We start from the raw sequence: 57,671 nt of genomic DNA, 5'->3' as shown, positions 1-57,671 counted from the left end.
TTTCAGACTTAACTCTGAATCAGCTAGACGCGCGTGAATAGCCTCTTCCAACTCAGAGTGCTGCCCCTGATCGACCAAGTTTTGAATCTGGGCTTTTTTACGTTCTTTATCAAGCTTGGTCTGCACCTTGGCCAACATTTCCTCAACATCATCCTTGGAAAAAGGCTTTAGCAGATAGTCATCTGCACCTAGCTTAATAGCCGTCCGAGCATAGTCAAAATCATCATAGCCCGTCAGAAAAACGATATGGCAAGTAGGAACCTGATCTCTGACTAGCTTGGCCAGTTCGAGGCCGTTCATCTGTGGCATATTGATATCGGTTAGCAGGATGTCAGCAGGATTTTCCTGAAATTTCTGCCAAGCTTCTCTTCCATTTTCAGCCTGGGCAATAACTTGCATACCAAACTGTTCATAGTCTACCAAGGACGCAATTCCCTGTCTTACCAGATACTCATCCTCTACAATCATAATTGAATACACAAGATTCAACTCCTTATTTATACTGGATTTATTATAGCAAATTTTCAATCAAAATGCTCTTAAACATAATCCAAAAGATAACCGTAGCCCTTCTCCTCCATCTCAGCTTTTGGAATGAACTTAATTGACAGACTATTGATGCAATAGCGCAAGCCACCCTTGTCCTTAGGACCATCTGTGAAAACATGGCCCAGATGTGAATTTCCAACCCGACTGCGAACTTCTGTCCGTGTCATATTGAAACTCTTGTCTTCTTTGTAAGTCGCAACATCTGGACTGATAGGGCGTGTGAAACTGGGCCAACCGCAGCCTGAGTCAAACTTATCCTTTGATGAAAAAAGAGGCTCGCCTGTCACCACATCCACATAGATACCAGCATCAAACTTATCCCAATAGCGGTTAGAAAAGGCCCGCTCTGTGTCATTCTTTTGTGTGACTGCGTATTCTTCTGGCGAGAGCTTAGCCTTAATCTCTTCATCGCTAGGCTTTGGATAGCGACTAGCTTCGATAACAGGATAAGCAGCTTGATTGACATCGATATGGCAATATCCATTAGGATTCTTTTTTAGGTAATCCTGGTGATAATCTTCTGCTTTGATAAAGTTTTTCAGAGCTTCTTTTTCGACAGCTAAAGGCTTATCATATTTCTTAGCAATCTCATCAAAGACCTGGTTAATGGTATCTAGATCAGCTTCATCCTTATAATAAACACCTGTCCGGTACTGGGTACCCTGATCATTTCCCTGCTTGTTTTTAGAAGTTGGATCAATAATGCGGAAATAGTGAAGCAGAATTTCTTTTAGCGAAATTTTCTTGGCATTGTAAGTGATGTGAACAGTCTCAGCATGACCAGTTTGAGAGACCAATTCATACTTGGTCGTGTCACCCTTACCATTTGCGTATCCCGACACTGCATCGATTACACCTGGCACACGAGAAAAGTACTCTTCTACTCCCCAGAAACAGCCGCCAGCCAGATAAATCTCCCGCTTGTCTTCTTCCTTGACATCTTCTTGCTTTTGTTGAGATACAGCTTCTGTCTTGCTCATAGAGGCTTTCTTGATCTGTTCAGGAGATGATTGCTTACCATTCCCCGCAATCACATAGACCAGTCCAAAGCAGACAAGCAAGCCAAGCAGAACCAGAAGAATCTTCCATTTTCCTTCCATTTTTATTGCTCCTTTTTACTTGATTTCTTTCAATGTTTTCTCAATATCTTCCTTGCTCATGTAGCCAATATGTGTCTTGGCAAGAGAACCGTCGCTGCCTACGAAAAGAGCAGATGGATAAGAGCGAATTCCGTACTCTTTCAGCAATTCTCCCTTAGTATCCATGAGAACTGGGAAGTCTTTGTAATCCAAAGATTTGTACCATTCCTTGAAATCATCAGCAGACTTTTCTCCGTTAAAAGTCGGAGACACAACCGTCAGCACAACATAATCTTTTCCTGACTGCTCCTTAGCCAAATCATTAGTATCACCAAGTGTAGATAGACAGATAGAGCACCAAGAAGCCCAAAACTTTAAATACACTTTCTTGCCTTTGAAATCAGACAGCTTGTAGGTCTTGCCATCTACTCCTTGCAGGCTAAAGTCTTTGGCCATCTTGGTAGATTGCTCAGAATCAGCTTTTGTTTCCATATTGCTTTTATCACTTTTAGAAACTTCCGAGTTCATCTTCTGATTTGAACAGGCTCCCAAAAAGCCGACACAAAGCAGACTGATAGTCAATATTGATAACTTCTTCATCGTTTTCTTTCCTTTCAAAATAAGGAGAAAGCCGACAAAACTGACGACTTTCTTTCCTATGGTGGAATTCTTATTTGTCAGATGACATTTCGGATGAATCTTTCATGTCATCCTTCATGCTTGAATCACTTGATTTCATATCATCTTTCATATCAGACTTATCGTCTGACATCATAGAAGAATCCTTCATATCATCTTTTTTCATTTTATCATCAGACATGCTGGAGTCTTTCATATCCTCTTTCTTCATGTCGTCTTTTTTCATGTCATCTTTCTTCATCATGCTGCTGTCATCCGTCTTCTTCATATCAGAATCTGATTTTTGATTAGAGCAGGCAGCTAGGACAAAGATACTAAGTGCAGCAATTGTAAGTGTAGTGATTTTTTTCATGATGTGTCTCCTTTAATTATATAATTTTTATCCAAATAATGATGCTAAAGCGTTTAGATTTCCAAGCATCAGCAAAATTCCCATGAGAATGATGAGTGCACCGCCGATTTTCTTAAGCGTTCCCATATAAGGTTTGAGTTTCGCAAAGCGCTGTAATACCCAGCCAGAAGCCAAAGCCATAGCTAGAAAAGGAAGTGCTAATCCAAGTGTATAAACCAACATAAGCAAACCTCCCTGAAGAGCGCCGTTACCGCCAGAAGCAGCAATTGCTAAAACAGAACTCAGAACAGGTCCCACACAGGGCGTCCAACCAAAGCTAAAGGTGATACCCAAGAGAAAAGCGTTAAGAAAATCACTTCTTTTACTATTCTTTTTAAGTTGGATGCTCTTTTGCTTTTGCAGTTGCTGGATATTAATGATTCCCATCTGATGGATTCCCAGTAGAATGACAATCCCACCAAGAACGTAGCGAAACCAAGGGGCATAGAGGACTTGCCCCAAAGCACCAGCTCCATAGCCCAAAACTAAGAATACAGTTGATAAGCCAGCTATAAAGCAGAGAGTCTTAGCTAGACCATACCAAGAAATATCTTTTCCCATAAACCGAACCGTTTTCGGCTGATCCGAATCCAGCAAAATCCCCACATAGACTGGCATAAGTGGTAAAATACAGGGCGAGAAAAAAGATAGAATCCCCGCCAGAAAAACAGAAATAAAGAACAAAAAACTTGTTGCCATTTCAAAAACCTCTCTATCAATTTCTGACTCTAGTATAAAATAAAAATCCCCCTAAAAATAGGGAGATAGATTTGAAAAAACTTGAATTTGATATCTTAATAAAGAACTAACCTTAAAAAACAGAACTTTTTTATTCATTTTAGGATTCCTCAGCTTCTATTTCTGCTTCATATTCTTTATTCCATTCTTCAAGATGTTTAATATAACTATTTAAATACTTTTCAAAATCTGCTTCATTCTCATAAGGATAGGAATACAGACGTTTGGTATACCACTTGAGACCTTTTTCTCCTTTGTAAAAGTAATCAACTTTTGTAGGAAGAAAATCTTTGTTAAAAGATATGCGAACTTTGCTAAAACACTCTTTATCCATAAACAATTCTTCGAATTCTGGAGATTTTCTAGCTTTGTCGAGTGATTTATTCACAAGAGTTTCTGGGGACATAATGATTTCATAATTTGCATTCTTAATTTGATTGGGCGTCACCTTAAGGTTAAGAAGAGCTGAGGAAACTTCGCTGTATAGAGCCTTATCATAAGAATCTTGCGCATCTTCTCGCCCATACTTGCTATACTATTGCCCATCTTTAATGGCCCAGCCACTACGATTAGTATATATTTCCTTTTTCTTTAAATCAAATGCAATTCTTTTGAATAGAACTCCTCTTCTACATCTTTAACATTCTGTACAAATACAAAACGTTTTTGCAGAAGGATGCTAGAAGCTTTGGAAGTGTAGAAAAATAATAAATTCTGTATTACAAAGACAAGGAAAATAAAGATAAATAGAGCTATGCAAGTCCAAATATAACTTGGCCGTTTTTTAAACATTCTCAACTCCTTCTGTCATAAAGACAATTATCTACTATAAGAGATTCTAATTCTTACTTTTCTTTATATTTGCTTCTATTTTATAATGTTCCTTGTACATCTCGTAAAAACCATCCACGACTTCTTTAAAATCAGCTTCACTCTTGTAAGGATAGGAATAAGTCCGCCAGATATACCAAGTTAGTCCATCATCTCCTTCATAATACAATTCGACTTTAGTTGGTAAGTTTTCATTATTAAAACTAATCCGTAACTTTGTAAAGTTATCTTGATAAATTGAATAAAGTCGATCAAGTTTTGGTATATGCCTTTCCTTCAGCAGATCCTTATTGAACACTTCATCTGCCGAAAGTATTATCTGATAATTTTCTCTAAAGATTCGATCACTTGTCAATTTAGGGTGAGACAAGATAAATGAAAATTCGTCTAAAAGAAGCTGATCAAATCGATCCTTTGCTTCTTTTTCACCAACGATATCATATACTTTTCCGTTTTTTATAAGATACTGGTCATTTACAAAAGCCTCTTTATTTTTAAAATCAATCCCTCTGCCACTATGATAACGGCTTTCAACATGGACAAAACCTTTCTTCTCTAACAGCTCATACATGGGGCCTTTTGAAAAAGAATCCCTAGGTTTAAAGAAATTAAGAACGAATAATAAGCTGATAAAAAGAAAAAATGATATTACAAAGATAACAAATAATATTTTTTTACTTCTCATCCTCTCATCCCTCACTTTCTCAACCTAGAAGAGAGAAAAACTTCTCTTAAAAAGTTTCTAAAATTACAAATAGAAAACTCTTTGCTAGTAATTAATTATATCAAAAAAACACTTGAGCAACCACTTGAAAAAAATAAAAAGCCTCAAGTTTTAAAAGGGGAAACTCGAGGGAATTATTCTATGGCATTTGAAAAGCATCACTCTTCTGCCTGTTTGGCAAAAAGAGAGAAAGTAGGATTCCAACTAAAGCTGGCACCAACCAAGGCAATGAAGCCTGAGCAAACGGAAGGGCATTTACCATATCACTTACCTTTGTAATATGGAACTGCTGCCCAAGAATGCCCGCAAACGAAATTAGAGTCACTGCTGCTACCGTCAATTGCATACCGATTTTGGACAGTGGCAAGAATTTATTGACAATGACAATCAGTACGATAACAATGGTAATTGGATAAAGAATTTGCAGTACCGGAACTGAATATTGAATAATAGCATTAAGGCCAAGATTAGCAATCGCAAACCCAATCAAAGTAAAGACAGTTGCATACACTTTATAAGATACCTTAGGGAAAGTTTTATGGAAGAATTCCCCAGTCGATACAATAAGTCCTGCAGTTGTTGTGAAGCAAGTCACAGTAACCATAGCTGCAAGGAAAATCTGTGCTGTAGGTCCAAAGATAGCCTGTGTCGCCTGCGACAGGACATAAACACCAGGATTGCCTTTGGCAATAATCTCGGCTGGAACTGGGAAATGATTGCCTAGAAAAGCCAAACCGATATACATGGCGCTAAAGCCCAAGGCTACCATCAAACCAACAACCCAGATGGTTGAAACATATTCCTTTTTATTCTTGAAACCTAGCTGGTTAAGAGTTGTTACTGCAATTACGCTAAAGGCTACGGAAGCCAAGGCATCCAAAGTATTATAACCTTCCAAGAACCCTTGCCCAAAAGCTGACGCCGAATAAGCTTGCGAAGCCTGCTGAGGTGTCGTTGTTCCGTATTTCAAAGCTCCTAGAATGACTAAGATAATAATCAAAACTGCAAAGACAGGCGTCAGAATACGTCCAATCCGATCCAAAATCTTAGATGGATTCAAAGAAATCAGATAAGCAGCCGCAAAGTAAAATGTTGTGAAAACAATCAGTCCAATACCTGTCATATTTTTAGACAGCATAGGAGCGATACCAACTTCATAAGCTACTGTCGCTGTCCGCGGAATAGCAAAAAAGGGCCCGATTGACAGATACAAGGCTACAAGATAGACAATAGCGAACCAAGGCGCAATCTTCTTAGAAATCTCGTGGATATATCCCTTAGGATTGAGCGTCCCGATAATCAAAGTCAGAACAGCAAGTCCAACCCCAGACAGGACAAATCCTGCAATAGCCGGCCAAAAATGCTGGCCAGATAATGTTCCAAGCGAAGGCGGGAAAATCAAGTTCCCAGCACCAAAAAATATTCCAAATAAGAGCAAGCCTGTTAAGGCACCTTTTTTAATCACGGGAATCTCCTTTAAATTTTTTCATGTTTTATCATTATATACGGAAATAGCCCGCTCCGCAAGACTTTTAACTTTTCACGGTAAGTTGGTTTAAAAAACGAAATAAATCGAATTTTTTTTTGGAGATTTTTACCAAATTCCTGACTTATCCACAGATTTAAGGCTTATTTTAAAGTAATATAAATAAGTTTGTTTTAAATCGTATGTCTTACCAACCTCTCTCTATCTTTTTTGATGGTCTACTTTCTTTAAGCAGACATACTCTACTGTTGCTGAATTCGAGAAAAATACAATATTGTCCTTCCTGATCCAAAACAAAATAAAAGAGATTTTTCATAGTAAAAAGGTTGAGACATCCTATCTCAACCTTTTAAAAATGGCTATAAATCATTTAGCACTCTTTACACATCACTAAATCTTCGGTACTTAATTTCGAATTCAAAAAAGTTCTTCTCTTGCAGCATATGGAAAATATCTCGATAAGCCTCCTCATCAAAATGATGTCCCAAATACAGGATTTCAAAGCTTAATCCTTCATATTCCAGAAAGGCATTAGTCGTTCGAAAGCCGTTACTCTTATAGAAGTCCATACGTGCTTGACGTTGCTCTAGATTGTCACATTCTTCATCGACACGTTCTACCTCTAGAACCATGGTTTTTTGATAAAACTCTGTCAGTTTATGAATAATTTCTCCCCCATAGCCATGGCTGCGAAGGTGCGGCATAATCGCAAAGAAGCTGACATAGAACATTTTTTCATTATAAACTGCAAATGCAAAACCAACAAATTCTTCCTCATTGTAGAAGGCAAAGAAATGAGAACGTTTATCGTTTGTATAACGAAGAAATTCGCTGATAGTAACCCTTTCCTCTACAGGAAAAGCCTCGCGGTTTAAGGTCTCAACCTTATCCAAATCATGAAATTCTGCTGTAATAATTTGACTCGTTAAAGACATTGCTACCTCACTTTGCTTATATTCTAGCAGTTGTCAAAATATTTAGCAAGCATTATCAAGCTTCTTCCGCTTTTTTAGAAAATTGACTCTGATAAAGGTCATAATAAAATCCTTTATCAGCCAAGAGACTCTCATGATTGCCTTGTTCGATAATCTGACCATCCTTGAGCACCAAAATCTTATCTGCTTCCTGAATGGTCGACAGTCGGTGAGCAATGACAAAACTGGTCCGACCCTGCATGAGTGTTTTCATAGCTTTCTGAATCAAGAGCTCCAGCCGTGTATCGACAGATGAGGTCGCTTCATCCAAAATCAGAATCTTAGGATTGGCCAAAAGAGCCCTCGCAATCGTAAGTAACTGCTTCTGCCCCAGCGAGATATTGCTGGATTCTTGATTCATTTCCATATTGTAGCCACCTGGCAAGGTCCGAATAAAGTGGTCCACATTAGCTGCCTTGGCCGCTTCTACAATTTCTTCATCAGTGGCTTGCAGATTGCCAAAGCGAAGATTTTCCTTGATGGTTCCTTCGTAAAGCCAGGCATCCTGCAGCACCATACCGAACTGTTTACGGTAGTCCTGGCGGGAAAGGTGGCGTATATCATGCCCATCAACTGTAATCGCGCCTTTGGTCACATCGTAGAAACGCATGAGCAAGTTAATCAGCGTGGTTTTACCAGCACCAGTCGGACCTACAATAGCCACCATTTCTCCAGGTTTGACTTCCAGATTGAAATTCCGAATGAGCGGCTTGTCAGCCACATACTGGAAGTCCACATCCTTGAAGCTAACCTGACCTGTCAGGTCTTGATCCAGCTTTTTTGTCTTATCATTGACTTCATCTGCTTCGTCCAGCACTTGGAAAATCCGGTCCAAAGAAGACTTGGCACTCTGCAGCTGACCTGCTAACTGAGTCAGGTTTTGAATGGGCTGATTAATCTGCCAGACGTACTGAACAAAAGCTTGCATATTTCCGACTGTCAATCGCCCGGCAATAACCTGAAGGCCGCCCAGCAGAGCCAGCAAGAGGTAGGTCAGATCTGAAATAACATTCAAAACAGGCATCATCAAACCAGAGATAAAGCTAGCCTTAAAACCTACTTTCTGCAAATTTTGCGTAATTTGGCGAAAATCCTCCTGGGAGCTTTCTTCTCTGACGTAGAGCTTCAAAATATTAAAGCCTGTCAAATTCTCCTGAACAAAGCCATTCATAGCTCCCAGTGCATCTGCTTGCTGCTTAAAGTAAGGCTGGGATTTCTTCACGATAAAGCGAGCACTGAGGTAGGTAATCGGAATCGAAACTACCACAATTATACCCAACTGCAGATTGAGTACCAATACCATTACGATGACCAAGATTAGAGTAAAGACTGCGTTGATAACCTGCAGAAAGGACTGCTGCAAGGCATTGGAAACAGCTTCGACATCGCTGGTAAAACGCCCCAGCAAGTCACCAAACTGGTGCTTATCAAAGTAAGAAACGGGAATGCGATTAACCTTATGACTAAGTTCATCGCGCAAATCACGAATGGTAGCCTGCACTGCATTGGTCATAAAGTAATTAGAATAGTAAGAACCGATTTCATAAAAAATCGCCCGCACAAAATACAAGACCATGACCCAGCCAACATAGGACACATTAATCTGAGCACCGGCTACTCCCTTTGCCATATCCAGCAAATTATTTGTCAGTTCAGTAATGGCTAGACCTAAGACAAAGGGCTCGACGACACTCATAACGACGCTGAGGATTTTGAGGAAGATCGCAAAGGCGACTGCAAACTTATAAACTTTTAGGTAGCTCCACAGGCGAGCAAAACTAGATGTGTTTTTCATATCAGTCTCCTTTCTATTCCTCTGTCAAAGCTTGATTTTTTAGCTGCGAATCCGCAATTTCACGATAGATATCATTGGTTTCCATCAGCTCTTCGTGCTTCCCGCGTCCAACGATTTCGCCCTGATCCAAAACGATAATTTGGTCAGCGTCCATGATGGTTCCCACCCGTTGAGCTACAATCAGCACTGTTGCCTGACCTGTCACTTCCTTGAGGCGACGACGAAGCACCGCATCTGTCTTATAATCCAGAGCAGAAAAAGAGTCGTCGAAGATATAAATATCCGGCTTTTTGACCACCGCACGGGCGATAGAGAGCCGCTGCTTCTGCCCACCAGATAGATTACTTCCTCCCTCAGCCAAATGAGTCTCAAAACGCTCTTCCCGACTCTCGATAAAGTCCTTGGCTTGAGCAACCTCAGCTGCCTGACTAAGTTCTTCCTGACTAGCCTCTTCCTTTCCGTAGCGCAGGTTTTCTGCGATAGTTCCGGTAAATAGCAGAGCCTTCTGCGGAATAAAGCCAATCTTCTGACGCAGAGCCTTCAGATTGTACTCGCGGACATCCACACCATCCACTAAAATCTTACCAAGTATTACATCGTAAAAGCGAGGAATCAGCTGCACCAGTGTAGACTTACCAGAACCAGTAGAACCAATAAAGGCAATAGTCTCACCCGGCTTAGCCTTGAATGAAATATTATGCAGTACAGGACTCTCCGTTTCACCCGGATAAGCGAAGGTTACATTGTCGAACTCCAGATAACCCTGCGTCTCTGTCTCGGTTACACCATTTTCATTAGGATTGATTGAAATGGGCATGTCCATGACTTCCTTGAGCCGCTGGCTTGATACCGCCGTCCGTGGATACATGGTAAAGAGATTGGCCAAGAAGAGGAAGGACAGTAGGGCGTGAAAGCTGTATTCGATAAAGGCAACAAGATTTCCGATTTCAAGACTGCCGTCCCGCAAGGGGTCTAGGGCAAACCAGACAATGGCCACAATCATCGCAATAATAATCTGCACAAAGAGTGGCTCTGTCAGACCTGTCAGCTTAAAGAGCTTATTGGAGTTTTGCGCATAGATCTCATTTTCATCAGCAAAACACTTCTCTTGAAATCCCTCTCTTGCAAAAGCTCGAATAACGCGCAGACCAGTCAGATTTTCCCTCACATACTGATTAATCTTATCAAGAGTCTTCTGCTGCTTTTCAGACAAGGGCTTGGTTTTAACCGCTACATAAATGACCACGACAGCCAAGAAAGGCACTGAAACAGCTACAATCCAGGCCAGAGACGGACTGGTCAGAAAAATCATGAGAATACTGGACAGCATCATCATGGGAGTGATGACACCCATTTTCAGGGTTTGCTCCGCAAACTGCATAAGAACAAAAGCATCCGAAGTCAAGCGCGTGACCAAAGAGGATACACCGATTTGCTCATACTCATGATGAGAATACTCTTGAAGCTTAGCATAGAGATCATTGCGCATGTCCTGCACCATGGTTGTCGTTAGCTTCCCAGCCGCATAAGCCAGGACGATTCTCCCCAACACTCCTAAGATAATAACGCCAAACATGACCCAAGCCCAGAAAAAGAGCCGGTCTGTCTGCTTAGGATTGATTCCCTCATCAATCATCCGAGCCAGCACCGTTGGCAACCCTAGATTGACAATCACAAAAAAGATTGCCGCAACAAAGTCCAAGACCAGCCACTTAGGATATCTCTTCAAATAAGACCAAATGTATAACATAACTCCTCCTTCACCATCTATTCAAAAATAACTCACTCTAAAGCATCCAAGTGCTTTCTAAACACAGAAAAGAGCGCGCAAATGCACGCCTTAATACAAATATTATATCAAATATATGAAAGAGCGTAAAGGTCATTTCATGCTTTTTTCTGCTTATCATCAGCCTCATAAATGACTGTCAGCAACAAACTACATGAAAGCAGACCAGCTACAGTTTTAATTGCATGACTTATATAGAAAAACAAACCTAGTTTTCACTAGGTTTGTAATTTCTTTTCTGCAAGAAGGTCTCAGTCTGAGAGCAATCAATCTCGTAATTCTGCCCTAAATTTCAGACTTACAACTTTGCAGACTATTTGACAGCTCAAACCAATCACTTCTGGTTTTCAAAGATTGATTTTCTGAAATCATTGGTTTGATCGAGGTAAGCTTTGAAGACTGCTTTTTTAAGCTTATGGACAGCACTGTTATATTCTGGTTTATAGCCGCTCCAAGAATACCAATTATCTCTTGCATCTTTGAGAACTGCTTCATCCATCAAGGTTTGCAACTCTCCAACAGTACTTATAGTCTTAGTAGCATAACTTGTCCATGGTTGTCTCGTATCATCAAATGTGACCTTATTCAAGCTGTCGAACTTGTTTTTACGTTCTTCATACATAGCCTTCTTAAACTCAGTCCAATTATTAAACTGACCATTGAAGACCTTGCGTAAAACTAAGTCATCTGTTACCAGACCTCTGGTCTTACCATAGATACTGATGGTTTTTCCGTTTTGCTTAGCATCATCTTCATATTGATTAGAGATATAAGGGACCATGCCATCTTTGAAGCCCTTGGCTGCCAGAAGCTCATAAGCCATACGCCGTCCCATAAGATCTCCAGGCGTTCCTTTTTCACTACTTAAAGCCGAATAAATCGGAGAGAAGAGTTTAATCGTATGGTAGCCATTTCTTTCAACGTCACCATTTTTGTATTCACGCGCTGAAACAATATCATTTTCAATGAGACTGTCGAATGAATTTAATTTTTGCGCATCCGCCATTGTAATATTTTTTATCACATTCGTTGCGTAAACATCATTTCCATCAGCATCTCGGACATACTTATTCTCGACTTTTCTCAGCGCGTTCACTTTCTGCACATCAGATAGACGGTTAACGATTGACATCCCTTCTAGGTACTCCAACATATAAATGACATCAAACATGTTGTGAACATAATTTTTCAAATCATCCGCATTTCTGAATCGTTCAGTTGGATCAAGGACTTGCAAACGAGTTTTTTCCGTCGCATCATTCTTGTCATATTTGAGAATTGAGTTGACCGTGATGGTCGCATCATCTGGATGATCTGGTGCTTGCAACAAGCCTTTGGCGAAGAATTCTGGACCAAGTCCGCTTCTTCTTCCATATCCGCCTAAATAGATCTCATTATCAGAATCATGCGTCATTTCATGGGTATAGGTAATGGCTCCGTCCTTGTCCAGCATACGATAGCCCATGTAGTAAACCCCGTCTCCAGTAGCGTAAGCTCCATGCTTGTTGTGTACGACCTTGTTTCCAACCGGTCCAAAGAAGTATTTCATAGCTGGATTAGAACTATCGAATTGCGCCTCCGCTGTAGCTTTGCCAACAGTAGTATCATCACCGAACTTATAGGCATCATAGACCAAGATATTTCGATAGAGCTTTTCACGGCCATACTCGTCTAATATTCTATACCAATAGTCATAATGGTCGCGTTGGCGTTTTGCAGTTTCCTGGGCATTATCCTCAACAAACTTATTGAGTTCTGCTCCTGCTCTGAGCTCATTATTTCTATATCTGTCATAGGCGCCAAATCCAAGACTGGATATAGTCGATATGACAAAGACTGATCTTTCAGGCATTGTCAGCAAAGGTAGGATCATATTTCGGTATTTCCAAGTGTCGCTGGTAATTCGATCATAGACCCCGATAGAGTATTTGCTACCAGCCTGCTCTTGTTTGACCCTCACCTCATCAATAGCTGATTTTTCTTCAACGATATAAGCCTTGGTTTGCTCTTTGAACCATTGATTATTTGTTTTATTTGGTAAAAACACCTCTCGGTAATTGGCAAGCGTACTAAACAAATCTTTTGTTGCATTATTGTTTGCAAGGCTGATGCTATAAGCATCTACGTTGTTCTTGGCCAGAAGATTGTTAAAGCCTGATTTACCTAATTCAATGATTGTGTCTAGAGGTGATGCATTGCCCTTACCAAAGAAATCCATGTGATACATGACTAAGTCTTTGACATTCACGTCACCATAGTTAAAGTTGTACCAGCGCTCTAAATAAGTCAAACCTAGAAGCAAGGCTTCCTTATTGCGTTTGATTTTATCAACGACGTAACCATTAATCGTTTGATTTTCGCTAGCAATGACTGCATCAGCAGACAACAGTTTTTCCAGTGTATTTGCTAGATTTTCCTTCGTTTTGACAAACTGCTCTTCTAAGTATAATTCCGTTAATGAAACTCCTGAAGAAATACCTAGGGTGTTTCTGATAGCGTCTGACTGATAATCGACCGCTCTCAAATCAGGCAAGACTTCATTAATGATTGAACTATGACTATGTAAGAATTGATTTGGCGTATAGATTAGACCTGTATCGCCCACACGGTATTCTGCTAACTTACTAAAGTCAGATTGGTAGGTGATATCTAGTGTTTCAGATGTATGATCCTTATAATGAAGCAAGAGCTTATTAGCTGCTTCTTTATGTGAAGCAATATCTGTAATCACTTCATTATCTTTCATCATGACTGCAGATAGGACTTCTTTTTCGTGCAAAGCGCTATCTTCTTTTACCAGATTACCGTATTTGACAATGGTTGCCTTATCATAAAACGGCAGTAATTTTTCGATATTCTTATATGCTAATGCTCGACTAGCTTGATAGTCTTTAACCTTAGAAAAATCACTTTCTATATTTCTGCTAGTCAGTAAGCTTTCGACTTTCGGTACAGCAAGAGAGTTGATTTCAGATTTCTTACTTGCGATTTGAGAAGCATTGAGGATTGTTCCCCTCTCTTCGAGCGATTCCTTGGTGACAACCTCATCCTTTTCAAGAGTCACTTTGTAGACTCTGTTCTCCTTGTTACTATATGAGTCAGTTATCCTCATTCCTCGATAGTGGTAACCACTAATGGCATTTCCGTTCATAACATTCACATCACTAAGAACATTATGCAATCTTCCAGCGTGTCTCTCTTCGCTAGAATCTCTATCCCATAAGTAGCCAGCTATACCAGCAACGCTTCCAAAGCGCTTCACATTATTAATGTTGCCCTCAGCATAACTATTGCTGATAAGCGCATCTTTCTCGACAAGACCTGCAAGGCCGCCGACAGTTTGGTTTGTGCTATCCGAATTTGACGAGATGGTAATTGTAGCTTTTGACTTATCAACTACTGCATTGATGCCAGTCAGTTGACCTACTAATCCTCCGATATTGTATGGTGCCCTCGTTTCATAGGAGTTGACAATCCTTCCCTTGAAACTGCTGTTCGCAATCTTAGAATTATCAGCCTTCCACACCAAGCCACCAATGCCACGTTCACCAGCCAGAACACCGTCTACATGAACATTGTTAATCCTTGTTGCATTATTCACTTCATTTGCAAGGGCCCCAATGTCAGATTTCCCTGAGATATTTACATCTTTAAGAGCCAGATTTTCTACAGTAGCAGCGCTCAAAGTGTCAAATAAAGGCTTCTTCAAATTATAAATAGCATAATTTTTTCCGTCTTTGCTGCCAATCAGCTTACCAGTAAATCTGCCCTTTATATAACTGCTAGCGCCATTTTCTAGTTCGACCTCATTAGCATTCAGACTAGCACCTAAATAATAAGTTCCGCCAAGATTACTATTTATAGCTTGAACCAGGTTACTAAAGGACGTAAAGTTTGTAACTTCTTTCTTTGCCTTTTTAGCTAGATAGAAAGTAAAATTGTCCTGGTACTTATTGTCAACATCCTGTTTTAATTTCTCAGAACTTGCTGTAATTTTATAAACTGGCTGACCATCTTTCGTGCTATCGACTATTGAAGAAATCGGCAAGAAGACATCTTTAAACTTAGAAGATTTGACCTTCACGAAATAATTGTCTTGATTGCTCGGAATTGCATCCAGAGAAACGTGTTGTTTGTATTTTCCATCAGTTAGACTATACAGCTCTACATCAGATACATTTCTTAGCTCGATATTCTTTTCTGGTTCTTGCTTCTGCTCTTTCGGCTCTTGAGTTTTTTCAGCAGGATTTTCCGCTTCTGGCGTTGCTGGTTCGATGTTTCCAGTATACTCTTTCGGAGGATCTACCTGCTCGGGCTCAACTATGGCTCCTGCTTGTGTTCCTGTGTATTCTGGTAATGAAGACACTTGTTCAGGTTCAACGATTGCTCCTGCTTGAACCCCTGTATATTCTGGTAAAGGAGTCACTTGCGCAGGTTCGACTACCGCACCAGCTTGGGTTTCTGTATATTCTGGCGAGGAAGAAACTTGTTCAGGCTCAACAATAGCACCTGCTTGAGTTCCCGTATACTCTGGCAATGGTGTCACTTGTTCAGGTGCAACTACTGCACCTGCCTGAGTCCCCGTATACTCTGGTAATGGTGTCACTTGTTCAGGTGACACTACTGCACCTGCTTGAGTTCCCGTATACTCTGGTAAGGGAGTCACTTGTTCAGGTGACACTATCGCACCGGATTGAACACCCCCAACCTCCGGTTCAATTTGTTCCGGCTCAACGATCGCTCCAGATAATGTACCTGTATACTCAGGTAAGGAAGCTGCCTGCTCAGGCTCAACCATTGCACCGGATTGGACGCCTGTGTACTCTGGTAAGGGAACGACTTGCTCGGGTGCCACTAAGTTAGAAGCTACTGGTTTTTCGCTAGGCGTTTCAAGCTTTTTAGTCCCTTTTTCCACTATTTTAGGAGTCGCTTCCTCTATTGTAGTCGAAAGAACTTCCCTAGAAACTTCCGCATTATCTACAGTAAAAATTCGAACGACTTCGATTTTACGGCCTGGTTTGCCTTCTTGTTTTACTCTTACAGTACCTTCAGCTAAATCAGGATTCTCTTGTATTTGTTCTCCAAAGGCTATCTCAGTTTCAATGTTCTCCTCTTTGTATAATAGCTCAGGCTTAGCTACTCGGCCAGACAAGACTTCATCTTGAGGCTCAATTGTATTGACGCCAAGAGTTTGATTTTTTAGCCCATTCTTATCAAAAGAAAGAGAATAATCTAGATTCTTATTTTGGTTTAAAACTTCTTTATCCTCATTAGCATTCTGCTGATTATCAAGAATCTTATTGTCTAATAATTTCTTAATCGATTCATCTTTTATGTAGCCAACATAGGTATAGCCCGAGATCTCACCCGGTGACGGTAGACTTTCCCCAGCCGATACTTGATATTCGGCATTATACTGCAGCAAGATACCATTTTCCAGTGCATCAACGGATAGTATCAAACCTCCACTGACACTAGCCCCCACCAAAACAGTCAGTAGGAACTTGCTTTGAACCTTTCTTTTTGACACAACAAAAACAACCAATCCTATCGTCGTTAACAGACCAGCCGTCACCATAGTATTGGAATTGTTATTATCGCCTGTATTCGGTAACGTTTTTGCTCCAGCATTCGAGTTCAACCTGTAGACAAGATAGTAAGTTACCTCATTGCCTTCAGGCATTTTAGGAACTCCACTTACAATCAACTCCTTTTCTTGCGGAGTTATTTCAGTATCTGTCACGTATTTATAGTGTACATTCAACTTTTCCTGTGCTTGAACAGAGTCAACCCCAACGATAGACACAAAAAACAAACTGGAAATAGCAGCCGAAACAAGCCCGACAGCTAATTTCCTAAAAGCAAAACGAGTTTGCTTCTCCCCAAAAAACTTTTTCATTAAAATCCCTTTCAAATTATTCTAAAAAGAATAACAAATCCTTTAACCAGAGAATGGGCAACAGTAAGCTATTGCATTCATTCATCTGAATCCCCTAACAAAAATTCCCTAATCAACAATCTCTTATAACTTTTATCTTATTCATAATATCTCCTAAATCGCAATAATCTGTCTAAATTATATCATACAATCCTATATTTTGTTAACGTTTTTACCTAAAAGAAAGATTTTGGGATACAAAAAAACCAAGTCTTTCGACTTGGTTGATTTCTATGATTGGAAACTCTATTATTTAAGAGTAACTGAAGCGCCTGCTTCTTCCAATTTAGCTTTAAGTTCTTCAGCTTCTGCTGCAGCAACGCCTTCTTTGATAACGTTTGGTGCACCATCAACAAGTTCTTTAGCTTCTTTAAGGCCAAGACCAGTGATTTCGCGTACAACTTTGATAACGCCGACTTTCTTGTCGCCAGCTGCAGTCAATTCAACGTCAAATGAATCTTTAGCAGCGGCAGCTTCACCAGCACCAGCAGCAGCTACAGCTACAGGAGCAGCTGCAGTTACACCAAATTCTTCTTCGATAGCTTTTACAAGGTCGTTCAATTCAAGGATTGAAGCTTCTTTAATTTCAGCAATAATGTTTTCAATGTTCAATGCCATTGTTATTTCCTCCAAATAAGTTTTTAATTTTATAATAGTTTTTTCGTAGCTAGGCTACGCTGCGTAGCTTAAGATTAAGCTGCGTCTTCTTTGTTGTCTGCAACTGCTTTGACAGCAAGTGCAACGTTGCGAACTGGCGCTTGAAGTACAGAAAGGAGCATAGAAAGAAGTCCTTCGCGGTTTGGAAGAGTTGCAAGTGCAAGAATCTCTTCTTTTGATGCGACAGCGCCTTCAATTGCACCACCTTTGATTTCAAGTGCATCAGCGTTCTTAGCAAAGTCGTTCAAGATTTTCGCTGGAGCAACAACATCTTCGTTAGAAAATGCTACTGCAGATGGTCCAACAAAAACAGATGCCAGGTCTTCAAGTCCAGCTTTTTCAGCTGCACGACGCAAGATTGAGTTTTTGATAACTTTGTACTCAACTTCACTTCCACGAAGCTCACGACGAAGAACGGTATCTTGCTCAACAGTCAAACCACGAGCGTCAACAACGACGATAGATGCAGCAGCTTTCATTTTCTCAGCAACCGCGTCAACTAGTTCCGCTTTTTTAGCAATAATAGCTTCACTCATTTAGTGTTTCACCTCCGTAATTATTTTGCTTGGGGAATTTTCCAAAAGAAAAACGCGCCCAAACCTAGACACGAAAGTACAATACGCTTCTTTTTACATGATACGTTTTGTCCTCGGTAGGATCTTTATGAGTCGAGCTCCCCTACTGTCTTAGGCAGTTTTTTCAAACCATTGATAATTATAGCAAAAGAAAAAAAAGATTGCAAGTCTTTTAAGCAATCTTTTTGAATTTAATATTTCTATCCCGCAAATCTCTTACTTGACTGATATCTACTTCTTTCCCTTAGTCGAAAGTTTCGAGTTCAATATAATCAAAGTTCTCTCTTAAATAATCAAATAAGGCGTCTTTACGAGCATTCTGATTAATTCCGGCAAAACTTCGCAACTCATTTGTACGGAGTTCAGATTTACTGCCATCAAGATACCATGCAGAAAAATGAACTCGTCTCACTTTATGACGGCTGTAAACACGAAAAACATACACCTTCATAAATGCATCTATCTTAGAACATTCTGGTAGGTAGGCAATATCAAATGTCCTGTAACAAATGAGATGATCGCCATAAACCAAAACTTGCAAATCTTCGTCAAAGTAGTCCGCATCATTAAGATTTTGCCAGTCCTCCTCAAGCTCAGGGTAACAACCTCTCAATTCCTGAATATTGCTGTTTAACAGAAGATTATTTTTTATCATTCTATAGATAGATTCGACTAAACTCATATGGAACCAAATAAAGAAAAGAATCAACATAAAATTTTCACGAATCAAATCTAGCCAAAATGAAATACCTAACTCCAATGCATAATAAATATAACCGCACGAAAAAAAACCAAAGAAGATAGCACTCATTACTGGACCAATCATCATCAAAATTCTAGCTCTAAGCGGCGAAAACCTAAATCTTTTTCCCACTTTCCTCAGTTCCTCCTAAACTCAATTCTTTATCTCCGATTATCAACACATATCCGCCTCTTGTTTATTTAAACTTCATATCATAGAAAAACTCATTTCAGTAGTTTTATGGCATATTAGGAAAAGTCTTCTTCAGCAGACTTCTGCTTTCTTCATCGACAGGCAGCCAACCATCTTTGAAAACACGATCTTTTATCCAAAAACGATTATAGAAAAAAGTCCAAAAGAAATTAAAGGCTGTTCCAGTCGGTTTTAGCAAATCTTCTGGAATAAAAAGCACAGCAATAACAGAAAAAGCAAAGAGGGAACCTAAAATAATGCCAAAGTATTTCCAATCTTTACGAAAAAGCGGAACAAAAAAACTAAATAGGAAGGTTGTAAAAGAGTATGAAGGTGATAAGGTTTTGACCTTGCTTCCATCTGGTGACTGAATAGTGATTTTTTTCATCGTTATCTCCTTTTTATAGTATAATATACTAAATAAATTTAACAAATTTTGATATATGTGTCAACTAATTTGCTTAAATATTAGAGATTTATAGCGATTGAAAATGAGGGATGAAACTAAAAAAAATAGACATCACAAGAGAACAAAGAGGTAACGTTGACTTGGTTTAAATTTGACTTCCGAAGAGAAAAAGCAAGATAGTGCTAAAAAAACAGCCCTGAGGCTGCATTCTAATCTACATAATGATCTTCGTTTTTATTAAACCAAGCATATGGGAGACCCATAAGGAAGCCACCTCCGATGAGGTTACCGATAAAGGTTACGCCCCAGTGGCGTAGGATATTTCCAATACCAAAATTTTGCACTTCCGTTGCTGCTGAGCTGAATTTCACGATAGCGAAGGAAGCAAAGTTAGCAGCCAAGTGTTCGTTAGTCAGGAATACAAACATATAAATGGCTGATATAACTAAAAAGAGCTTTGCTGTACTATCCTTGACCAAGACGAAGGAAAGAATAGCGATATTAACAAAGATATTGGCCAAGACTCCCTCGAGCAGAATCAGCTCATTAGATCGAGCAAGCTTCATCTGCACAACACCAGAAATGAAACTATCCTTGCTAAGCCCTGCATAAGCAGCCGAGTTAGCAAAGAGCCAGCCGGCAATCAAAGCGCCAATCAGATTGAAAAAGGTACAATAAAGCAAAATCATCAAAGCCTTTTTCCAGTCAATCTTCTTCAAAAAGGTACCCGCAGTCAGAAACATCATATTGGAAGTCACCAACTCTGCATTTAGAAAGACAATGTAAGCCAATCCCCAAGCAAAGATGAAAGGAAAGAGAAAGCGCCCAGTTCCTGGAACGATCTTATTCGTCAAATCTGCCGCAATAGCTCCAGCACCAGTACTAAAGGTTAGGAAAGCTCCAGCAAAGATGGAACGAACAGCGTACTTGGCCTTGCTTGTATCAAACAAAGCTTCTTTCTTGCGGCAAGCTGCTTCAATTTTAGGGATAAATGTCGATTCAGGCATAAAAAATTCTCCTATTAATTTAAACTATGTATAGTATATCACAAAGTTCTTGCATTTGATAGCGTTTTCGAGAACCTTTTTGAATTTTCTAAAAAAGGATTGAAAATCTATTTTCAACCCTTAAACCCTTTTGCTAACTGAGCAATATCTTCTGGCCGTGTTCGACAACAACCACCAAAAAGATACACTCCTTTATTTTGCCAAAGTTTACTATTTTCCAGCAAGCTCCGCCCCTGCTCTGGATCATCATGCCAAGTCTTGGTCAAGCCATTATAAGTTTCGCCAGAGTTTGGATAGGTCAGAAAAGGTTTGTTGCACACTTGTCCAAGCCCATCTAATAATGGAGCAATTAAATGCGGAGCTGTACAATTAAAACCAACTGCCAAGACTTGTGGACTTTCTTGAGCTAAGTTTCCTAATTCCTCAATCTTAGTGCCATCTGATATAGCATTCTTCGACTGGGCGACAAAGGACAAATAAGCCTCAGCCTGCGGAAATTCCTCAGCTAAAAGTCGGAGGATTGCTGCCGCTTCTGCTCCATTTGGAATCGTTTCAATAGCCAACAAGTCGCTCCCAGCTTCTAGTAAAGCTTGGATACGCGGACGGTGAAAATCTCGAAATTCTCCCTCGCTCAGCTGGTAGTCTCCCGTATACTCCGAACCATCAGCTAAATAGGCAGCATAAGGCCCTACCGAGCCTGCAACTAGGGGATAAGGTCTCTGTTTCTGCTCTTCAGGAGATAATCCCGTCCAGACATTTTCGATTGCCTTTTGTGCTAAGAAGACTGTCTCTTTTAAAAGATCGTAACCCCTTTCAGGAGTTAGTCCTGCCTCTATAAATGCTGGAATGCTAGCCTGATAACTGGACGTAGTGATGATGTCACTGCCAGCTCTCACATAGCTTTCATGCACATCTTGAATAATCTGAGGCTGGTCTAATAGGTATTGAGCGGACCAAAGCTTACCAGATACATCATAACCCCGGCTTTCCAACTCTGTACCTAAGGCTCCATCTAAAATAATAATTTCTTGCTTGTCAAGCAAATCTTTAAATTTTCCCATGCTATACTCCTAGAATCTACGATTAAACATAAAAAGAGGTCTCCCTCTTTTTTGTTGTCTTCATTAAAATCTATTCGCCCAGGCAGTATCGACATCCAAGATATCCTGAGTAGTGTATTGCTGACGATAGGGATTGTAAACGATATAGCCAGCACCAGACTCATAGAGTGGTGAATCAAAGCGAGTCAAATCGTATTTTTCAATAATATAATTCAATTTAGCATTGTAACTAGTATCTGTCGCATAGACACCAGTCAGGGCAGCTGTTGCATCCTGGTAAGTTGGTGCATTGCTCTTCCATGCGCCCGCAAAATGCCCCTGTTTGAGAACCGAAACATAGTCTTGCAGAGATTCTACATAGCTAGGATATGAACGGAAACTGTCGTTAATGGTGTAAGCATTTCCCGCTCCATCATCTTCCCAAGTCTCCATATTAGCAGACTGACCGTCATAGTGACCTTTGATACCGAAAAGGTTATAATGAGGTTCACCAGACAGACCAGACTGTCCTGAACCACTTTCCAAAATAGCCTGTGCAATCATAACAGAGGCATAAAGATCATTATCCTGTCCCAACTGACGCGCTGGCTCACCGATTTGTGAAATGAAATAGTCTGTCTGATTCATAGGCTGCTGATCGCTATTATTAGCGCTAGCAGGATTAATATGCTTGGCCAAGACGACGCCAACAGCAATCGTTGTTGTCATGATGAATAAAGCTGAAAGGATTCTCTTACCTTTTTTTGAAATTCTCTTTTTCACAGCACTTCTCCTGAATAAGATGTTAATGATACCATTGTAACATACTAAAGATTAAAAAAACACTATTGATAATTTACAAGTATATGACATTTTTCGTTTTATTTCAAAAAATCCAACTCAAAAACGAGTTGGATTTAATTCGTATTATTAAATTTTTGATAAAATCGCGTCCCAAGCAGCATCTAAGCCATCCTTGGTGACTGAGGAAAAAAGAATGAAATCATCATTTTTGTCAAAATCCAGTTTTTTCTTAATAGCCGACTCGTGCTTATTCCATTTCCCGCGAGGGATTTTATCAGCTTTGGTCGCTACTAGAATAACCGGAATGTCATAATATTTCAGAAATTCATACATCTGCACATCATCTGCGCTGGGATCATGCCGAAGATCAACAAGGCTGACAACTGCTCTGAGATTTTCACGACTGGTCAGATACTCCTCAATCATCCGCCCCCATTTTTCACGCTCTTTTTTGGAAACACGGGCATAGCCATAACCTGGCACATCAACAAAACGCAGCTTGTTATCAATGTTGAAAAAGTTTAGCAGCTGAGTTTTTCCAGGTTTTCCTGAAGTTCGCGCTAAATTCTTACGATTAAGCAGTGTATTGATGAAGCTGGACTTGCCAACGTTGGAGCGGCCAGCTAAGGCAATCTCTGGAATATCGTCTTGAGGGTAATGCGATTTATTGGCTGCACTCAGCAAAATCTCTGCATTGTGTGTATTGATTTCCATAAGCACCTCGTTAGGCAGTTTCTAGAATGGGCTTGTCTGTTCCATCTACTGCTTCTTTGGTAATGCGGACAAGTTTGACATTTTCCTGACTCGGAACTTCAAACATGACATCCATCATGGTTTCTTCGATGATAGAGCGAAGGCCGCGCGCACCAGTTTTACGTTCAATCGCTTTATTGGCAATCTCCTGCAGAGCATCTTCGTCAAATTCAAGCTTAACATCATCATAAGATAGAAGCGCCTGATACTGCTTAATAAGGGCGTTTCTAGGCTCTTTCAAAATCCGGACCAAATCATCAACTGTCAGTTGCTCCAGAGCAGCAAAAACAGGCAAACGGCCAATTAACTCAGGAATAATTCCAAATTTTTGAACATCTTCTGAGATAATTTCCTGCATATAGGACCCATCTTCGTCAATTGCTCGGTTATTCTGACCGAAACCAATGATTTTCTCACCCAGACGCTGTTTTACGATTTCTTCGATACCGTCAAAAGCACCACCAACAATGAAGAGAATGTTCTTAGTATCAACCTGAATCATTTCTTGCTGGGGATGCTTGCGTCCACCCTGCGGCGGTACACTAGCTACTGTTCCTTCGATAATCTTCAACAGTGCTTGCTGAACTCCTTCGCCTGAAACATCACGAGTAATTGAGACGTTCTCACCTTTCTTGGCAATCTTGTCAATCTCATCAACATAGATAATGCCGCGTTCTGCACGTTCAATATTAAAGTCAGCTGCCTGCAAAAGCTTGAGGAGAATATTTTCCACATCTTCCCCGACATAACCAGCTTCAGTCAGAGCTGTTGCGTCAGCAATGGCAAAAGGCACATTGAGACTGCGAGCAAGAGTCTGCGCCAGGAAGGTCTTACCTGACCCGGTCGGTCCAATCATCAAAATATTTGACTTTTGAAGTTCCACATCTTCTTCTTCACGGCTGTCGTGGTAGTTAATACGCTTGTAGTGATTATAGACCGCTACTGCTAAGGCACGCTTAGCTCGGTCTTGCCCGATAACATAGTGGTTCAAAATATTAAGCAGCTCCTGAGGTTTTGGTACCTCAGACAGATCTGCCAGCACTTCCTCGGCTAGCTCTTCACGGATGATTTCCTGAGCTAGCTCCACACATTCATTACAGATAAAGGCATTATTACCAGCGATAATCTTCTGCACCTCATCTTGGTTCTTCCCACAGAAAGAACAAAAAACCATCATATCATCATTACGACTTGTAGGCATTGTTTACTCCAATTCTAAAATTCTAAATCTATTTATTTTCTTTCGTACATGTTAAAAAAGTGTCATATAAAAAGCATGAATGGAATTTACCAAGTTTGTAAAAGCATTCAGCAAAAATAAAGCTGCCAGTCCAAACCGCTTTTTCCGAAAGGTTTGAACGGCACAAATAAGACAAATGACACATAAAAAGGCCGTAAAAAAACCAAAAATACTACGTTCCATTCTTACGAGTCCTTCCTTTTGTATCTTTTTATAGTGAAATCATAAGGGTTCTTTTCATCTTTGGAATGAAATTCACTGCTAACTTCCTGATAAGGAGCCCAGTCAAATGTCTCAGGGAAATAGGTGTCTCCTTCAAGCTTAGCAGCAATCTGAGTCTGAATCAATTCTTCCAAATACGGCTCAAAAGCTCTGATAATTTGCGCTCCGCCGATAATATACAAGTTTCTATCCTGCTTGTGGTACCACTCCAAGACATCTTCCACATTGCTGAACAGCAAGACATTTTCATTGTCAACTTGATAGTTCTTGTCCTTGCTCAAAATCAAACTGATTCGATTTGGCAAAATGCGACGCTGCAGGCCATCAAAGGTCACTCGGCCCATCAAAATAGCATGTCCAGTCGTCGTTGCCTTAAAATGCTGCAATTCCGCTGGTAGATGCCAGGGCATGACCTTGTCTTTTCCAATCAGACCATCCTCTGCCTGAGCCCAAATGGCAATAATCTTCTTTGTCATCCTTTTATCCTTTGTATTAGTAACTCTATTCTATCAAATTTGCTGTAAAAAGGCATGTTTAAAGTATGGATTCAAGCAGAACTTTTGCTGAGGTTGGTAGTTTTCGCATACACTTTTCAAAATCGTTAAATAGCCAAATCGAACTTCAGCTGAGGTTTAACGGGATCATAGTCTAATAACTCAAAATCTTCTGCTTTGATATCAAAGAAATTGGTCCCATCCGGCACATTTAAAAGGAGTCGAGGTTGGCAGTCGCTCGGTTCCCGACACAATAGCTCCTCCGCCTGCTCGAACTGATTGTCATAGATGTGCAAGTTATTGATAAAGTAAAAGAACTTGCCGACCTTCCAGCCGAAATGCTTGGCAATCATCATCTGCAGAGCCACATACTGCATAGCATTGATGTGGTGAGCAACTAACATATCATTTGACCGCTGAGTCAGAGTCGCATCCAGATAAATGTCTCCATCTACACGCCGAACGTCAAACATGGTTTGAAAAGCACATGGGAGCAAGCCATCTGTTTCTTCAAAAGCTTCATAATCCCAGAGAGAGATGATATTGCGACGATTCCAAGGATTGGCTTCCAGCTGTTGGAGAATTTTATGGATAATATTGTGCTTCTTGACAACAGCTCCATAGCGCTGCCCGATAGTACCTGTATCGCCAACTTCCCAGTCATTCCAATAATGAACATTGTATTTGTCATTGAGCAATTCCAAGCTATTAGACTGGTCTTGATAAATCCAAAGGACTTCCTTGATGGCAGACTTGATGGCAATAGGGCGCAGAGTCGTGATTGGGAACTCTCCCTTACTCAAATCGTATTCCGCAAAAGAACCAGTGATATATTTAGAGTTAGCTACATTTCCATCCTTGTAGCGTGGACGGGCATTTTCAGAAAAAACACCTTGCTCCAGAATTTTTTTAATATTCTCTTTGAAAATCGTATCTGCTAGCGTCATGATTTCTCCTTCGTTCAGTGAGCTTTTTCTAGTATAGCAAATTTTCTATAAAAATTCTCCTACAGACCATTCTGCAGGAGAACAAATGAAGTAAACTTGTTGAATTATTGTAAAACCAATGAAGCTGCCCCGATAACACCGGCATCATTTCCAAGAGTAGCCAAGGCCAACTTGGTTGAAGTACGAACCTGCGGGAAGCTATTCTCTTCATAAACCTTGCGAACGCCATCAAGTAAGAAGTCACCTGCTGCTGACACACCACCACCAATAACAATTGTAGATGGATTGAGAATAGAGCCTATATTGGCACAGGCAATTCCTAGATAGCGAGCGAAATTGCGATAGACAATCAGAGCCAGCTCATCGCCCTCTTTCGCCAAGTCGAAGACAACCTTTGCATTAACATCTTCACCATTGTCGATCAGTTTTTTCAGCTCAGCATCACCAGCATACTCATCAGCATAGCGACGAGTCAGATTGACAATACCAGTCGCGGATGCAACTGTCTCTAGGCAGCCTTTCTTGCCACAGGTACATTGAATCGGCTGATCGAAGTCAACAGTGATATGACCCAACTCTCCTGCTGCCCCAGCAAGTCCGTGCAAGAGCTTGCCTTCTGCAACGATTCCTCCGCCAACACCTGTACCTAGTGTCATGAAGACTACATCAGGCTGGTTTTCTCCAGCCCCCATCCAGCGTTCACCCAAAGCGGCAACGTTAGCATCGTTGTCAATATAGAAAGGAATCCCAGTCGCTTTTTCAATCTTATCCTTGACTGGCTGCAGCGTCTTCCAATTAAGGTTGTAAGCACCAATAACAGTGCCCTTTTCTCGGTCAACAACTCCTGGCGATCCCATACCAATTCCGATAAAATCCTCTGCTGAAAGCTGAAGTAATTCCAAGCGATGCAGGATTGACTCAATCATATCCTCTACGATGTGGCTACCTTCGTCCAAAACATTGGTTTTAATGGACCATTTTTCCTGAATTTCGCCCTCTGAAGTCAAAATAGCAAACTTAATAGATGTTCCACCAAGGTCAATTCCGATTATTTTTTTCGACATGATGTTCTCCTCTGTGTTTTAATTATCATCATTATATCAGATTTTTTCAGTAAGGAAAAGGTTTGCATAAAGAAAAATGAAAATCAACAAAAATCTAACTTTGCTACTTCTCTTAGCTACTTTTATCCTTTACTTTCTTGTACTAGTAATTTCTTTTTCTTAACCAATGGCTTATGGTTAGATTCTATCCTCCACTCTCTTTCATAATACTTCATTGAATCATATATACGTTCCAGAAACGTTTCTTCAAGAAAAATCAACGGGATAATTAAATCAACTTGATTTTTAAAGACGCGCTTCTTATTTTTACGTACAATAGTTGAAGTTTTACAAAGTCCCTCGACGTCATTAAAATTTATTTCAATTCTGTAAGAAGTTGTAAACCTGTTTCGTATTATACGAAAATTCATCTCTGACACATCTTTCCATGAAAAAAATTCTCTATCTGCCACTAGAGAAGGCTTATAATAGAAACCGTTCACCGTTAGTCTAATGAACTCTTTGTCAGCAAAAAGAAGACACCAAGAAGCGAACAAAATTAGATATAAAATCAAAAGTAATACTAATAAAATGTAAGAATAAAAATATGTCAGTCGATTTTCCAAAACGATAAAACAGACAAAAAAATAAGACAAACAAATAGAAAATAAACTATTAAGAATTGCCCAAAAAAGTATTTTTTTCGAACTTCTTTTTATTATTCTTTCTTGCACTATTTTTCACCAATAATCTTTTCTATATTTACTCATCCTAACTCACAACTCTTTTGTATAATAATATCTTTCACCAGTATAGGGGTATTCTTTCAACGCGAACACTTCTGTATAGCCGTGCTTTTTATAAAAATCTGGGGCTTGAAACTGATACGTGTCTACAAACGAATATTTGCATTTCCTTTCTCTGGCTTCCTGTTCAGCCCTGCACAGTATTTCTGAGCCTATACCTTGCCCTCGCAAATCCTCGCTCACATACAAATACTCAATCTCCAGCCAATTTCCAAAAGTTTCGGCCGCCATACCAGCCAGCAGATTTCCTTGTTCGTCTTCTACATAGATGTTAAGAGGTTCGCTTTTGGAGGGCTCCCTCTTAGATTGATTGTAGGCCTTGATTAAATTTCCCAGTTCTTGAGTTTTTTTCGATTTTCTACTTTCCAATCTTAGTTTCATAGATGCCTCCGTTCCATCTCTAAACGTTTTAGATTAACAGTATATGAAACTGTTCGGACTATAAACTTCACCTTAATTATCCTTCTGACTTGCTCGACATTGATTATGGTAATTCATCATCATTTCATAAATACACTTTGGTTTCTCTTTTTTCAGTAACATAAGAGTAATTTCTAACGGTTCAGGTATACCAAACTTCAATTTTTTACTCATTCTATAAGCAGTTCTTCTTTTTAAAAGAGGAAGATTTACAGAATGGAAATGAACTGTCAAAATATGTCTCTTATTGAATAATTGGATCTTCCCATAATGTCGAATACGTTCAATTTTATAGTCTATCCTCTGGATTTCTTCCCAACTATAAAACGAAACTTCTCTAAAAAGAAGGGGTCTGAAGTAAAATCCCTGTTCCGTTAGACGAAGAAAACGTTTATCTCTAAACAAACAAAGCCATACTAAAATAGAGAGAAAATCAAAAACAATTGTACCTATCACCAAAAACATTTTTTCAATCACAGAAATATTGGAGTCAAATAATAGGTATCCATTTTTAGATGGTAATACAAGAACTGCAGTCATAAAGACAGCAAGAGCGCTCGTCGATAAAGCTAAAAGGAATATTTTCAACCAGCTCTGCCTAAACACTACTTCTTTCATCCGTCCAACTCGCTCAGGTATTCATAGCGCTCATATTTTTCCAGCAGTTTTTCGTTCTGCTCATCCAGTTCTTGCTGGAGTTGAGAAAGGCGAGTAAAGTCAGACCCATTCTCCTGCATGGCCGCTTCAATCTCAGAAATCCGCTCCTCCAGCGCCTCGATATCAGCCTCAATAGACTTCCACTCCTGCTTTTCAAAGTAGGTCATGCGTTTTTTCTCCTCGCGCACCTTGGTTGATTTTTCCTTTTCAGTCTTTTGAGAAATAGCAGATCTTTCTGCTAGAAAGGCTTTTTCATCCAGGTAATCCGTGTAATTCCCGAAAAACTCTCTGATACTTCCATCCTCAAAAGCCAAAATCTTGCTGGCTACCTTGTCTAGGAAATAGCGGTCGTGGCTGACTGTAATGACTGGACCTACAAAACCTTGCAGAAAATTTTCCAAGACCGTCAGAGTTGCGATATCCAAATCGTTAGTCGGCTCGTCAAGAAGCAAGACATTCGGCTTTTCCAAGAGAAGCTTGAGCAGATAAAGACGCTTTTTCTCTCCGCCAGAAAGCTTTTCGATTAAAGTTCCATGTGTAGAGCGTGGAAAAAGAAATTGCTCCAAGAGCTCTGCAATGGAGGTCGTTCCACCGCCTATCTTGACCTCCTCGGCCACTTCTTGCAGGTAATTGATGACCCGCTTAGACTCATCCAAGCCTTCGATCTGCTGAGAGAAATAGGCGACTCGGACTGTCTCTCCGATAATGAGCTGACCAGCCTGAGGCCGAAGTTTACCGACAATCAGATTGAGCAAGGTTGACTTGCCGACACCGTTATCTCCGACAATCCCAATACGGTCCTTGTTCTGAATCAAAAGACTGAACTGAGAGAGAATAGGCTTCTGATCATAAGCAAAGTCTACATTTTGAAACTCAATGACTTTCTTACCGATACGACTGGTTTCAAAGTTCATTTCCAGATTACTGTCAGTCGTCTGACCGACCAAATCCTTCTTGAGGTCATGGAAACGATTGATACGAGCCTGTTGCTTGGTTGCCCGAGCCTGAGGCTGCCGCCGCATCCAGGATAGCTCCTGCTTGTACAGCTGCTGTTTCTTATGAAGCAAGGCCGCATCCCGCTCATCTTGCTCCGCCTTGAGACGGACATAGTCTTGATAATTTCCTTGGTATTCAATCAAGCGACCGCCATCCAGCTCAAAAATCCGTGTTGAAATATTATCCAAGAAATAGCGGTCGTGGGTGATGAAAAGGACAGTCTTCTTTGAGTTTTTCAAGAAATGCGTCAGCCATTCAATGGTATCAATGTCTAGGTGGTTGGTCGGCTCGTCCAGCAAGAGCAAATCGGCATCACCTAAGAGAACTTGAGCCAGCTGAACTCGGCGACGAAGGCCTCCAGATAACTGATCAACCTTGAGAGACAGATTTGTCAGACCAAGCTTGGACAGAACCGTCTTGATCTGACTTTCGATTTCCCAAGCATGGAGCGAGTCCATCTCGGCCATAACCGCTTCTAGTCTAGACTGTTGACTTTCATCATAAGCTGTTAGGAGCAGCTCGTACTCTCGAATCAACTGGATTTCCCGTAAATCACTGGACAAAACAGTGTCAAGCACTGTCTGCTCCTCATCAAAATCAGGCTCCTGAGTCAGATAAGCAATCTTATAGCCTGTCTTAGCAGAAAAAGGGCTGACATCCCCGTCAAAGCCCGACTTACCCGACAACACATCCAGCAGCGTTGTCTTTCCAGTTCCATTGACACCAATCAGACCAATCCGGTCTAGGTCATGAATGATAAAGGAAATATCCCGAAAAACAGTCTTATCACCTACTGATTTGGTTAGCTTGTCAACGATAAAATCGCTCATTTCTTCTCCTCAATATAGGCGTAAACGGCCTCTAAGTCATTAGGTAAGTGGCCGTCTACAATAGCATATTCCAACTCTTTCAAAATTTGGCCAAGTTTTGGTCCTGGCTCAAAGCCGAACTCCCGCATCAGCATGCCGCCATTGACCACCATTTCCTGCTTACTATGAATAGTCAGACTGGCATCAAGATTCTGAATCGCAGAGAAATCAACTGCCAAACCTTGCGCCTGCCGTAGTTCTTCTGCTTGTAGCAATAAGTCAATATCATAGTCATAGCAATCGCGTTTGGTCAAGTCTCGTTCTGATCGAATGGCCGCAATCTCAACCAAATCTTCTACTTTCTTGGCAAATTCACGAGAAGTCTTCCATTTTTTCAGAAAGCCTTTGACATTTTGCACATCCGAGGCCAGTAAAAGAGCTGCCCAAGCCTGCTCTGACGCTGAAAATCGAAAATCTGAAGCCAAGTCAAAGAGCCTTTCTAACTTAGCTCTGCTTTCCTTCAAATCTGGCAAAAATTCTATGGCACCGCTTGTCAAGAGTGCCTCTAAGCCCTTGCGCCAAAACGGAGCCAGCAAGAGCTTGTCAAACTCGATAAAAATTCGTTCAACTGAAATCTTTTCCAGCAAAGGAGCACAATCCTTCATCGCTGCAAAAGTATCTTGCTCCAGGTCAAAATCCAAGGCAGCTTGAAAACGAAAGCCTCTCATGATGCGTAGAGCATCTTCATTAAAGCGCTCTGCAGCAGTTCCAACTGCCCGCAAAATCCGATTTCCCAAATCATCCAAGCCTTGGAAAAGATCGATCACTTGACCGTTTTCATCCAAAGCTAGAGCATTGATGGTGAAATCACGCCGCTTGAGATCTTCTTCCAAAGAGCGTACAAAAGAAACCTTGCTGGGCCTGCGATAGTCCACATAGACATCCTCGGTCCGGAAAGTCGTCACTTCGTATTCACGGTTATTTTCCAGAACCAAGACGGTTCCATGCTCAATCCCAACATCAACTGTCCGATCAAAGATACGCTTGGTTTCCTCAGGATAGCTGGAGCTAGCGATATCCACATCGTGAATAGGTCGCTGCAAAAGGGCATCTCGAACAGAACCGCCAACAAAATAAGCTTCAAAGCCAGCCGATTTTATCTTCTCTAATACTGGCAAAGCCTCCTGAAATTCAGAAGGCAGAGTTTCTAATCTCATAGTAAATGTTCCAATCCATAGACTAATTCTGAGCGTTTGACAACTTCTTTAATGGCAAGATTAACTCCTGTCATAAAGGAAGCACGGTCATAGGAATCATGCCGCAGGGTCAATCCCTCTCCCTGACTGCCAAAGATTACTTCCTGATGGGCAACCAGACCAGGCAAGCGAACTGAATGGATATGCATGCCATCGAAATCAGCTCCACGAGCGCCAGCTATAGACTCTTCCTCATCAGCAGCTCCCTGCTGCTTGCTCGGTCTGACTTGGCTGATGAGCTCGGCTGTCTTAATAGCCGTCCCACTCGGTGCATCCTTTTTCTGATCATGATGCAGCTCAATGATTTCTACATTCGGGAAATACTTGGCTGCCTGAGCCGCAAACTGCATCAACAAAACAGCTCCCAAGGCAAAGTTTGGCGCAATCAATCCGCCCAGCTCCTTTTCCCTAGACAATGCGATTAACTCTTCCAACTGTTCTGGAGTAAAACCTGTCGTTCCGACAACTGGGCAAAATCCCTGGTATAGAGCGAAGCGAGTATTGTCATAAGCTACTTTAGGGGTTGTAAAATCAACCCAGACATGGGCTTCCATTTCAGCCAATTCTTCCTTGGCATTAAAGACGGGAACACCAGCCACTTCTTTTTCATCCGTAAAAGGATCCAGCAGTCCAACTAATTCTAATTCAGGATCTTCTGTCACCATTTTATAGGCTGCTTGACCCATTTTTCCTTTAAAACCAGCAATAATAACTTTGATACTCATATTTTCCTCCTTACAGAGACAAACTCAGACTTTCAAGCAATCAGATCACAGGAATATAGCCCAGTGCAACGCTGCCTTCACCCAAGTGAGTCCCGATGACACTGCCAAAAGTGGCAATAGGAACTGCTCCAGAAATGCCGCTGTCTAGCAGATTTTGCTGAAGCTCAGCTGCTTTTTCTGGCGCATTGCCATGAATAACCATAATCTGATAAGCACCGCCTGCTGTTCTTTCTTGGACAAGTTCCAGCATACGCTTGGTGGCCTTCTTCTCCGTCCGAATCTTTTCAAAAACTTCTATTACACCATGATCGTTAAAATACAGAATAGGCTTGATACTGAGCAGATTTCCCAGAATAGCTGCACCGTTAGACAGGCGTCCTCCTTTGACCAAGTGGTCCAAGTCGTCCACCATGATAAAAGCACTTGTGCCATCTATCTGCTTCTGGACATTGGCTAAAATTGTTTCAAACTCCAGGTCTTGTTCTGCCCACTCTAGAGCAGATTGGACCATGATACCGAGCGGTGCACTGGTAATCTTAGAATCCGGAAAGGCAATTTTCAAACCATGAAACTCATCTTTCAGATACTGAATATTTTGATAAAAACCAGAAATACCGCTGGATAGAAAGAGCCCTAGAACATGGGTATAGTCCTTTCCATCTAGAATAGTGAGAATCTCTTCTAACTCAGCAATGCTAGGCTGACTGGTCTTGGGCAATTCATCTGACTGAGCCATTTTTTCATAAAATTCACTGGCTGTTAAGTTTCTGCCTTCGACATAAGTCTCACCAGCAATCACGACCGGAATATCCAAGACGAAAAGATTTTCATTCTCCAGCAGGGAAGCCGGCAGATAGGCCGATGAATCTGTGATAACCGCTAACTTCATAATTAAAACTCCAAATTAATGCCTGGCAAATCCAGAGCAATTTCTGTCACTTCATAAGTCAAGCGGTTGAGCATAGTTAAGCAAGGCCGAGCCAGCTCTTCTACTTCATCGTGGTCAAATTCACTCGGTTCTTCAATAAGACGACCGTGAATGTGGTTGGCTTGCGAAATGGTTCCGCTGATAACAAAATTCTCAAAAACAATCATAAAAGTCAAAATCACAATCAATGAAGTTGTGTGGGCTTCAACATCTCTTTTGACCAATTGGAAATTCACATCAACCTTGGTTTCAGGTGTTCCATTTTCTTTTTCCCACTCAAAATTTCGGGCGTCAAAATGGTACTGACTAACAAATTCTTTTTCACGCTGTATGTTCATTTTTATTCTCCTAAAAATATGCGATAGGCCCATTATACCATATATCGAGCGAAGTTTCCATGCTAAAATTTGCAGGCCGGAAAACACAAAAAAGAATCTCACTGACAAGCGAGATTCTTTTAAATATTATTTCTTAAGTGGTTTGCGCAGGTAACCAAAGATAATACCGCTGACTACTGCACCAATCAATACATATACCAAGTAAAGAATTGGATTGTTTGTCAAACCGATAACGAAGATTCCTCCGTGAGGAGCCATGAGCTTGATACCTGACAATCCTACAAGAGCACCTGTTAGAGCTGAACCTACGATAAAGCTTGGAATAGCACGGGCTGGGTCAGCAGCTCCAAAAGGAATCGCTCCTTCTGTGATGAAAGATAGTCCCATGACGATGTTTGTCAAACCTGAATCACGTTCTTCTTCAGTAAATTTATGTTTGAACAAAAGAGTCGCAATAAATACTGCCAAAGGAGGGACCATACCAGCAGCCATAACTGCTGCCATAACAGGCGAACCACCAGTTGAAACAGTGCTTGCAAGTGTACTAGTACCAAATACATAAGCCGCCTTATTAACCGGCCCACCCATATCGACAGCCATCATACCACCGACTAAGAGGCCGAGGAGGACAGCAGAGCTTCCGCTCAGACTTGCCAAGAAATCATTCAAGGCTGTATTGATTGCTGACATTGGAATATTGACCGCCAACATCACAAATCCAGTCACAAGAACACCCAGAAGAGGCAAAAGCAAGATTGAACGGATACCTTCAAGTGAGCGAGGCAGACCTGCAAGAAGCTTACGAAGAAGGAGAATAATACCACCAGCTAAGAAGCCGCCTACCAAAGCTCCAAGGAAACCAGATGATACACCAACTAAATCAAGTGTTTTCTGACCGCCTTCAGCATAGGCAACACCGCCAAATGATGCACCGCTGCTTGCAATTGCACCAGCTACGAAACCAGAAACCAGACCTGGCTTTTCAGCGATTGAGTATGCGATATAACCAGCTAATACTGGCAGCATGAAGCCAAAGGCTGCTCCACCAATTGCTTTAAACTGAGCTGCAATTTCATGATAACTTCCCAGATTAGAAAGCTGATCTTTTGGTACACCTAAGATCTGATCCAGCAAGAATGCAATGGCAATCATAATACCACCGCCAATAACGAATGGCAACATTTGGGAAACACCGCTCATCAAGTGCTTGTAAAAAGCGCCGCCCAGACTAAGTTTCTCATTACCAGATTCTGCAGCACCGCCACCGTTAGCAGCCTTGTAAATCTCAGCATTTCCTGAAAGAGCCAGATTAATCAGTTCTTCTGTCTTACGAATACCATCTGCAACTGGACGATTGATTAACGGCTTGCCGTCAAAGCGATTCATCTCTACGGCCTTATCTGCCGCGATGATAACAGCTTTGGCATTTTTGATATCTTCTGCTGTCAGTTTATTTCCGACACCACTGGCACCGTTGGTTTCAACCTTGATGCCGACACCCATTTCAGCTGCGACCTTTTGTAAGGCCTCTTGAGCCATGTAGGTATGTGCAATCCCAGTCGTACAAGCTGTTACAGCTACAAGGAAATCTCCTCCTTCATTGGCAGGTTCAACAACAGCAGGTTCTTCCGCTTTTTCCGAAGCTTGGTCAAAGAGCTCAATCACCTGATCAGGCGAAGTCACTTGACGCAGTTTATCCGCAAAACCATCCTTCATCAGGTATTGGGACAATTCAGCCAAGGCAGCCAAGTGAGTATCGTTAGCACCTTCTGGAGCTGCAATCATGAAGAAAAGATCAGTTGGTTGGCCATCCAAACTTTCATAATCTACGCCTTTATTTGATTTGGCAAAAAGTACTGTCGCTTCTTTCACTGCAGTATTTTTGCTGTGAGGCATAGCGATTCCATCACCCAAGCCTGTAGAAGTCAAGGCTTCACGAGCCAAAATCCCTTCTTTGAAAGTATCGAAGTCTGTTACATAGCCATGATCCACTAGGCTCTGAATCATTTCTTCGATAACAGCTTTTTTCTCTGTTGCCTGCAAGTCTAGCAACATCACATCTTTTCTTAGTAAGTCTTGAATTTTCATATTTTTTCTACCTCTACTTTTTCATAGATTTCTTTTATATAATCAGCTGTCGCCAAATCATCTGAGAAGGTGGTCGCCGTTCCGCAGGCCACTCCCCATTTGAAGGCTTGAATAACATCACCAGAGCGGACAAACTCTCCGGTAAATCCAGCCACCATAGAGTCGCCAGCACCAACAGAATTTTTCACATTGCCCTTGATAGGTTTAGCGAAATAGGCACCCTCTCGAGTTACCAGCAAGGCACCGTCACCAGCCATGGAAATGATGACATGTTGGGCACCCTTGTCTAAGATTTGACGGGCATAACTCTCAATCTGATCCAAGCTTTCGAGCTTGACTCCGAAAATATCACCTAGTTCGTGGTTATTAGGTTTGACCAAGAGCGGCTCAAACTCTAATGAATCAAGCAACGTCTGGCCTTCAAAGTCACAGACGACTTGCGCTCCTGTCTTTCTGGTCAGGCCAATCAACTCCTTGTAGACAACATTTCCTAGATTTTTAGGACTGCTGCCTGCGAAGACTACCGTATCTTCTGAGGTCAGAGAAGAAAGGAACTTCTCAAGTTCTTCTAGTTTCTGACTGGAAATTTCTGGACCAGGTCCATTAATTTCTGTCTCAGCATCTGCTTTAATCTTGACATTGATACGAGTATCCTGCTCAACTTCTACAAAATGGCTTGAGATTCCTTCCTCTTCCAGAGTATCTGTGATGAACTTGCCAGTAAAACCACCGATAAAACCAGTCGCTGTATTCTCAATACCTAGACGTTTGAGAACTCGGCTAACGTTGATTCCCTTCCCGCCAGCGAATTTGTCGTCACTGTCCATCCGATTGACGCTTCCTATAAGGACCTTGTCCAGACGAACAATATAGTCGATGGAAGGGTTTAGTGTGACAGTATAAATCATACCTCAATCACCTCCGTTTTTTCTTTCAGCGCTTGAATCACTTCCGATTCATTTTGAATAGTAATAATGCTTGCTTTGGCAAGAGGAGCGACCTTGACAAAGGACGTCTGTCCTAGTTTAGAAAGATCAGCCAAGACATAAGTCTTCTTAGCATTCTCCAAAATCGCTCTTTTGACAGCTCCTTCCTCCATATCTGGAGTGGTAAAGAAGCCGTCGTCAATGCCATTCATTCCAATAAAGGCCTTATCGAAATTCAACTGACCGATTTGATTCAGAGCCACACCGCCAATGCTGGCATCCGTTGAACGCTTGACCTTTCCGCCAATTATGACTGTCGGGATATTGCGCTCTACCAACTTGGTCGCATGGTGAATGGAGTTGGTGACCACTGTCACTCTAGGATCATGCAGCTCATTGACTAAAAGCTCATTGGTTGTCCCCGCATCAATAAAAATCACATCATGCTCTTGAATCAAGCTTGCTGCCATCTTGGCAATAGATGTCTTTTCTTGAATGCTTTTGATAGATTTTTCCTGATTACTCTCCTCTTCCTGCAGAAAATGAAAGCTTTCGGCTCCACCATGAACTCGTCGCAGTTTATGCTCGCTCTCCAGTTCATCCAAATCTCTTCTGATAGTTGACTCTGAAGTGTTTAAAGCATGTACTAGATAGTCTAAAGAAACAAATTTTTCTTTTATGACTGTCTCTAGAATAACTTGCTTTCTTTCCGACTTCAGCATAAAGTACCTCCTTTGGAATCGTTTACGATTATTATTATACCTCTTTATTTTTCAATGTCAAGCACTTTCTATCAAAATCTTTCATTTTCTATCTTTTTACCGAACAAAAAAGAGCTGGACTATGTCCAACTCCTTTCATATCATTGCATAACTGCCAAATAAAAGACAATTAGCTATTATTGATCAATGATACAAGATAGGCTGCCATGACAGGCAGAAACGTTCCAAGAAAAGTAAACACAACCAAAACCCAGAACCAGACTGATTTAAAAGCCTGTCGGTAAGTCCCTGGGAGCGAACGATTTGTGTCAATGTATTCCTTAAATTTTGGCCATTTCAAGATTAAGAGCAAAAGAAATACTGTACTGCCAGCGATTAGTAGGCCGTAAAAAACGATGTTAACAATAGGCTCTGGAGCTTTTTTTGAAAGAAAAGCTATACCTTCTGCTATGACAAAGTTATTGAGAGCATGAAAAATGATAGACCAGATAATCGAATACTCAAAAGCGATATAGCCAAAACCTAAACCAATCAAACTAGCAAAATAAAACTGATAAAGATTTTCATGAAAGAGACCAAACAAAATCGCAGTCAGAAGAATGGCAAAAATCTTTCCATGCTTCTCTAACGCTCTTAATCCAGCACCTCTGAAAATAATTTCCTCCGTAACCGGAGCCATCAAGGATGAATAAATCAACATGGTCAGTGTTTCAGAACCGCCGCCTCCTGATTCCATACTAGAAAGATCTAGATTGAAGAGTTGCATGATAGCCTGCATGATCTGATTGACAACAGCTGTAAACATTTGGGCGAATAAAAGGAAGCAAATCATATAAAAGAAAACTTTAGGAGTCATCTTCCGCCCCTTGCGACGAAGGTCGTATTTAAAGAGCTGCTTACCCCGAGACACCGTAAAAGTAAGAACACCGAGACAGGAAGCTAGAATATAGGCTCCGCCGTCCTTTTCCATGAATTTGGTAACAATGTCTTGCGTCTTTTGAATGTCCATACCTTGTCCTGGCATGATGACAAAAAAAGCAACAAATACGTAAATGAAGACAGCAGCAAGCATAACCCATAAATAAGTGAAGCAAGTCGCTGAAAATCGTCCTAGATCTTTTTTAGGATTTAAAGGTTCGGGTATATAATACATAAAATCTCCTATATTAAGTTTGCTCTTTACCCTTTCTGCTAAGGAAATACAAGGTCAAAAAGATCCCCTCATAAAACAAAGCAAAAAGAATAAAGGCGTGCATGAAAAATTCTTCTGGCAGAATCCAAATAACTGGATCCTTGGCCGGGTCAAATATCCAGGTATTGTCTCCTGCAAAGAGAACTTGATGAAAGAGTGTAAAAAAATTGTTAAAACCAATCATAAAAGCCAAGCCAGCAAAGACAAGCGGCAAGATACTCATCACTAGAAAAGCCCGTCTGTAAAGACTCAAAAATTCCTTTTTAACCACTTTTTTGATAAAGAAGATAAAGGCCGGCAAAGTTATTAGAAAAATAACTTGCGCCAAGTGAAAAAGATACTTGACTGCCTGAAAATGATGCAGACCAGCTGCTGACGAGCGAAAATCTGGCATCGCCAGTTTCTGACTAAAAGGATTGGTCAGATAATTCATCAAAATATTAAAATTATACTGGATAGTTTCTGCTTTCAAATAAACCTTATCCGGTAGGTTGAAATAAGAAATCTCCATCGGGTATAAGAGCCAGGCCAGATAAATAGTTAGCAATATCGCTGCTGCCAACAAGCACAAGACGCTGGCTGAAAATTTCAACTTATCACGCATCGAAGTCCCACTCCGCTAGACTGGACAAGACATGCGTCGGTTGGATCGGCAGATTTGGCACCTCTTCTGGCAGGGTAAAGCCTGTCGTAACCAAAAGGGTCGGAATGCCATTGTCGATTCCCGCTCGAATATCTGTCAGATAGTTATCGCCAACCATGACCACTTCTTCACGCGCCAGTCCTAAATGCTCTATGGCTTTTTCCATGATGATGGCATTGGGCTTGCCAATAAAGGTCGGTTCAACCCGAGTGGCTGCTTCCAAGAGGGCGTTGATTGCGCCAGCTCCCGGCTGCAAACCTCGCTCAGTCGGAATGTTGAGATCTGGATTGGTTCCGATAAAGTGAGCACCCTTTTGAATAGCCAGAGTCGCTATTGTCAGCTTCTCGTAATCCACTTCCCAGTCCAGCCCCACTACTACATAGTCTGGATTTTCTGTATCCTCTATGTATCCAGCTTCTTCTATGGCATGTTTAAGCCCGACATCACCGATAACGTAGACTTTCTTGCCCAGTTTTTTCTCCTGCATATAGTCAATAGTTGCTAAAGTAGCTGTGTAAATAGTCTCAAGCGGTGTCTCAATATTAAAATTCTCCGCCAACATAGTCTGCACTGCTTCTGGTGTGCGAGTAGTATTATTAGTCACGAAAAGATAGGGAATCTTGCGCTTCTGCAGCTCATGCACAAAAGCTTCACCAGCCGGAATCCGGCTCTTGCCCTTATAAATCGTCCCATCTAAATCAATCAAATATCCTTTATAAGTCATTTCTGCTCTTTCTAACTTTCCTGATTAAACTCTTGCCAGGTCACTAAAGCCTGGGCATTGACTTCGCCGTCACTGGAAATCCGATGATTGCTTTGCAGACCTTCTAGGTCATAGCTAGAAGCAATCATGCCGCCTGGTCGAACTTCCTTGACATACTTTAGATGGACCTTCTTAGGAATATGCTTCGTAAGGAAGTCTGCCCCCATAACCTCGAAAATCCAGTCCAGATACTTGCTGTTGTTGACATGTCCGTTCATATCCAAGTCGTAAAAGCGCACATGGTAGTCCTTGCTGACAGGATTTTCCAAGTCTGGATACTTAGGACCTCGCAGTAATTTCTTGGAAAAGTCTGATTGATATGGCGCTACAATCTCCGGATCAACGGCACGAACCTTGCGGCTATCTCGATCCATAAGAACAAAGGTTGCCATCATCTGTATAATGGCTTCACCCGCTTCATCAAAAATCGTAAAGCGACGGTAGCAAAAGAGCCGATTATAAGTTAAGGCTTCTGTTTCGATAGTAATCTCCTCTGCAAATCGTGGCAGACGTGTCACATCAATATCGTAGTCCGTGATAATCCAGACTAGGTTATACTGCTCCAGCATATCCTTGTCACTGACACCAAGCTCGATCGACTGCATCCCCGATACCTGCAAGGACAGCAGGATGACATCCGGCAGCTTGATATGGCCATTCATATCTGCCATATCAAAAGGAATTTTCATTTTCATTTGATAAGTTAAGCCCATTATTTACTCCAATATAAATTTCTCAGCAACCGTATCCCCCAAAAAGAGGCCTTGTTTGGTCATGCGCACGATGTCTCTGTCCGGCACTAGCAAGCCCTGCTCAGTCAGCTCAGACACAACAGCTCCGTACTGGTCTTCAAAGGAAAGGCCGAATTTTTCCTCAAAACGCTTTTTAGAAACACCTGACTTCTTCCGCAGTCCTAGAAACATCTCTTCTTCCATCTTTTCATTCAATGTCAGCATTTCTTCCTGCACACGGGCATTGCCCGCTTCCACTGCCTGCAGATAATGACGAATGGGTCCATGGTTTTTATAGCGGACACCATCGACATAGCCAGACGCTCCAGCTCCAACACCATAATATTCCGCATTGTCCCAGTACATGAGATTGTGGCGACTCTCAAAGCCTGGCTTGGAAAAGTTTGAAATCTCATAATGCTCAAAACCTGCTTTTTCCAGCTCAGCTATAATGTATTCAAACATCTCCGCTTCCAAGTCTTCCTTGGGCAGAGGCAGCTTCCCTCGCCGCATCCGATTCATAAATACTGTGTGATTTTCCAAAATCAAGCTATACAAACTCATGTGAGGAATGTCCAAAGCAATGGCCTTGGATACATTAGTTTTCACATCTTCCATGGTCTGCTTGGGTAGGGCATAAATCAGGTCAATCGAGATATTGTCAAAACCCGCTTTTTTGAGATTGGCAATATTCTCATAGATGTCCTTTTCTAAGTGACTGCGGCCAATTTGCTTAAGCATGCGGTCATTGAAAGTCTGTACCCCCAGCGAAACCCGATTGACAGGCGAGTCTTTGAGTACAGCAATCTTCTCCTGATCCAAATCCCCAGGATTGGCTTCAATGGTCAGCTCTTCTAGATAAGACAAGTCCAGCTTATCTGTCAGCTTTTCCAGCAAAAAGGCTAGTTGAGGCGCCGATAGAGCTGTCGGAGTCCCTCCACCGATATAGAGGGTACGGAGCTTTTTGATATCGTAAGAATCATACTCCTCAATCAAATGCTCCAGATAAGAATCTACCGGCTGATTTTTGATAAAAACCTTGGAAAAATCGCAGTAATAACAAATCTGAGTACAAAAAGGAATGTGCACATAAGCAGAGGTCGGTTTGGTTTGCATAGTACTTATTATACCACAGTTTTAAAGAGAGGACTTATTTGATTATTAAACAAAGGAAAAAAGAGTGAACCTGTAAAGACAAAAATTGTCCTCGCAAGCCACACCCTTTTCTATAATTCAAAAAATCGAAGTTCTAAATCATTTCTTCCCCAACTCCTGCGTCCTCTTGTAGGAAGCTTGAACGGCATCCATGACCGTTCCTCGAAAGGCATTTTCTTCCAGACTGGCTACCCCAGCGATGGTCGAACCAGCCGGACTGCAGACCTGGTCTTTGAGTTGAGCAGGATGTTGCCCACTGACCTGACTTAGCTTAGCAGCTCCTAAAAGTGTCTGATTGGCCAGCTGAAGGGATATATCGCGACTGAGTCCTGCCCGGACACCTGCATCCGCTAAAGCCTCTATAAAGAGATAGACGAAAGCTGGTCCACAGCCAGCAAGAGCAGTCGCCGCATCCAGCTGCTTTTCCTCTAGTTTGAACAAAAGACCAGCCGAAGACAGAAGTTCCCGCAACAGGTCTTCATCCGCTTGATTTGCCTGCTGGGATAAAGCAAAGCTAATAACGCCCTCACCTACAGCTACCGGTGTATTAGGCATTATCCGAATCCAACGATGGTGGCTGGGTGTCAATCTTTCTAATATTTCCAAGGTCAGACCAGCAGCCATTGAAACCAACAAAACAGACTCCCGTTTCTCTAGAACTTCCTGATATTCAGACAGCAAGTCAGCAAATTGAGCCGGTTTGATTCCCAGAAAAATCACTTCTGCCTGAGAAAAAACTTCTGCATTACTGACCGGCTGCCCACCATCTTCCGCAGCAATCTTTTCAGCCTTGTCACGACTGCGATTAGCCAGAAGTAATTCGCTTCTAAATCTTTCATCTTGGGCAACTAGACGGGCAAGACTGCCGCCCATATTTCCCAGACCGATAAATCCAATTTTCATCTTTATTTCCTCACTTGACCAATACCCTGAATGACATACTTATAGCTGGTCAACTCTTTCAGTCCCATAGGACCTCTGGCATGCAGTTTTTGAGTAGAAATCCCCATTTCGCAGCCAAGACCAAATTGACCGCCATCTGTAAAGCGGGTTGAGGCATTGACATAAACTGCTGCGCTATCCACCTGCTCTGTAAAGTAAGCTGCCGCTGCATCGTTCTCCGTCACAATGGCATCTGAGTGATGGGTGCTGTGAGCCTCAATATGCTCCACCGCTTCTTCTAGCGAAGGCACCAGCTTGACCGCTAAGATATAGTCTAAAAATTCGGTTTCAAAATCTTCTTGTTTAGCTTGCAAGCCTGATATATACTGAGCTGCTTTCTCATCCAAACGTAATTCAACAGCTTTTTCTTGTACAGCATCACGATCAGTCACCAGCATCTTCTGCAAACGTGGTAAAAATTCAGCTGCAATCTCTTCATGAACCAGCAGTACCTCCATGGCATTGCAGACAGAAGGGCGACTGGTCTTGGCATTCTCAATAATGGCCAAAGCCTTGTCTTGATCAGCATCCTTATCTACATAGACATGGACAATTCCAGTACCTGTCTCGATAACAGGCACAGTCGCATTTTCCACGACCGCCTGAATCAGTCCCGCACCACCACGAGGAATGAGCAAATCCAGATATCCCTTAGCCTTCATCATAGCCTGGGCGGAAGCCCGGTTGGTATCAGAAACCAACTGGATACAATCCGGCGAAATCTCCGTCTGAGCTAAGCCTTTTTTCAACGCTGTGACAATAGCTAGCGCAGTCTGATAGGCATCCTTGCCGCTTCTAAGGACGACTGCGCTGCCACTCTTTAGAGCCAGAGCCGCAGCGTCAGAGGTGACGTTAGGCCGACTTTCGTAGATAATCCCAATCACGCCCATAGCCACCCGCTGTTTACTGATGACAAGGCCGTTCTCAAGCTCGGTTCTTTCCAAAACTTGCCCTACGGGATCCTCCAAGTCAATCAGCTGACGAATACCCTCTGCCATGGCAGCAATTCGTTCCTCATCCAGATAGAGGCGATCCAGCATCACATCTGAAATCTTACCTTTAGCTGCGGTCATATCCGATTCATTGGCTGCTAAAATGTCAGCACGAGAAAGCCAGAGCTGCTTTGCCATTTCTTCCAAAGCATGGTTTTTCTCAGCCGTTGTGGCCGTATTGATTGTCTTCTTGACTTTCTGAACCTTTTCAAAAATTGCTTGTGTTGAGGTCATAGCCTCTCCTTTCCTCGTCTTCTAAAATTCTGCAAATAAATCATTCAACTCCGGTGTCAGAGAAATCCAATCATCCCGATGAATCACAACACCCTTAGGTTTATTTGACTTGAGCATATCTTTAAGAGACGATTTGCCAAAACGCACGCGCCCTTTACCAAGAATAACTCCGGTGCCTTCTTCATAAACGGTCACCGTATCCTGATAGGCAAAGCTGCCCGATACAGATACAAGACCGGATACCAACAAACTTTTCCCATTGTTTCTGAGAGCGTTGGCTGCTCCTTGGTCTACATAGATTTCACCTTGACTTTTAGCATAGAAAGCCAGCCATTGCTTCTGCGTTTTTAGACCTTTTTCCTGGGCTAAAAAGAGGCTGCCATCCTTGGTTTCCTCAGCAGCTTCCAGCAGAGCATCAGTCTTGAGCGAGGAGCAGATATAGACCGGAACTCCGGACATGGTCGCCAGCGTTGCAGCCTTAATCTTTGTCAGCATGCCGCCAGTTCCGTTGCTCGTTCCTGCACCGCCTGCCATATAAATCAGCTCAGAGCTAATCTTCTCAATCTTTTCAAGTCGACGAGCATCTGGATTTATAGAAGGATTGGCTGTGTACAGTCCGTCTACATCTGTCAGAAGCACCAAGAGGTCTGCCTGAACCATAGCCGCTACCTGCGCACTCAGTGTATCATTATCCCCGACCTTGAGCTCCTCAATAGCCACCGTGTCATTTTCATTGATGATGGGAATAGCGCCGCGATTCAGCAAGACAGATAAGGCTTGATGGGCATTCTTGTAACGCCGCTTATCTGCAAAATCATCCTGTGTCAAAAGAATCTGAGCAGAAATGATTTGTTTCAAAAGAAGATTGGTTGTATATTCCTCCAAAAGCAACCCCTGTCCAACCGCAGCTGAAGCCTGTTTGTCCGCCACCTTGGTCGGTCGCTTTTTAAAGCCTAGAGAAGAAAAACCTGCCGCAATAGCTCCTGATGAGACCAATATCAACTCATGTCCCGCCTCATGCAAGAGAGCCAACTGCCGAGTAATTTCCTTTACCTTGGCGCGTGACAGACTGCCATCTGCGTTTGTCAATGATGAAGTCCCCACCTTAAATACGATTCGCTTTGCTTTCATTTCCTTTTCCTTCACTGCTAGATTGTCTTATTATACCACGATTTACGTAAAATAAAAATGACCGCGATTGAGGCGGTCTGAGAAAAATTGTATTTTAATAATGAATGGACCTGACTAATCTTGTCGCAATTTTTCTAAGGTTTCTTGGAAAATGGCTGGCACTTCAGCTGTAAATTCCAGCACTTCACCAGTTCGAGGATGGGTGAAGCCCAGTGTTCGTGCGTGCAGAAATTGGCCATGTCCTTTTAAAGTCTTGCGCGGTCCATAGACCTCATCACCAGCCACAGGATGTCCAATGTAGGCCATGTGAACGCGAATCTGATGGGTTCGGCCTGTTTCCAGTTGAAGCTCAACCAAGCTATAATCACCAAAACGTTCCAAGACTTGGAAACGCGTCAGAGCTGGCTTTCCTTTCGCCGTCACAGCCTGCTTCTTGCGGTCTTTTTCGCTGCGGCCAATCGGTGCTTCAATCACTCCACGGTCATTAGGCAGATTTCCATGAACAATAGCCCAATACTTGCGCAGGGATTTCTTATCCTTGAGCTCATCAGCCAGAGCCACATGGGCTTGGTCATTCTTAGCAATCATCAGAAGCCCAGAAGTGTCCTTATCAATCCGATGGACAATCCCCGGCCGGAGGACACCGTTGATGCCAGACAGGTCTTGGATGTGATACATAAGGGCGTTGACTAGTGTGCCGCTAGTATGGCCTGCAGAAGGATGGACCACCATTCCCTGCGGTTTATTGACGACTGCCACATCCTCATCTTGATAGACGATTTCTAGCGGAATATCTTCAGCTACATACTCAACCACTTCCGGCTCAGGCAGCTCATAGGAGATGACATCGCCTTCTTTGACCGCATATTTGGCTTTTTTGGCTTGTCCATTGACCAAAATCCTGCCGTCCTTAATCTGCTCATTAGCCAAACTCCGCGATAGGTCTGTCAGCTCAGCAACTGCCTTGTCCAATCGCTGACCAGCTACTGAAGCCTCAATTCTTACTTCCATCTTTTTCTTCCTTCAAAATCATCAGCAGTAAAATAGCTACACCAAGGGTCAGATACATATCCGCTACATTAAAAATAGCAAAATTGATAAAATCTAACTGAAACATGTCCACGACAAAACCTTGGCGTATCCGGTCAATAAAGTTTCCCAAACCGCCAGCAATCACCAAGGTCAGCCCGGCCAGCATCCACTTTGAGGCATGGAGGTGCTTGATGAGGTAATAAACAGCTCCGCCGATGACAAAAAATGTCACCAAAGTAAAGAGCCATTGCTGATTTTCCAGCATGGAGAAGGCTGCACCGGTATTCTGGAGATAGGTCAGACTCACCAGATGCGGAATGAAACTCTTGACCTGCCCCAGCTTAAAATCGCTGACAATATATAACTTGACCAGCTGATCCACAGCAATAAGAATCAAGACTGCAAAAGGAATAATAATTTTTCTTTTCATACTTTATTTTTTCTGTGCAAAATACTCTTTCATAACTGATACAAAGTCTTCTCCGACCTGAGTCAGTTCCACATCTTCACGCTTGACATAGACCATGTGGTTGTCCAAGTTGTCGCGAAGCTTGATGACAGTAATACCATTTACACTATTGCTGTCCAAAAAGCCAGATCCAGTCGCATAAGCATCAGTTCGCTCCAAAATCCCATTCAAAGTCGCACGGTCCGTCACATTAAACATCTGCGAGCTGGCACTGGTATCCACAAAATTCTCTGAATAATAGAGATACTCGTCCTTTTCCTGAGTGAAGCGAACAGTCGGCAAGGCCGCTAAATCTTCCATGACCAGCTCTTCCTTTTGTGTCAGAGGATGATCTTCTCGCAGATAAATGTGAGTCTGAAAAGGAATCAGCTCTACTACTTCCAAGCCTAGCTTTTCCACCCGCTGCATAATGCCCTTGGTATTTTGATTATTGAGGTAGATAATGCCGATTTCACTATGGCCCTGCGCTACTTCGTCCAGAATCTGTACGGTTGTTGACTCAAAAATTCGGAAGTTCTTATACTCTGGATAGGTCTGAGAAAATTGGGTAATCAAAGGAGGCAGAAAATCATAGTGCTGACTGGCAATTGAGAACTCATCTCGCTCTTCCTCAGGATTGGCATATTGGTTTTGGAAGACATCAAAGCCCTTGACCAAGTCTTGAGCTTTCTCGTAAAACTCCATTCCTCGGCGAGTCAGAAAAGTACCGCTGCTGGTCCGACGAAAAATCTTGAAGCCCAGCTCTTTTTCCAGATCACGGACAGAGATAGACAGACTAGGCTGGCTGACATACATTTTTTCCGCGGCTTCTCGAAAGGTCCCACTGTTAGCAATGGCGACCACATAACGCAATTGTTGAATATTCATAACATTTTCCTTCTTTACATATCGTCTCATTATACCATAAACCAAGGCAGAACAAAAGAAACCAGCTGTAAGAAGCCGGTTTCTCCTTTGAAGTTAATGAGCAATCTGAGAAACATTTGCTATTTTTCTTTTAGATAGACAACCTCTGTCATCTCTTTGAAGCCTAGCTTTTTATAGAGTTTCAAAGCTCGGCTATTCTGCTTTTCTACGACAATCTGAAACTCCTGTCCATTGAGCTTATTCAAATCCTGCATACTTGCAAGTAAGAGATAGCTTCCTAGCCCCTGCCCCTGAAAATCTTGATCAACCGCCAAGCCAAAGAAATAATTGGTCCCAAAATCCGTATCAACAGACACAGAAGCTACAACTCTACCATCTTTCTTCAAGATGTAAAGCAGACTGGAGCCACTGTCCATGGATTCTTGCGCGTATTTCAAGGCAACATCCAGCGGTGTCTCAAAGACTTGGGATTGGAAAGTTGCAATCTCTTCTGCCAAGTCCAAACTTCCCTGCAAGACCTCTATCCCTTCTCTTTCTTCCAGAGGAAAAGTTTGAGCAGGCTGCGCTAGCCAGATTTCTGCTTCATCCTCTTGGTAATCAAATCTCCGAGCAAAATCGGGATGAGCGTTCAAAAAGGCCAGCTCCGCTATATACTCAATCTCGGTCAAATCATACTTATCAGCTACTTTTGCAAAAGCAGCCAGAAGCTGATTAGCCACACCCTGACGCCGATACGATGGTAGAACATAGAGAGACACCTCTGCTTGGCCAGGTTCATCCGCGTAGACAGATAAAAAGCCGATGGTCCGGCCATCCATCTCAGCCAAGAAGAAGGCTGGCATTTCAGGAACTGCATTATAATTATTATCCAGATAGGGCAGTCGATAGCCTCCGTCTGCCTTATTACACTCTTGAACTAATTCAAACAATGACTGCTTTCCTTTCTCAGGTAATGCATTATAAATACTTATCTGCATCTGTCTCACTTCTTTCCAGTATTTCTTTCTATTCTACCACGAATAGCCCTGTCAAGTCATTCAAAAAGGGACTGGAAAAATCCAGCCCCAATCTCGCTTAGTTAATTGTTTTTTTATTTTTCAACGTGGTCAGCAAGTTCTTCCTGGGCCTTTTTATTTGCCGCAGTAGCTTCTTCTTTCCATTTTTTCTTAGCTGCTTCGTATTCTTTGGTCGTTACAACATCCTTCTGAAGTTGAGTCAGCTTGAAGTTGTATGCTGAACCTTTAACACCAACTGGTGAGTAGGCCTTTGTAAATGGCACTGATTTAGTAACCGACGGTGTTGCACCTTGTGAAACAGTCGGGATAATCAAGCCGCTATCTAGCAACCAAGCTTCCGCTTCTGCATACTTCTCGTAACGCAGCTGCACATCGTTGGTTTCAGCATTGGCTTCTTCCAGCATCTTAGTATATGTATCCAAGCCTAACTCTTTAATCTTATCATTGTCTTGACCTGGTTCAAAACCAAAGTTTTGCAAGCTTCCGCCGTTCTTGATATTGAGAGTATCAAGGTAGGTAGATGGATCTTGGTAGTCACCAGTCCAACCACCAGTAGACATATCATAGTCTTTCTGAGCAGCAGAGTTAGCGAAATAGGTGATATTATTAAGATCGTCTGTGCTCATCTTTTGCAGGTCAATGACGACATTTTCCGCTCCAAGAGCCGATTCGATAGACTGCTTGGTTGAGCTAGCCCATTGAACGCCAATGGTGCTAGACTGATCCACTGGCATATCTAAGTGAATCGGGAATTCTACTCCCTTAGCTTGCAAGGCTTGCTTAGCTTCTGCAAATTTCGCCTTAGCTTTTTCAGGATTATAGTAAGGATCTTGAGCGTCAGAGAGGTCAATTCCTTGCCATTGGCTGCCATAATTAACTAATTTTTCCCCAACAACAGTTCCAAAATCCTTGTCGCCAATTTGGACAAAGCTAGGTGGTACCAAGGTATTTCTCAAGACCTTAGTCGCTCCATCTTCACCATTTCCTTGCGCACCATAAGATGTACGGTCAAAGGCAAAGTTGATAGCCTGACGGAAGTCTTTGTTCATGATTGCTTCGTTGGTCGCAGATTTTTGAGCATCTGTTGTTTTAGAAGTATGATTGTAGGATTGACGGTTGTAGTTGAAATTATAGTAATAAGAAGTAGAATCCTGCGGGCTGTATACGATATTGTCCGCGTATTTCTTCTTGACTGAAGCAAAACCTGAGCTATTTGGATAGAGACGAGCTGTGCTGTAAACGCCATCGCTGAAGTTACGAATCAGTGCTTCCTGATCATTTCCATCATAGTAGGTCAACTTAATGCTATCCAGAGTGACATTGTCTTTGTCGTAGTAATTTGGATTTTTGACAAATTCCATCACAGACTTGGAAGTCAGAGACTTGAGCAAGTAAGGACCATTATAGAGGATGCTAGAAGGCTTAACAGAGCCAAAATTGCTTCCTTCTGCTTTCAGAAACTCTTCATTGACTGGGAAGAGAATCGTGCTGGTTGTTTTAGAGTTCCAGTAAGGCTCAGGGCGAGCCAGAGTGTATTGCAGGGTGTGGTCATCAATAGCCTTGACACCAACATTGTCGAAATTCTTATCTTCACCCTTGATATAAGCATCCAAGCCCTTCACAGAGTCCTGAACTAGATAAATAGCTTCTGAATTTTCATCCGCTGCATACTTCAAGCCAGTCACAAAGTCCTGGGCTTTTACTTCTGCATATTCTTCACCATCGGATGTGTACCATTTAGCATCATCACGCAGCTTATAAGTATAGGTCAGACCATCCTTGGAAACTGTCCATGACTTCGCGATAGAGGGAACCAGATTTCCGTACTCGTCATTTTCAAAAAGTCCATCAACCAGGTTGGAAATGACATCATTTGTCGTTGCACGGTTTGTAGCAAGATAGTTCAAGCTGTCAGGGTCTGAACTATAAACGTAAGTATAATTATTTGTGCTAGATGAAGATTGGCTACAAGCCGTCAGCAATAGCCCGGCACTCAGTGCAACTCCAGTCGCAATCAGCCATTTAGATGCTTTCATGGATAGAACCTCCTTTGATGTTATATTTTATAACATGAACTATTATACCAAAAAACGTATAAAAAGTAAATAGTAAACCGATGACAGTTGAGTAAAATATCTAAGGGTGGATTCTTTTAGCAAGCTCACAAGGCTTTTTGTTACTGCATTTCTGCAAATTTCTAAATAAAAAAGGAAGAATCCGCTTTTACTGCAAAGTTGTCTCGGATTCTTCCTTTTTCTTATTTTATCAAGAATAAGTAAAGCTACGAAAGCATTACTGCTGTATTCTCATTTTTATTTCTTATAGTCTTCGGTATGATAAGCCATACAGATAGACAATTCCAAACAAGAACAAGGCACCCAGCAAGACTAAGAACAAACTGCTGCTGTCTCCTGTTTTCGGAAGCTGACTTACCTGCGGAGCCTGCTGACTTAGTTGCCGACGAGGACTTACAGGTTCAACAGAACGCAAACTCAACTGCGGAGGATTTTGTTGACCTGGAGCCATGATACTCTGCCTAGCTTCAGTAATCTGAACAAGCTCCCTGTAATTACCTTCTCCCATGCTGAATTCTCTGTCTTGACTATCAATCAAGGTTAGGGAAAGCACTGGACTGAACTGGCCTTCTACTAAGCCTTTCAAGCCAATTTCAATCGGATTGGTATCGTTGGCTTTTTTAGAAATCAAAACAGTATCACCAGAGATGGTATAATCTGGACTAGGGAGAATGCTGAAGTGCTGAGTATCCATCTTAAGGGCAAGGCGGTAGTTATTTTTTTCTAGACCGTTTAGTCCACTCAGGGTAACGGCAGCTGTAAAAAGCTGATCTAGCTGAGCAGATGTAGGAACATTGACTTTGATATCCTTAACTGGATCGGTATAAAAGAGACCATGCCCGATAGGATAGGCTACCTCTGTCTCTGACATGATGCCATCCTTGATACGCGGCACATTTACTGGTAGCGTTCCAACATGTTTTTGACCGTTAAAAATGACTTCCACACCAGCTGGGATATTAGGGCCGAAGGCATTATCCGGCTTCAGAGACTCGGTTGGATCCATTCCCTTGTTTCCATAAACTGCTACAATAGCCTTGGCATTAGGATAATTTGCTACATCATACGGTTTAGAAATGCTCATGACAGCTGCTTGCTTTCCACTTGCATTTGCATAGTCCACGACTTCTGTCGGAACTCTTGTCAACCAGAAATCGCCGGCTAGTTGAGATTGCCGTCCAATTTCAGAAATCAGGACAAGGTGTGTCGCTTGGTCAATCTTTTCTTTCAAATCTTCCAACTTAGTTGTTTTGCTGTAGTTCAGCGCTTCGTATGTGACACCTGCTGGAATCACTCCGTCAGCTTTCAGACGCTTGATACCCAGCTCTAGTCCAGGCACTTCATCATCATAAGCCGCTAACAGCAAAATCCTGTCGCCAGATTTGACCTTAAAAGGCAGAACAGTATCGTCGTTTTTAACTACCGTCACTGCACTAGCAGCGATTTTTCTCTCGGTATCTCTGTTTATCTCTGAGCCAACAGTTGCTTCAGCCTTAGCCTGAGTTCGCTCAGATGGGTCAAAGTCTAAAATACCCCGTTTTTCTTTTAAGTTCAAGATGCGGGTCACAGACTCATTCAATCTGCTGACTGGAATATCGCCTCTCTGAACCGCTAGCTCAATATCATTGATAATCTTATCGATTTTAGCTAAATCACTCTTACTACGTAAGACAGTTGGCATCAGCACCACATCTACACCTGACTTGATTGCCATGATAGCTGCTTCAGATTCTCCGAAGTTCTTAGCAATCGCATCCATTCCCATAGCATCAGATACTACTACACCCTTGTAGCCGAACTTTTTACGAACAATGCCGGTGATAATATCATCTGACAAGGTAGCAGGGATATAAATGGTTTCCCCAGTTTGCTTAGATATAACCGTGTCTTTTTCGATCTGAGGATACTGAATATGGGCTGTCATCAGCATATCAGCATTTTTGTCAATGGCAGCCTTGAATGGAAGCAACTCCAAGGCTTCGAGCTCCGCATAGGACTTATCTACCAGAGGCAGACCAGTGTGAGAATCTACCGCCGTATCACCATGACCAGGGAAATGCTTAGCCGCTACTGCGACATTGTATTTCTGAATCCCCTCCATCATAGCCGTTCCCAAACGAGCAACAACCTTAGGTTCTGAAGAGAAGGACCGTAAACCAATAACTGGATTCTGCGGATTGTTATTTGTATCAAAAACAGGAGCAAAGTTGACATTCAAACCTAGAGCAGAAAGCTCCCGTCCAATAATTTGACCAGCTTGATTAGCCAATTCTGGATCACGCGTCGCACCAACTGCCATGTTGCCAGGAAGAGCAGTCCCACTGCCCAAGCGATAGACAATACCACCTTCTTGGTCAATCGCGAGCAAGAGCGGCAACTTGCCATTATTAGCTTGGTTATTGATAGCTGCTTGCTGCAGGGCCTGCGTCAAGACTAAGGTTTGAGCAGTTCCTTTCACATTCTCAGCAAAGAGAATGACACCACCAAAATCGTATTTATCAACCGCTTCTGCCACTTCTTTATTAAGCTCCGTCATATCTGACTGGGAGGCTTGGCCCTCTTGCTGCCATTTTCTGAAGTCCGGCATCAGCATCTGGGTAATCTTCTGACGAACTGTCATATCCGCCACAAGCTCCTGCACTCTCTTAGAAGCCGAAGGGGCATCACTTGCTGCCTGACCCTGCCCCTGATTGGTAGCAGAGGAAACTTCTGCAGACTGAGCTGTCGCTGGTTTGGCAGAATCTTCTAACAAATTCCCCGTGTTAGCAGCTTGACTTGAAGCATCTGCTTCAGTAGCTGCAACTGCCGAAGCATCAGAGACCGGCAGAGCTTTTGCAGCAATCTGACTATCCTGACTTGGCGTGCCCCTAGCCCCTGCACCGCTATCAGAAGAGTCCGTTGCAACAGCAGCACTTATTTGTTCAGACTGGTTAGCAGATTCCGGCGGCTGATTAGCCGTATCTGCCTTTATGGCTCCCAATGGCCAAAAAACCAGTAATGACAAGGCAAGCGCCAATAGTAATTTATACCTTTTCATCATAGGCATTCTCCTTTCATCCCTATAATAATAGCATAAAAAACGATGTTTGTAAACGTTTACTTATTATCTAATGATTGTTCGTTTTTATCACCAATTAGTAATATAATCTCTATAAAAATGAAATAGTATTACAATATTATAGAAATGTTACAGAGGTATAATTTTATAGAAACAACATAACCTAACCGTTAAAAATGAGATTCTTTAATCTTATACTAACAGTTGCATAGAAAGGATTTGCTATGAGACAAGAAAAGAACACCAAAACAATGTTCAACCGACGCTACTGGCTGGGGCTTTCCCTCGCTTCTGCTGCAACTTTGGCCGCTGCTTTGATTTCCACCGGAACAGTTCGAGCAGAGAACAAGTCAATCCCTGACTGGGCTTCTAGACGTGAAGTTGGTATTTACGATCCTAGTGTACCAGACATTGAGGACGACCCTACTATCTTTGATGATCCAGGACCTATCAAGGTTCCGGAAGCACCTAAGAATGATTATCCTAGCGTTATTGATGAAGAAACTGGTGAAAGGATTAGAAATAGAATCGTTCTTTACAAGGGTAAATACTATGCACTTGATCCTAATAGATCTATATACGAAGTTCGGGATGATCCAGGAGAACAAATTCCGACGAATCTAAAAAACTCCTTCTATACTAGCCCAACAGGTAAAGTCTATTATTTTGACGAAAAAGGACGAAGGGTCATCAATCTTTACAGTGTAGACGGCAAGCAATACTTCTTTGATTCTTACGGAGAAATGGTCAAAAACAGATTTGTTAGTTACTCTGAATATACTTATTACTTTGGAGAAGATGGGACACCTTATAAAAACGGACTTTATAAGATTGGCAAGTACTATTATTACTTTACCGAGTATGGCGATCTTTTGAGGCAAGGTTCTTTCGACTACAAAGGAAAGACCTATTATACTAATTGGCATGGCGTTGTCAATATAAAAGACGAAGAAGTTACACCATAACGAAAAATACCAGAAATGAGGACGTATGTCTTCGTTTCTGGTATTTATTTTATTCAAAATCACTCAAATAGAAAATTCATTTTTTATAAGCAGATGGTTATTGTTCTTTTGATTTTCTTACACTAATATCTAGCCCCAAGCCAGCCAGAAGCAAACCAAGCCCCACAACACTATAGACTGCCTTTTCGCTACTTCCTGTTTTAGGAAGAGTCTGTTCAGATTTGGCCAAAAGTGTTGGTGCCTGAACATGGTAGACGGTAGATATAGGCATTGTAGTACGACGCTCAAGATAGAATTGATAACTATCTTTTATGATTTTATAGTAACGAGCTTCATTGACACTTTCAACAATCCATGAAGTGGTTCCTTTTGTTAGAGCATCAGCTAGGTTATTTTCGATATCAAGCACTCTGCCTTCTGTTGCAAAATTTTTGTAAATTCCCTCAATCGATTTTACCGTTGCTACGGTTCTTTCTATACCAGCAGCTTTCAAAGCCGCAAGTGTATCAGCAACCGTTGGAATTGAAGGGTCTTCTTTCATTTCAGCATCTGTTAATAAAACGACGAATTTCTTATTTTTAGATGACTTAGACCAATCATAGGTCGAAATAATCTGGTTCAGGGCAGGAGTTGGTGTTTCTGGAGTATCTCCTCCACTCGCTATACGAATCGCAGCTAACGCTTTTTCGAGCTCAGCCGGATCAGTTGTAAAATAAGATGACCCAAACCGTGTTAGAACCGTATCTTCATCTTTGCTGCCAGAATTACGGCCGTAGACTTCATCACTAAATGTTGCCAAGCCAAAACGTGCTGTAATCCCCTCTTTAGTAATATTTCGCACAAATTCATTAATATTTGCACGAACAATATCAATTGTGCCACCCATGGATCCTGAACGGTCGACAACAAATACAATATCAGCTGAACCAGCTTTTGTCACAGTTGGTGGCGTTGAGGTGTAGGTAATAGTTGTAGTCTTATCTACTCGCTCATACTGCGTATAGGAATTCCCATTTTCATCTGTGCCAGATAAAGTATTTTCAGTACGTCTAGTTATTGGCTCTGGCGCCTTATCAACCTTTGCCGGAGCCACTTCTGTCTTTGTAACATCAACAGTCGACGTTTCTACACGGACTGTTTGATTGCCTTCTTGACTTTCTTTGACATCAACAGGTGAAACATTTTTTGAGACATCGATCAAATCTCCTGGTTTCGCTGTAGATTCTTCAACAACAGGTTTCGTCGTATCAGCAGCAATTTCAGCACCAGCAGCTTCAATCGGAGAGCTTACTGCTTCAGTTTTTGCTATACCGCTTGATGAAGGTGGTGTACCAACCTGGTCTGCAAAAACATGCGAAGCTTGTGAAAAGGCAAATAGAAGAGTTGCTGATGCTAATCCAACTTTCAATTTGTACAATGAAAAGCCTGGAAGTTTAAATGATTCTTTTTCCATAATTTCTCCTTGTCTTTTTAGATTTAGAAACATGATTGCATCTATTTTATATAGAATAACATAAAAAAATAGGAAGTGCAAGCGATTTCAAATATTTATTAGTCTAAAAATTAAAATTTTAGAATATTATCAGAGTTTGTATGATAAAATTGATGAGCATCATCATGAATTAATAAATGCTTTATCGTGCCGTCTCTAATAAGAAATCCCCATGCTCGGATATTGAGCATGGGGATTTCTTATTAATTATTTAGCGATTGGGTAAACAGAAACTTGTTTCTTATCGCGTCCTTTGCGTTCAAAGCGTACTACGCCTTCAACTTTTGCGAACAAAGTATCATCTCCGCCGCGGCCAACGTTAACACCTGCATGGATGTGAGTGCCACGTTGACGGTAAAGGATTGAGCCGCCTGTTACGGTTTGACCGTCAGCTGCTTTAGCTCCCAGACGTTTCGCTTGTGAATCGCGTCCGTTAGATGTAGAACCTCCACCTTTTTTGTGGGCGAATAGTTGCAAATTAGCAAGATTCATTTTTAACATAATGTTTTTCCTCCGTGTTAGTTTTCTGTGATAACTCTGGTTTGGACGAACTCAGATGAGTCCTCCGATAAGTTTGCCATTCCTAGGAAAAATGATTCAAAGAAAAGTTGAGTCATTTCTCTTTGGATCGGTGCAATACCTGTCGGGATTTCAACCCGTAAGAATCCACCTTCATCTTCGTTTAATTCTAAGGTCGGTTCGTAGCCTGCGAATTTCTCAACTGAATTGACAAAATTAATGGCGAGCGTCGAAACAGACGCACACACGACATCATAGCCGTATTCACCACTCGCGGCGTGACCTGTGATTTCTGCACGCCTCAGTTCGCCATCTTCGGCTCTTTCAAAGACTGCGTGTATCATTTAATCTCCTTAAAATTAAGCGTTGATAGCGTTGATGACAACTTTTGTATATGGTTGACGGTGACCTTGTTTACGATGGCTGCCTTTTTTAGGTTTGTACTTGTAAGTAACAACCTTCTTTTGCTTGCCTTGTTTTTCAACAGTTCCGACAACAGAAGCTCCAGCAACAAGCGGAGTTCCGACAACAGTGTTTTCACCACCAACAAGAACAACTTCGTCAAAAGTAACATCTTGACCAGCTTCAGCGTTCAACTTTTCAACGTAGATTGCTTGACCAACTTCAACTTTAACTTGTTTTCCGCCAGTTTTAATGATTGCGTAT

Annotated in this window: 54 protein-coding genes and 1 other annotated feature (1 of these 55 running past the window's edge); of the genes, 1 reads left to right on the top strand and 53 read right to left on the bottom strand. The window is 41.8% G+C overall.

Annotated features, from left to right (window positions below):
• From RP262_RS01150 to RP262_RS00910, 49 genes are all read right to left on the bottom strand, one after another.
• Positions 1-480: the 5' portion of a response regulator gene (locus RP262_RS01150; RefSeq protein WP_311154024.1), read on the bottom strand. The gene continues 255 nt to the left of window position 1, outside the view; the window shows 480 of its 735 coding nt (coding positions 1-480); it begins with the start codon at positions 478-480; its stop codon lies beyond the left edge, outside the window.
• Positions 481-539: 59 nt separating this feature from the next.
• On the bottom strand, positions 540-1,649 hold the full coding sequence (msrB, locus tag RP262_RS01145; RefSeq protein WP_311154023.1) for a peptide-methionine (R)-S-oxide reductase MsrB: 1,110 nt from the start codon (positions 1,647-1,649) through the stop codon (positions 540-542).
• A 15-nt stretch (positions 1,650-1,664) separates the two neighbouring features.
• Positions 1,665-2,228 (bottom strand): redoxin family protein, encoded by a 564-nt coding sequence (locus tag RP262_RS01140; protein WP_002909791.1) that lies wholly within the window; start codon positions 2,226-2,228, stop codon positions 1,665-1,667.
• A gap of 70 nt (positions 2,229-2,298) precedes the next feature.
• On the bottom strand, positions 2,299-2,619 hold the full coding sequence (locus RP262_RS01135; RefSeq protein ID WP_002895560.1) for a hypothetical protein: 321 nt from the start codon (positions 2,617-2,619) through the stop codon (positions 2,299-2,301).
• Between the two features lie 27 nt (positions 2,620-2,646).
• Positions 2,647-3,357, bottom strand: coding sequence for a thiol-disulfide oxidoreductase-associated membrane protein CcdA2 (gene ccdA2 / locus RP262_RS01130; protein ID WP_002897620.1), 711 nt, complete (start codon positions 3,355-3,357; stop codon positions 2,647-2,649).
• Positions 3,358-3,496: 139 nt separating this feature from the next.
• Positions 3,497-3,802 (bottom strand): hypothetical protein, encoded by a 306-nt coding sequence (locus RP262_RS01125; protein WP_311154022.1) that lies wholly within the window; start codon positions 3,800-3,802, stop codon positions 3,497-3,499.
• 432 nt (positions 3,803-4,234) lie between these two features.
• Positions 4,235-4,912 (bottom strand): hypothetical protein, encoded by a 678-nt coding sequence (locus RP262_RS01120; RefSeq protein WP_311154021.1) that lies wholly within the window; start codon positions 4,910-4,912, stop codon positions 4,235-4,237.
• A gap of 178 nt (positions 4,913-5,090) precedes the next feature.
• Positions 5,091-6,416 (bottom strand): branched-chain amino acid transport system II carrier protein, encoded by a 1,326-nt coding sequence (gene brnQ, locus RP262_RS01115; RefSeq protein WP_311154020.1) that lies wholly within the window; start codon positions 6,414-6,416, stop codon positions 5,091-5,093.
• Positions 6,417-6,817: 401 nt separating this feature from the next.
• The gene (locus RP262_RS01110) at positions 6,818-7,372 is read right to left on the bottom strand and encodes a GNAT family N-acetyltransferase (protein ID WP_311154019.1); all 555 of its coding nucleotides are present in this window, start codon (positions 7,370-7,372) and stop codon (positions 6,818-6,820) included.
• Between the two features lie 55 nt (positions 7,373-7,427).
• A complete protein-coding gene (locus RP262_RS01105) occupies positions 7,428-9,206 on the bottom strand; it encodes an ABC transporter ATP-binding protein (RefSeq protein ID WP_311154018.1) in 1,779 nt (592 codons plus the stop codon).
• A 13-nt stretch (positions 9,207-9,219) separates the two neighbouring features.
• On the bottom strand, positions 9,220-10,956 hold the full coding sequence (locus tag RP262_RS01100; protein ID WP_311154017.1) for an ABC transporter ATP-binding protein: 1,737 nt from the start codon (positions 10,954-10,956) through the stop codon (positions 9,220-9,222).
• Positions 10,957-11,329: 373 nt separating this feature from the next.
• Positions 11,330-16,894, bottom strand: coding sequence for a ZmpA/ZmpB/ZmpC family metallo-endopeptidase (locus RP262_RS01095; RefSeq protein WP_311154016.1), 5,565 nt, complete (start codon positions 16,892-16,894; stop codon positions 11,330-11,332).
• 288 nt (positions 16,895-17,182) lie between these two features.
• Positions 17,183-17,551, bottom strand: a complete 369-nt coding sequence (gene rplL / locus RP262_RS01090; RefSeq protein ID WP_002895571.1) for a 50S ribosomal protein L7/L12 — start codon at positions 17,549-17,551, stop codon at positions 17,183-17,185.
• A gap of 74 nt (positions 17,552-17,625) precedes the next feature.
• Positions 17,626-18,126: a 50S ribosomal protein L10 gene (rplJ, locus tag RP262_RS01085; protein ID WP_002897628.1), complete on the bottom strand. Its 501-nt coding sequence runs from the start codon at positions 18,124-18,126 to the stop codon at positions 17,626-17,628.
• A 37-nt stretch (positions 18,127-18,163) separates the two neighbouring features.
• Positions 18,164-18,299: a sequence feature (ribosomal protein L10 leader region), on the bottom strand.
• A 110-nt stretch (positions 18,300-18,409) separates the two neighbouring features.
• Positions 18,410-19,039: a hypothetical protein gene (locus RP262_RS01080; protein ID WP_311154015.1), complete on the bottom strand. Its 630-nt coding sequence runs from the start codon at positions 19,037-19,039 to the stop codon at positions 18,410-18,412.
• A 106-nt stretch (positions 19,040-19,145) separates the two neighbouring features.
• Positions 19,146-19,487: a hypothetical protein gene (locus RP262_RS01075; protein ID WP_311154014.1), complete on the bottom strand. Its 342-nt coding sequence runs from the start codon at positions 19,485-19,487 to the stop codon at positions 19,146-19,148.
• A 230-nt stretch (positions 19,488-19,717) separates the two neighbouring features.
• Positions 19,718-20,515, bottom strand: a complete 798-nt coding sequence (locus tag RP262_RS01070) for a formate/nitrite transporter family protein (RefSeq protein WP_311154013.1) — start codon at positions 20,513-20,515, stop codon at positions 19,718-19,720.
• A gap of 113 nt (positions 20,516-20,628) precedes the next feature.
• A complete protein-coding gene (gene mmuM / locus RP262_RS01065; protein ID WP_311154012.1) occupies positions 20,629-21,576 on the bottom strand; it encodes a homocysteine S-methyltransferase in 948 nt (315 codons plus the stop codon).
• 63 nt (positions 21,577-21,639) lie between these two features.
• The gene (locus RP262_RS01060; protein ID WP_049547374.1) at positions 21,640-22,338 is read right to left on the bottom strand and encodes a glucosaminidase domain-containing protein; all 699 of its coding nucleotides are present in this window, start codon (positions 22,336-22,338) and stop codon (positions 21,640-21,642) included.
• Positions 22,339-22,485: 147 nt separating this feature from the next.
• Entirely contained in the window at positions 22,486-23,073 is a 588-nt protein-coding gene (yihA, locus tag RP262_RS01055; protein WP_311154011.1) for a ribosome biogenesis GTP-binding protein YihA/YsxC, read from the bottom strand.
• A gap of 10 nt (positions 23,074-23,083) precedes the next feature.
• Positions 23,084-24,313 carry an ATP-dependent Clp protease ATP-binding subunit ClpX gene (gene clpX, locus RP262_RS01050; protein WP_002917310.1) on the bottom strand — a complete coding sequence of 410 codons (1,230 nt, stop codon included), beginning with the start codon at positions 24,311-24,313 and terminating at the stop codon, positions 23,084-23,086.
• A gap of 51 nt (positions 24,314-24,364) precedes the next feature.
• A complete protein-coding gene (locus RP262_RS01045) occupies positions 24,365-24,535 on the bottom strand; it encodes a hypothetical protein (RefSeq protein WP_002895584.1) in 171 nt (56 codons plus the stop codon).
• A gap of 2 nt (positions 24,536-24,537) precedes the next feature.
• The gene (locus RP262_RS01040) at positions 24,538-25,050 is read right to left on the bottom strand and encodes a dihydrofolate reductase (RefSeq protein WP_311154010.1); all 513 of its coding nucleotides are present in this window, start codon (positions 25,048-25,050) and stop codon (positions 24,538-24,540) included.
• A 125-nt stretch (positions 25,051-25,175) separates the two neighbouring features.
• Positions 25,176-26,015: a thymidylate synthase gene (locus tag RP262_RS01035; protein WP_004187032.1), complete on the bottom strand. Its 840-nt coding sequence runs from the start codon at positions 26,013-26,015 to the stop codon at positions 25,176-25,178.
• 104 nt (positions 26,016-26,119) lie between these two features.
• Positions 26,120-27,079: an ROK family glucokinase gene (locus RP262_RS01030; protein ID WP_311154009.1), complete on the bottom strand. Its 960-nt coding sequence runs from the start codon at positions 27,077-27,079 to the stop codon at positions 26,120-26,122.
• 755 nt (positions 27,080-27,834) lie between these two features.
• Complete coding sequence (locus RP262_RS01025; protein WP_311154008.1) at positions 27,835-28,245, bottom strand: GNAT family N-acetyltransferase; 411 nt, start codon at positions 28,243-28,245, stop codon at positions 27,835-27,837.
• A 72-nt stretch (positions 28,246-28,317) separates the two neighbouring features.
• The gene (locus RP262_RS01020; protein ID WP_311154007.1) at positions 28,318-28,902 is read right to left on the bottom strand and encodes a hypothetical protein; all 585 of its coding nucleotides are present in this window, start codon (positions 28,900-28,902) and stop codon (positions 28,318-28,320) included.
• On the bottom strand, positions 28,899-30,767 hold the full coding sequence (locus RP262_RS01015) for an ABC-F family ATP-binding cassette domain-containing protein (protein ID WP_311154006.1): 1,869 nt from the start codon (positions 30,765-30,767) through the stop codon (positions 28,899-28,901). Before RP262_RS01015 ends, RP262_RS01020 begins: the two co-directional genes overlap by 4 nt.
• On the bottom strand, positions 30,764-31,963 hold the full coding sequence (locus tag RP262_RS01010) for a CCA tRNA nucleotidyltransferase (RefSeq protein ID WP_311154005.1): 1,200 nt from the start codon (positions 31,961-31,963) through the stop codon (positions 30,764-30,766). The genes RP262_RS01015 and RP262_RS01010 overlap by 4 nt, the downstream gene beginning before the upstream one ends.
• Positions 31,960-32,727 (bottom strand): 4-hydroxy-tetrahydrodipicolinate reductase, encoded by a 768-nt coding sequence (gene dapB, locus RP262_RS01005; protein WP_311154004.1) that lies wholly within the window; start codon positions 32,725-32,727, stop codon positions 31,960-31,962. The genes RP262_RS01010 and dapB overlap by 4 nt, the downstream gene beginning before the upstream one ends.
• A 40-nt stretch (positions 32,728-32,767) precedes the next feature.
• Positions 32,768-33,616 (bottom strand): DegV family protein, encoded by an 849-nt coding sequence (locus RP262_RS01000; RefSeq protein WP_311154003.1) that lies wholly within the window; start codon positions 33,614-33,616, stop codon positions 32,768-32,770.
• A gap of 2 nt (positions 33,617-33,618) precedes the next feature.
• A complete protein-coding gene (locus RP262_RS00995; RefSeq protein ID WP_002915309.1) occupies positions 33,619-33,993 on the bottom strand; it encodes a DUF1149 family protein in 375 nt (124 codons plus the stop codon).
• 126 nt (positions 33,994-34,119) lie between these two features.
• The gene (locus RP262_RS00990) at positions 34,120-36,081 is read right to left on the bottom strand and encodes a fructose-specific PTS transporter subunit EIIC (protein WP_223324008.1); all 1,962 of its coding nucleotides are present in this window, start codon (positions 36,079-36,081) and stop codon (positions 34,120-34,122) included.
• Positions 36,078-36,989, bottom strand: coding sequence for a 1-phosphofructokinase (pfkB, locus tag RP262_RS00985; protein WP_002906648.1), 912 nt, complete (start codon positions 36,987-36,989; stop codon positions 36,078-36,080). Before pfkB ends, RP262_RS00990 begins: the two co-directional genes overlap by 4 nt.
• Positions 36,986-37,729 (bottom strand): DeoR/GlpR family DNA-binding transcription regulator, encoded by a 744-nt coding sequence (locus RP262_RS00980; protein ID WP_311154002.1) that lies wholly within the window; start codon positions 37,727-37,729, stop codon positions 36,986-36,988. Before RP262_RS00980 ends, pfkB begins: the two co-directional genes overlap by 4 nt.
• 169 nt (positions 37,730-37,898) lie before the next feature.
• A complete protein-coding gene (locus tag RP262_RS00975) occupies positions 37,899-38,882 on the bottom strand; it encodes a CPBP family intramembrane glutamic endopeptidase (protein WP_311154001.1) in 984 nt (327 codons plus the stop codon).
• Between the two features lie 13 nt (positions 38,883-38,895).
• Positions 38,896-39,525 carry a TIGR01906 family membrane protein gene (locus RP262_RS00970; protein ID WP_311154000.1) on the bottom strand — a complete coding sequence of 210 codons (630 nt, stop codon included), beginning with the start codon at positions 39,523-39,525 and terminating at the stop codon, positions 38,896-38,898.
• On the bottom strand, positions 39,518-40,288 hold the full coding sequence (locus RP262_RS00965; RefSeq protein ID WP_011836908.1) for a TIGR01457 family HAD-type hydrolase: 771 nt from the start codon (positions 40,286-40,288) through the stop codon (positions 39,518-39,520). Before RP262_RS00965 ends, RP262_RS00970 begins: the two co-directional genes overlap by 8 nt.
• A gap of 11 nt (positions 40,289-40,299) precedes the next feature.
• Positions 40,300-41,040, bottom strand: coding sequence for an acyl-[acyl-carrier-protein] thioesterase (locus tag RP262_RS00960; protein ID WP_009660378.1), 741 nt, complete (start codon positions 41,038-41,040; stop codon positions 40,300-40,302).
• A gap of 3 nt (positions 41,041-41,043) precedes the next feature.
• A complete protein-coding gene (hemW, locus tag RP262_RS00955; protein WP_311153999.1) occupies positions 41,044-42,174 on the bottom strand; it encodes a radical SAM family heme chaperone HemW in 1,131 nt (376 codons plus the stop codon).
• Positions 42,175-42,312: 138 nt separating this feature from the next.
• Positions 42,313-43,116, bottom strand: coding sequence for a pyrroline-5-carboxylate reductase (gene proC / locus RP262_RS00950; protein WP_311153998.1), 804 nt, complete (start codon positions 43,114-43,116; stop codon positions 42,313-42,315).
• Positions 43,117-43,118: 2 nt separating this feature from the next.
• Positions 43,119-44,381 (bottom strand): glutamate-5-semialdehyde dehydrogenase, encoded by a 1,263-nt coding sequence (locus RP262_RS00945; protein WP_311153997.1) that lies wholly within the window; start codon positions 44,379-44,381, stop codon positions 43,119-43,121.
• Between the two features lie 21 nt (positions 44,382-44,402).
• Positions 44,403-45,512 (bottom strand): glutamate 5-kinase, encoded by a 1,110-nt coding sequence (proB, locus tag RP262_RS00940; RefSeq protein ID WP_311153996.1) that lies wholly within the window; start codon positions 45,510-45,512, stop codon positions 44,403-44,405.
• Between the two features lie 114 nt (positions 45,513-45,626).
• Positions 45,627-46,523, bottom strand: a complete 897-nt coding sequence (locus tag RP262_RS00935; RefSeq protein ID WP_311153995.1) for an RluA family pseudouridine synthase — start codon at positions 46,521-46,523, stop codon at positions 45,627-45,629.
• Positions 46,507-46,974, bottom strand: a complete 468-nt coding sequence (gene lspA, locus RP262_RS00930) for a signal peptidase II (protein ID WP_311153994.1) — start codon at positions 46,972-46,974, stop codon at positions 46,507-46,509. Before lspA ends, RP262_RS00935 begins: the two co-directional genes overlap by 17 nt.
• Positions 46,975-46,977: 3 nt before the next feature.
• Positions 46,978-47,880 (bottom strand): LysR family transcriptional regulator, encoded by a 903-nt coding sequence (locus RP262_RS00925; protein WP_268684020.1) that lies wholly within the window; start codon positions 47,878-47,880, stop codon positions 46,978-46,980.
• A 119-nt stretch (positions 47,881-47,999) separates the two neighbouring features.
• The gene (locus RP262_RS00920; RefSeq protein WP_311153993.1) at positions 48,000-48,857 is read right to left on the bottom strand and encodes a GNAT family N-acetyltransferase; all 858 of its coding nucleotides are present in this window, start codon (positions 48,855-48,857) and stop codon (positions 48,000-48,002) included.
• A 113-nt stretch (positions 48,858-48,970) separates the two neighbouring features.
• Positions 48,971-50,932 (bottom strand): peptide ABC transporter substrate-binding protein, encoded by a 1,962-nt coding sequence (locus RP262_RS00915; protein ID WP_311153992.1) that lies wholly within the window; start codon positions 50,930-50,932, stop codon positions 48,971-48,973.
• Between the two features lie 283 nt (positions 50,933-51,215).
• Positions 51,216-54,017, bottom strand: a complete 2,802-nt coding sequence (locus tag RP262_RS00910; protein WP_311153991.1) for a glycoside hydrolase family 3 N-terminal domain-containing protein — start codon at positions 54,015-54,017, stop codon at positions 51,216-51,218.
• Between the two features lie 236 nt (positions 54,018-54,253).
• Between RP262_RS00910 and RP262_RS00905 the strand changes: the two genes are divergently transcribed.
• Positions 54,254-54,994, top strand: coding sequence for a hypothetical protein (locus RP262_RS00905; protein WP_002909852.1), 741 nt, complete (start codon positions 54,254-54,256; stop codon positions 54,992-54,994).
• Positions 54,995-55,091: 97 nt separating this feature from the next.
• On the opposite strand, the gene RP262_RS00900 is transcribed toward RP262_RS00905, so the two are convergent.
• The 4 genes from RP262_RS00900 to rplU form a co-directional block, all read right to left on the bottom strand.
• Positions 55,092-56,447 (bottom strand): vWA domain-containing protein, encoded by a 1,356-nt coding sequence (locus RP262_RS00900; RefSeq protein ID WP_311153990.1) that lies wholly within the window; start codon positions 56,445-56,447, stop codon positions 55,092-55,094.
• 246 nt (positions 56,448-56,693) lie between these two features.
• Positions 56,694-56,987: a 50S ribosomal protein L27 gene (gene rpmA, locus RP262_RS00895; RefSeq protein ID WP_002895619.1), complete on the bottom strand. Its 294-nt coding sequence runs from the start codon at positions 56,985-56,987 to the stop codon at positions 56,694-56,696.
• Between the two features lie 17 nt (positions 56,988-57,004).
• Entirely contained in the window at positions 57,005-57,349 is a 345-nt protein-coding gene (locus RP262_RS00890; protein ID WP_311153989.1) for a ribosomal-processing cysteine protease Prp, read from the bottom strand.
• A 15-nt stretch (positions 57,350-57,364) separates the two neighbouring features.
• Positions 57,365-57,671, bottom strand: a 307-nt coding sequence (gene rplU, locus RP262_RS00885) for a 50S ribosomal protein L21 (protein WP_311153988.1), incomplete at its 5' end; no start/stop codon positions are given.

Source organism: uncultured Streptococcus sp. (assembly GCF_963456385.1).
Taxonomy (GTDB): Bacteria; Bacillota; Bacilli; order Lactobacillales; family Streptococcaceae; genus Streptococcus.
This window is presented reverse-complemented; position numbering and strand designations above follow the sequence as displayed.

What these genes read in the sequence shown, in the direction of transcription:
- msrB (WP_311154023.1), bottom strand. Translation starts at nt 1,649, where the DNA reads ATGGAAGGAAAATGGAAGATTCTTCTGGTTCTGCTTGGCTTGCTTGTC.
- RP262_RS01140 (WP_002909791.1), bottom strand. Translation starts at nt 2,228, where the DNA reads ATGAAGAAGTTATCAATATTGACTATCAGTCTGCTTTGTGTCGGCTTT.
- RP262_RS01135 (WP_002895560.1), bottom strand. Translation starts at nt 2,619, where the DNA reads ATGAAAAAAATCACTACACTTACAATTGCTGCACTTAGTATCTTTGTC.
- ccdA2 (WP_002897620.1), bottom strand. Translation starts at nt 3,357, where the DNA reads ATGGCAACAAGTTTTTTGTTCTTTATTTCTGTTTTTCTGGCGGGGATT.
- RP262_RS01125 (WP_311154022.1), bottom strand. Translation starts at nt 3,802, where the DNA reads ATGTCCCCAGAAACTCTTGTGAATAAATCACTCGACAAAGCTAGAAAA.
- RP262_RS01120 (WP_311154021.1), bottom strand. Translation starts at nt 4,912, where the DNA reads ATGAGAAGTAAAAAAATATTATTTGTTATCTTTGTAATATCATTTTTT.
- RP262_RS01110 (WP_311154019.1), bottom strand. Translation starts at nt 7,372, where the DNA reads ATGTCTTTAACGAGTCAAATTATTACAGCAGAATTTCATGATTTGGAT.
- RP262_RS01105 (WP_311154018.1), bottom strand. Translation starts at nt 9,206, where the DNA reads ATGAAAAACACATCTAGTTTTGCTCGCCTGTGGAGCTACCTAAAAGTT.
- RP262_RS01100 (WP_311154017.1), bottom strand. Translation starts at nt 10,956, where the DNA reads ATGTTATACATTTGGTCTTATTTGAAGAGATATCCTAAGTGGCTGGTC.
- RP262_RS01095 (WP_311154016.1), bottom strand. Translation starts at nt 16,894, where the DNA reads ATGAAAAAGTTTTTTGGGGAGAAGCAAACTCGTTTTGCTTTTAGGAAA.
- rplL (WP_002895571.1), bottom strand. Translation starts at nt 17,551, where the DNA reads ATGGCATTGAACATTGAAAACATTATTGCTGAAATTAAAGAAGCTTCA.
- rplJ (WP_002897628.1), bottom strand. Translation starts at nt 18,126, where the DNA reads ATGAGTGAAGCTATTATTGCTAAAAAAGCGGAACTAGTTGACGCGGTT.
- RP262_RS01075 (WP_311154014.1), bottom strand. Translation starts at nt 19,487, where the DNA reads ATGAAAAAAATCACTATTCAGTCACCAGATGGAAGCAAGGTCAAAACC.
- RP262_RS01070 (WP_311154013.1), bottom strand. Translation starts at nt 20,515, where the DNA reads ATGCCTGAATCGACATTTATCCCTAAAATTGAAGCAGCTTGCCGCAAG.
- mmuM (WP_311154012.1), bottom strand. Translation starts at nt 21,576, where the DNA reads ATGGGAAAATTTAAAGATTTGCTTGACAAGCAAGAAATTATTATTTTA.
- yihA (WP_311154011.1), bottom strand. Translation starts at nt 23,073, where the DNA reads ATGGAAATCAATACACACAATGCAGAGATTTTGCTGAGTGCAGCCAAT.
- clpX (WP_002917310.1), bottom strand. Translation starts at nt 24,313, where the DNA reads ATGCCTACAAGTCGTAATGATGATATGATGGTTTTTTGTTCTTTCTGT.
- RP262_RS01045 (WP_002895584.1), bottom strand. Translation starts at nt 24,535, where the DNA reads ATGGAACGTAGTATTTTTGGTTTTTTTACGGCCTTTTTATGTGTCATT.
- RP262_RS01040 (WP_311154010.1), bottom strand. Translation starts at nt 25,050, where the DNA reads ATGACAAAGAAGATTATTGCCATTTGGGCTCAGGCAGAGGATGGTCTG.
- RP262_RS01035 (WP_004187032.1), bottom strand. Translation starts at nt 26,015, where the DNA reads ATGACGCTAGCAGATACGATTTTCAAAGAGAATATTAAAAAAATTCTG.
- RP262_RS01030 (WP_311154009.1), bottom strand. Translation starts at nt 27,079, where the DNA reads ATGTCGAAAAAAATAATCGGAATTGACCTTGGTGGAACATCTATTAAG.
- RP262_RS01025 (WP_311154008.1), bottom strand. Translation starts at nt 28,245, where the DNA reads ATGAAACTAAGATTGGAAAGTAGAAAATCGAAAAAAACTCAAGAACTG.
- RP262_RS01020 (WP_311154007.1), bottom strand. Translation starts at nt 28,902, where the DNA reads ATGAAAGAAGTAGTGTTTAGGCAGAGCTGGTTGAAAATATTCCTTTTA.
- RP262_RS01015 (WP_311154006.1), bottom strand. Translation starts at nt 30,767, where the DNA reads ATGAGCGATTTTATCGTTGACAAGCTAACCAAATCAGTAGGTGATAAG.
- RP262_RS01010 (WP_311154005.1), bottom strand. Translation starts at nt 31,963, where the DNA reads ATGAGATTAGAAACTCTGCCTTCTGAATTTCAGGAGGCTTTGCCAGTA.
- dapB (WP_311154004.1), bottom strand. Translation starts at nt 32,727, where the DNA reads ATGAGTATCAAAGTTATTATTGCTGGTTTTAAAGGAAAAATGGGTCAA.
- RP262_RS01000 (WP_311154003.1), bottom strand. Translation starts at nt 33,616, where the DNA reads ATGAAGTTAGCGGTTATCACAGATTCATCGGCCTATCTGCCGGCTTCC.
- RP262_RS00995 (WP_002915309.1), bottom strand. Translation starts at nt 33,993, where the DNA reads ATGAACATACAGCGTGAAAAAGAATTTGTTAGTCAGTACCATTTTGAC.
- RP262_RS00990 (WP_223324008.1), bottom strand. Translation starts at nt 36,081, where the DNA reads ATGAAAATTCAAGACTTACTAAGAAAAGATGTGATGTTGCTAGACTTG.
- pfkB (WP_002906648.1), bottom strand. Translation starts at nt 36,989, where the DNA reads ATGATTTATACTGTCACACTAAACCCTTCCATCGACTATATTGTTCGT.
- RP262_RS00980 (WP_311154002.1), bottom strand. Translation starts at nt 37,729, where the DNA reads ATGCTGAAGTCGGAAAGAAAGCAAGTTATTCTAGAGACAGTCATAAAA.
- RP262_RS00975 (WP_311154001.1), bottom strand. Translation starts at nt 38,882, where the DNA reads ATGTATTATATACCCGAACCTTTAAATCCTAAAAAAGATCTAGGACGA.
- RP262_RS00970 (WP_311154000.1), bottom strand. Translation starts at nt 39,525, where the DNA reads ATGCGTGATAAGTTGAAATTTTCAGCCAGCGTCTTGTGCTTGTTGGCA.
- RP262_RS00965 (WP_011836908.1), bottom strand. Translation starts at nt 40,288, where the DNA reads ATGACTTATAAAGGATATTTGATTGATTTAGATGGGACGATTTATAAG.
- RP262_RS00960 (WP_009660378.1), bottom strand. Translation starts at nt 41,040, where the DNA reads ATGGGCTTAACTTATCAAATGAAAATGAAAATTCCTTTTGATATGGCA.
- hemW (WP_311153999.1), bottom strand. Translation starts at nt 42,174, where the DNA reads ATGCAAACCAAACCGACCTCTGCTTATGTGCACATTCCTTTTTGTACT.
- proC (WP_311153998.1), bottom strand. Translation starts at nt 43,116, where the DNA reads ATGAAAATTGGATTTATCGGTCTGGGAAATATGGGCGGCAGTCTTGCC.
- RP262_RS00945 (WP_311153997.1), bottom strand. Translation starts at nt 44,381, where the DNA reads ATGACCTCAACACAAGCAATTTTTGAAAAGGTTCAGAAAGTCAAGAAG.
- proB (WP_311153996.1), bottom strand. Translation starts at nt 45,512, where the DNA reads ATGAAAGCAAAGCGAATCGTATTTAAGGTGGGGACTTCATCATTGACA.
- RP262_RS00935 (WP_311153995.1), bottom strand. Translation starts at nt 46,523, where the DNA reads ATGGAAGTAAGAATTGAGGCTTCAGTAGCTGGTCAGCGATTGGACAAG.
- lspA (WP_311153994.1), bottom strand. Translation starts at nt 46,974, where the DNA reads ATGAAAAGAAAAATTATTATTCCTTTTGCAGTCTTGATTCTTATTGCT.
- RP262_RS00925 (WP_268684020.1), bottom strand. Translation starts at nt 47,880, where the DNA reads ATGAATATTCAACAATTGCGTTATGTGGTCGCCATTGCTAACAGTGGG.
- RP262_RS00920 (WP_311153993.1), bottom strand. Translation starts at nt 48,857, where the DNA reads ATGCAGATAAGTATTTATAATGCATTACCTGAGAAAGGAAAGCAGTCA.
- RP262_RS00915 (WP_311153992.1), bottom strand. Translation starts at nt 50,932, where the DNA reads ATGAAAGCATCTAAATGGCTGATTGCGACTGGAGTTGCACTGAGTGCC.
- RP262_RS00910 (WP_311153991.1), bottom strand. Translation starts at nt 54,017, where the DNA reads ATGCCTATGATGAAAAGGTATAAATTACTATTGGCGCTTGCCTTGTCA.
- RP262_RS00905 (WP_002909852.1), top strand. Translation starts at nt 54,254, where the DNA reads ATGAGACAAGAAAAGAACACCAAAACAATGTTCAACCGACGCTACTGG.
- RP262_RS00900 (WP_311153990.1), bottom strand. Translation starts at nt 56,447, where the DNA reads ATGGAAAAAGAATCATTTAAACTTCCAGGCTTTTCATTGTACAAATTG.
- rpmA (WP_002895619.1), bottom strand. Translation starts at nt 56,987, where the DNA reads ATGTTAAAAATGAATCTTGCTAATTTGCAACTATTCGCCCACAAAAAA.
- RP262_RS00890 (WP_311153989.1), bottom strand. Translation starts at nt 57,349, where the DNA reads ATGATACACGCAGTCTTTGAAAGAGCCGAAGATGGCGAACTGAGGCGT.